Consider the following 55870-nt stretch of genomic DNA (forward strand, 5'->3'; position numbering starts at 1 on the left):
GCTTCAGATTTCTTGCTTCGCCGTGATCAGCGAAGCTTTGAACTATACCAGAATTTCTAACCCTAAAATTTTTAGGAAATTCTTCAAACCTTTTCACCATAAAGAAAGAAGCTTTTGCGAGCTTCTTTCTTGCATTTGGCGGAAACGGAGGGATTCGAACCCTCGATGAGGCTCTACACCCCATACTCCCTTAGCAGGGGAGCACCTTCGGCCACTCGGTCACGTTTCCGGAATGACGTTATTGTAAACAGCTTTTTTGAGCGTTTTTGGAAAGTTGCGAAAATTATTCGCTCTTGTCCAAGCCAAACGCTGTGTGCAAGGCGCGCACAGCCAGTTCCAGGTACTTCTCGTCGATCACCACCGAGGTCTTGATTTCGGAGGTCGAGATCATCTGGATGTTCACGCCCTCTTGGCTCAGCGCACGGAACATGGTGGAGGCCACACCCACATGGCTGCGCATGCCGATACCGACGATGCTGACCTTGGCGATGTTGGTATTGCCCACCACTTCAGAAGCGCCCAGCGCAGGCGCCACCTTGTCGCGCAGCAATTCCAGGGCACGCTGGTAGTCGCCCTGGTTCACGGTGAAGGAGAAATCGGTCTTGCCATCCTTGGAGATGTTCTGAATGATCACATCGACTTCGATGTTGGCATCGGCCACAGGACCCAGGATGCCAGCAGCGATACCAGGGGTGTCGGGCACACCGAGCACGGAGATCTTGGCTTCGCCGCGGTTGAATGCGATGCCGGAAACGACGGCCTTTTCCATTTTTTCGTCTTCCTCAAAAGTAATCAGGGTGCCGGACTTGGCTTCTTCGGCCAAGTCAATGTCCCAGGGCGTGAAGCTGGAGAGCACGCGCATGGGCACTTTGTACTTGCCCGCGAATTCCACGGAACGGATTTGCAGTACCTTGGAGCCGAGGCTGGCCATTTCCAGCATTTCCTCAAAGCTCACGGTACCCAGGCGCTTGGCAGCAGGCACCACGCGGGGGTCGGTGGTGTAGACGCCATCCACATCGGTATAGATCAGGCACTCGTCGGCCTTCATCGCCGCTGCCACGGCCACGGCCGAGGTGTCCGAGCCGCCACGGCCCAAGGTGGTGACGTGGCCTTCGGGATCGATACCCTGGAAGCCAGTGATGATGACAACGCGACCGGCATCCAGATCCTTGCGCACGCGGACATCGTCGATCGACTCGATGCGGGCCTTGGTGAAGGCGCTGTCGGTGCGCACAGGCACTTGCCAGCCGGCGTAGCTGATGGCATCCATGCCTTCGGCCTGCAGGGCAATCGCCAGCAGCGCCGACGAAGCTTGCTCGCCGGTGGCGGCCAGCATGTCCAGCTCGCGGTAGTAGGAGGTCTTGGCAGAAGAAGGCGCCAGCTCGCTGGCCAGACCCAGCAAACGGTTGGTTTCGCCACTCATGGCGCTGGGCACAACCACCATCTGGTGACCCGCCCGAGCCCACTTGGCCACACGCTTGGCGACGTTGCGGATGCGCTCGGGAGAGCCCATCGAGGTGCCGCCGTATTTATGAACGATCAGTGCCATTGGATATTGGGGTGACGAAACTGCTTGCCACGGCGCTGTTGGATGAAAGCGTGTTTTGGCGCGCCGCCGGTTTTCGTACTCAAAGATTGGGACCAAAACTCAGGGATTGTACCAACCGAGGTTCGCACCATTCCTTACGGCAAACCCGTAGCCCACCTTGATATGGATACGGTGCCCCCGCGTTTGGCATGCACCGATCTGTCGCAGCAGCTCCTGCAGCTGCGCCGCCGTCGGGGTCGCCTGGTGGTGCTGCAACAGCCAATGCCGCAGCACATTGGCCTGGCGGACCGGGCTGAGCTGCTGCAGCGCCTGAATGCGCGGCGGCACGCCAATCGCCTGCAGGTCCAGCTGCGCCAGCTCCTGCTGCAGCTGCTTGGCCTGGGCCGCGTGGGCACTGCTGCGCGCAAACGTGTCCCGAAACTGCGGAAACACCTGCTCCAGCACCGGCAGCAACTGCTGGCGAATGCGGTTGCGCGTGTAGCGCAGGTCGGTATTGGTGGGATCGTCGATCCAGGCGATGCCCTGGTCGAGCAGGCCTTGGCGAATGTCGGCCGCACTCACCCCCAGCAACGGCCGGTGCCAGTGCAGACCATCGCGCTGCCACTGCGCCGGCATGGCCGCCAGCCCTGCCACACCAGCCCCGCGCGACAGGGCCAGCAGCAAGGTTTCCACCTGGTCGTCGGCATGCTGGGCCAGGGCCACGCTGGCCATGGGCCGGTCGAAGGCCGTGCGCGCCTGCGCCGCCAGGGCGGCATAGCGGTGGCGGCGTGCGGCATCTTCCGGACTTTGGCCGGGCTGGTGCCGCGCATCCACGGCAGCCACCACCAGCGGCACCTGCCACTGGTCACAAGCCTGGCGGCAGTGGGCAGCAAAACCATCGGCCGCCGCCTGCAGGCCGTGGTGGACATGGATGGCGTACACCTGCCCCGGCCAGCGCCGGGCGCAGGCGTACAGCAAGGCGGTGGAATCCGCCCCGCCGCTGTACGCCACGGCCAGGGGCAGCGCTGGCATCCATGCCTGCAAGGCCTGATCGACCGCAACCGTCACCACACACCTTTCATATTGATCACCATTTGATAGCTGTCAGCGCATGCCACTCGGTCACTTCAACATCCAAAGTATTGAAAGTCCTTATCTGTCGCACGCCACCCGCTACGTTTTCTGACACAGCCGAATGTCCAAAAAAAATGGCCCCGCAGGGCCATTCGAGGGAGTGCCTGCCGCCGTGGAGGGTCTCCACGGCCCCGGCATCAGCTGGCCTTGGTGTCGGAGAAGCGGCCGTAGCTTTGCAGACGCTCGTAGCGGCGATCCTGCAATTCCTTGGGCTTGAGGTCCGACAGCTGGCGCCAGGCATCGCCCAGGGCGCGCTTGAGCAGGCTGCCCATGTGCTTGTGGTCGCGGTGGGCGCCGCCCACGGGCTCGTTGACGATCTTGTCGACCAGGCCCAGGGCCTTCAGGCGGTGGGCCGTGATGCCCATGGCCTCGGCGGCCTCGGGCGCCTTCTCGCCGGTCTTCCACAGGATGGACGCACAACCCTCGGGGCTGATCACGGAGTACACGGAGTACTGCAGCATCAGCACCTGGTCGGCCACGGCAATTGCCAGGGCGCCGCCCGAACCACCTTCACCAATGATGGTGGTGATGATGGGGGTCTTCAGCTGGGCCATTTCGTAGATGTTGCGGCCGATCGCTTCGGACTGGCTGCGCTCTTCGGCGTCGATGCCCGGGAAAGCACCGGGCGTGTCCACGAAGGTGAACACCGGCAGCTTGAACTTCTCGGCCGTCTTCATCAGACGCAAGGCCTTGCGATAGCCTTCGGGGCGCGTCATGCCGAAGTTGCGCAGAGCGCGCTCCTTGGTGTCACGGCCCTTTTGGTGACCTATGACCATGCAGGGCTGACCATTGAAGCGGGCCAGGCCACCGACGATCGACTTGTCGTCGGCAAAGTGGCGGTCACCGTGCATTTCCACGAAATCGGTGAAGCACTCGCGCACATAGTCAAGCGTGTAGGGACGCTCGGGGTGGCGCGCAATCTTGGTGACTTGCCAAGGCGTCAGGTCGCTGTAGATGTCTTTGGTGAGCTGCTGGCTCTTCTTGCTCAGCTGGTCGATCTCTTCCGAGATGTCGACTGCATTTTCGGTCTGCACGTAACGCAGTTCTTCGATTTTGGATTCGAGTTCAGCGATCGGCTGTTCGAAATCCAGAAAGGTCTTTTTCGCCAAGTTAATTCTCCTTGTCCCGGCCTGCGCAATGGGGCCTGAGAGTCAATCAATAGGCCACAGGCTGCGGGTCGAGCGAGCGCCAAATATACCAAGTTGCCACGGTGCACCAAGGTTTCCAGGCCTCGGCCACCTCACGGGCATCGCTGCGGCTCACCGGATCACCCGAGAAATAACTCTGGCTGATCCCCTTGAGCAAGCCCACGTCATCCAACGGAAGAACGTTGGGGCGCAGCAGGTAAAAAATCAGGAACATTTCGGCCGTCCAGCGGCCGATCCCACGGATGGTGGTCAGTTCGGCAATGATGGATTCGTCGTCCATCTGCGCCCATTCCTGCACATGCAGGCGGCCTTGCGTGAAGTGCAGCGCCAGGTCGACCAGATAGTCCACCTTGCGCGCCGACAGCCCGGCGGCGCGCATGTCGTCCACCTTGAGCAGCAGCACCTGGGCCGGCGTCATCTCTGCCGGCAAGGCACTGAAACGCTTCCAGATCGAGGCGGCCGACTTGACCGACACCTGCTGGCCCACGATCGAGCGCGCCAGCGTGATGAACGGGTCGCCGCGCGTCTGCAGGGCTTCGGCGCTGAACTGGGGAATCAGGCGCCGCATGACCCGGTCCTTCTTGACCAGGTGCTTGCAGGCCTCGGCCCAGTAAGCAGGCGCATGCGCCGGCAGGGCCGGCAATTCTTTGGGAGAGGGCGACATGAATGCTCGCACCCAGCGCTTACTGGGCGGCCTCCCAGGTGGTGCCTGCGGGCGAGTCCTTGAGCACGATGCCCTGCTCCAGCAAGGCCTTGCGAATACGGTCGGCCTCTGCCCAATTCTTTTCAGCCTTGGCCGTGGCACGCGCGGCAATCTGCGCCTCGATGGCGGCGACATCCACGCCGGCAGCGCCCGCCTGCAAAAACTTTTGCGGATCGTCCTGCAGCAGCCCCAGGCAGGCCCCCAGTGCCTTGAGCAGCCCCGCCACCTCGGGCGACTTGCTGCGGTTCACTTCGCCGGCCAGATCAAACAGCACAGCCACCGCCTCGGGCGTGCCGAAGTCCTCGTTCATGGCGGCCTGAAAGCGCGCGGCGTAGGGCGAAGCCCAGTCGATCTGCACGGCGGCCGGCTCCACCAGGCTCAGCGCGGTGTACAGACGCTTCAAAGCGTTGCGCGCATCGTCCAGGTGCACGTCGGAATAGTTCAGCGGGCTGCGGTAGTGGCTGCGCACCACGAAGAAACGCACGGTCTCGGCGTCGTACGCCTGCAGTACATCGCGGATGGTGAAGAAGTTGCCCAGCGACTTGGACATCTTCTCGTTGTCCACGTTGATGAAGCCGTTGTGCATCCAGGTCTGGGCAAACGGCTTGCCGGTCGCGCCTTCGCTTTGGGCAATCTCGTTCTCATGGTGCGGGAACTGCAGATCGGCACCACCGCCGTGGATGTCGAAGCTCTCGCCCAGCATCTCGCAGCCCATGGCCGAGCACTCGATGTGCCAGCCGGGGCGACCTTCGCCAAAAGGGCTGGCCCATTTCACGTCGGCAGGCTCTTCGGGCTTGGAGGATTTCCACAGCACGAAGTCCAGCGGATCGTGCTTGCCATCGGCCACGGCCACGCGCTCGCCGGCGTTCAGCTCATCCAGGGACTTGCCGGACAGCTTGCCGTAGCCCGAAAACTTGCGCACGGCAAAGTTCACATCACCGTTGCCGGCCTGGTAGGCCAGACCCTTTTGCTGCAGCGTACCGATCATGGACAGCATCTGCGGCACGTACTCGGTGGCGCGCGGCTCGTGCGTGGGGCGCTCGATGCCCAGGGCATCGGCATCCTGGTGCAACGCGTCGATCATGCGATCGGTCAGGCTGCGGATGGTCTCGCCGTTTTCCACGGCGCGCTTGATGATCTTGTCGTCAATGTCCGTGATGTTGCGCACATAGGTCACGCGGTAGCCGCTGGCACGCAGCCAGCGTTGCACCACGTCAAACGCCACCATGGAACGGGCGTGGCCCAGGTGGCAGAGGTCGTACACGGTCATGCCGCACACGTACATGCGCACGTGTCCAGGTTCAAGCGGCGAAAACGCCTCCAATGCACGCGACAGCGTGTTGTAGATACGCAAACTCATGGAGTGTCAGAAACGGAATATGGGGTGGGAGCGGCACAGACGCCGGTGCGCGGCGCCGTCTCCGTGCAGCCGGGCCAAAGCCTGCGACAGGGTTGCGGACAGCAAATGGCCTTGACCCCCTCAGCTACAATCTTCCGCAGTATAAGCCCGCCACGCAGGCCATCTCCCGTCCCCCTTGGAAAGCACCTACATGTCTCCTGTCCTCCGCACCCGCCCCCTGTTGCGCCTGCTGGCCCTTTCCGGCCTGCTGTTGACAGGCGCAGTACACGCCGATGTGTACGGCGATGTCTCGAGCCTGGCCAAATCGGGCAAGACGGCGGAAGCGATTGCCAAGGCCGACCAGTACCTGGGCAGCAACCCGCGCGATCCGCAGATGCGCTTTCTCAAGGGCGTGGCGCAATCGCAGGCCGGCGACCTGACCGCTGCCACCGCCACGTTCGAGGCCCTGATCGAGGAATACCCCGAGCTGCCCGAGCCCTACAACAACCTGGCCGTGATCTACGCCAGCCAGAGCCAGCTGGACAAGGCCCGCAGCGCGCTGGAAATGGCGGTGCGCAACAACCCCAACTACGCCGTGGCCCACGAGAACCTGGGCGACATCTATGCCCGTCTGGCACACGATGCCTACCAGCGCTCCCTGCAACTGCACAGCAACAACCGCGCGCTCCAACTCAAGCTGTCCACCTTGACCGAGATGCTGCAGCCGCGCGCGCGCTGACGGAACCTCTGCCCTGTGGCGCACTCCCACAGGGCTGTGACCAGCCGGCCCGGCTGGCCTTCGTGATCCCTTGCGCGATCTGTTTCCCGTTTTCCGAATGCTCAGGAGCCGCCCTGCCATGACCCTGTCCCGCAGAACCCTCACCCTGTCCCTGGCCGCCGTCCTGGCCACCACCAGCACCCACTGGGCCATCGCGGCCGACATCGCCAAGACCCGTGTCAAGTTCACCACTTCGCTGGGCGACTTCGTGGTTGAACTGGACCCTGCCAAGGCGCCCAAAACGGTCGAGAACTTCCTGCAGTACGTAGCCGACAAGCACTACGACGGCACGGTGTTCCACCGCGTGATCGACGGCTTCATGATTCAGGGCGGAGGCTTCACCGCCGACATGCAGCAAAAACCCACGCGCGCGGCCATTCCCCTGGAAGCCAAAAACGGCCTGAAGAACGACCGCTACACGATTGCCATGGCCCGCACCAGCAATCCCGATTCGGCCACCGCGCAGTTCTTCATCAACGTGGCCAACAACGACATGCTGAACGCCCCCCAGCCGGATGGCCATGGCTACGCCGTATTTGGCAAGGTCGTGCAAGGCCAAGCCGTGGTGGACAAAATCCGTACCGTGGCCACCGGCAACCGTGGCATGCACCAGAATGTGCCCACCACGGCCGTCACCATCACGGCAGCCACGCTGCTCAAGTGATGGCGCGCCCCTCCCTTTTGTACAAACCTTCTAGAAAGTTGTCCCATGAGCAATCCTCAAGTTGAGCTGCACGTCACCATCAACGTGGCCGACACCGCCACCCAGGGCGTGATCACCCTGGAACTGGACGCCGTGAATGCCCCCAAGTCCACCGAAAACTTCCTGAACTACGTCAACGCCGGCTTCTACGACGGCACGGTGTTCCACCGCGTGATCAAGAACTTCATGATCCAGGGCGGCGGCATGACCCCTGACATGAAGCAAAAGGAAGCCCAGGCCCCCATCGAGAACGAAGCCAAGAACGGCCTGAAGAACGACAAGTACACCGTGGCTATGGCCCGCACCAGCGACCCCCACAGCGCCACCGCCCAGTTCTTCATCAACGTGGTGGACAACGGCTTCCTGAACCACACCACCCCCACCCCCCAAGGCTGGGGCTACGCCGTGTTCGGCAAGGTAGTCAAGGGTGAAGAAATCGTCGACGCCATCAAGAAGGTGCGCACCACCCGCAAGGGCTTCCATGACGACGTGCCGTTCGACGCCGTGGTCATCGACAAGGCCGTTGCCATCTAAGTTGCTGGTTTGGCCCAGGTCTTGACCGCCGACCACCTGTCGACCGTGTTGCCCGCGCAGGAGCTTGTGGCCCCTGCGCACTGGCACACGGTCGAATTCATTTCCGACCTGCACCTGGACCCGGCCGAGCCCGGCACGCTCGATGCCTGGCGCCACTACCTGCGCAGCTCCCGCGCCGATGCCATCTTCATGCTGGGCGACCTGTTCGAAGTGTGGGTGGGCGACGACACGCTGGACGAGCCCGGCAGCTTCGAAGCCGACGCTGCCGCCAGCTTGCAGCAGGCCGCGGCCCAGCGGCCCTTGTTCTTCATGGTGGGCAACCGCGACTTCCTGGCCGGCGCTGCCTTCCTGCAACGCAGCGGCATGACCGGCTTGAGCGACCCCACCGTGCTGGTGCTGGGCGAACGCCGCATCCTGCTGAGCCACGGCGACGCGCTGTGCCTGGAGGATGTGGACTACCAGAGATTCCGCGCCCTCAGCCGCTCTGCCGCCTGGATGCAGCACACACTGGGCCAGCCGCTGGCCGCCCGCCGTGCCCTGGGCAAGGCGATGCGCACGGAAAGCCAACTGCGCAAGGACAGCGGCGCGGAATACGCCGATGTGGACCTGTCCGCCACCTTGCAGTGGATGGACGCCACGGACACGCAGTGGTTCATCCACGGCCACACGCACCGCCCGGCAGACCATGCCCTGCCCGCCGATGCCCGGGGCCGCCCCCGCACCCGCATCGTGCTCAGCGACTGGCACCTGGATGCGCACACGCACCGCGCCGAAGTGCTGCGCGTGGACCCGCAGGGCTGGCAGCGCCTGGCCCTCGAGATGGCGGTGCCCCGCGCATGAGCTGGTGGCGCCGCATCGCCCAGGGGTTGCAGCGCTGGCGCACGCACGCGCCCGGCGCGCCGCGGCCGATCCCGGATGGCCTGTGGCAGGCCACGCTGGATGCGCACCCCTTCCTGCAGCAGCTCACCCCGGATGAGCTGCGGCAATTGCGGGCGCTGTGCCAGCATTTCCTGCACCACAAGGAGTTCACGGGCGCCCACGGCCTGGTCATCACCGATGCCATGGCCTTGTCCGTCGCCACCCAGGCCTGCGTGCTGCTGATCCACTGGGGCACGCCCCAGCAGGCTTTGCGCTGGTACGACGACTTCGTGGGCATCGTGATCCACCCCGATGACATGGTCGCACGCCGCACGGTGGTGGACGAGGCCGGCGTGGTCCACCATTACTACGAAACCCTGATGGGCGAGGCCATGGAGCGCGGGCCGGTCACCCTCAGCTGGTCGGCCATCCAGCCGGGCGGCCACCCCGGATTGGGCGCTGGCAGCAACGTGGTGATCCACGAGTTCGCGCACAAGCTGGACATGGCCCATGGCGGTGCCGATGGCTGCCCGCCGCTGCCGGCCGGCTTCATGGGCCACAGCTCGGCCCAGCAGGCGCGCCAGCACTGGTCCCGGATCTGGATGGCTGCCTACGAGGACTTTTGTGAGGCCCTGGCCGCCCACGAGCGCTTTGGCCAACCCGCCCCCTGGCTGGATGCCTATGCCGCCACGCACCCGGCCGAGTTTTTTGCCGTGGCCTGCGAGGCCTACTGGGTGGCCCCCGCCGCCTTCGCCCAGGCCCAGCCGACCTTGCGCCCACTGCTGGACGCCCTGTTCCAGCGCTCTGCGACACCGCGCACCATGTAAAAAGCACCCCGCAGGGTGCTTGTTGGGCCGGCGCTGCCGGATGGGGAAACTAGGCCGTTCGGTAGGCCATCGGCGCTGCGGTTTCGCGCCACTCCTGGTCCATGTAATTCTTGTACTGTTTCAGCGCCATGGTGGGCGCCGCATTGACCAGCATGGCGTAAATCTGCTCTTTCACCGCCAGCTTCTGCTTTTTCAGCCGCTCAATCTCCAGTTGCAAATCGTTGGACTTGCGGGCCACCAGCTGCTCAATCTGCTGGTCGAGCGCGCAATGCTTGTCATACAGCCGACTGAAATTGCGGTCATTCGCACGCAAATCGGCAATCTGGTCACGGTATTCAGGAAACATGTCCATCCTTTCGTCAACTACAGGCCGGGCAGCTGAACCTCCACTGCCCTTGAGGCAAGACCATTGTGACCACCGTCGCGGGGCGCAGGCTGTAACAACCCTACACCCAAGTCGTGCTGCGGCGCAGCAATTCCGGACCCGGGCAGGCGTTACAACTCACGCCGCCGTGCGCTGTGCCAGCCACTGCATGCTGTCGCGCAGCTCCTGGGGGTGGATGCTGTGCGCGCAAGGGTATTCCCTATAGACCAAATCCACGGACAGGGTTTCCAGATGGCGGCAGATGGCGTGGGCGCTGCCCAGCGGAATGACCTGGTCCACCGTGCCATGGCTCAGCCACACCTCGCGCCCCTGCAACTGGTCCGCCGCCACCTGCTGCGGCAGCACCTCGGGCAGCAGCCGGCTGTGCCAGACGCAGATGCCCTGCAGCAGCTGCGGCTGGGTCAGCAGCAGGCTCAGGCTCATGATGCCGCCCTGGCTGAAACCGCCGACGATCACGCGCTCGGCCGGGATGCCCAGCTGGGCGCTGGCGGCGGCCACGGTCTGCGCCACCAGGGCGCGGCTGTGCTGCTCCTGGGCGACATCGATGTGGCGCGAGCCATCGGGGTTCACCGAAAACATGAACCACGCGAAGGCCTGCGGCCCCATCACATTCGGGGCCTGCAGGCTGAGCACGTGGAACTGCGGCGGCACGGCATCGGCCAGGCCAAACAGGTCGTCGGCATTGCTGCCCACCCCGTGCATCAGCACCAGCAGCCAGGGCGCGGACGTGTCCGCTGCGGCCGGACGGTGGAGGTGGTGAAGTGGCAGATTCAGCATTTCAGTCTTTCCGGCGCCACGCGTGGCACCCAGGTGGGGGTGTTCAAATTCAAGTCAAAACGGGCTGTAGCGCTTATTCATCAAGCGCTAGCAGCTATCAATTATTCATCCTGCAGGGCAAAGGCATCCATGGCCAGCATGCCGTACATCACCTCGCGGCTCAGGTAGTGCGGCGTGCTGCCGGCACCGGCACCCAGGGCGAAATACAGGGGCAGAAAATGCTCGTCCGTCGGATGGGCGCGCAGGGCATGCGGGGCCTGCTGCTGCCAGTCCAGCAAGGCATCGATGGCGCCGGCCTGCACCTGCTGCTCCACCCAGCGGCTGAACTCGACCACATAGCTGGCCGCCTGGCGCTCACCGCCAAAGAACTCGCGCAGATTGTGGGTCATGCTGCCGCTGCCGACCAGCAACACGCCCTGTGACCGCAGGTCTTGCAGGGCCTGGCCCAGGGCATACACCGCCCGCGCATCCGCGTCGACGGGCAGGGCCAGCTGCACCACCGGCACATCGGCCTGGGGCAGCAGGTGCATCAGCGGCACCCAGGCCCCATGGTCCAGGGGACGCTCGGGGTTCAGCGTGGCGGCGATGCCGGCCTGCGCCAGCCGGGCCTGCACCTGCTGCGCCAGCACCGGCGCGCCGGGCGCGGGGTATTGCAAGCGGTACAGCGCGGGCGGGAAGCCGCCAAAGTCATGCCAGGTGGGGGGCTGCGCATGGGCCATCACCTCCACCCCGCGCGCCATCCAGTGCGGCGACAGGATGACGACGCCACGCAAGCCCGGATGGCGCTGGCGCAGCGCCTGACCCCAGCGGGTCAGGGCCGGGCCGGTCTCGCCGGCCTCCAGGGCAAACATGGGCGAGCCGTGCGAGACAAACAGGACCGGCAAGCGGTCGGTGGTCGAGGGGGAAGAGACAGTGTGGTCCATGGCTTGCATGGTAGGTTGTCCCGCAAGAAAAACTAGTTCTTCAGAACAATACGAACCGTCCCAAAAACCAAACCAATCAACCCAGCGGCACCTTGCCACGCAAGGCCTTGGTGGCGGCCGTGCGCTTCTTGGTCTCCACCCGGCGCTGGCGCGACGCCAGGGTGGGCCGCGTGGCCTTGCGCGCCTTGGGCACATGGCCGGCATGCGCCACCAGGGCGTGCAGGCGGGCGACGGCGTCCTGCAGGTTCTGCTCCTGCGTGCGGTGAGCCTGGGCCTTGATGATGACCACCCCGTCCTGGGTGATGCGGTGGTCGTGCCAGACCAGCAGGCGTTGCTTCAGATCCTCGGGCAGCGACGAGGCCCGGATGTCAAAGCGCAGGTGCACGGCGCTGGAGACCTTGTTGACGTTCTGCCCGCCGGCCCCCTGGGCGCGCACCGCCGTCCAGCTGTACTCGGTTGCAGGGATGTGCCAGCGCATGGCGCGCCTCAGCCGGCCAGCAGCGGCAGCAGCACCGCGTGGAAGGCGGCAGGCTGCTCGTACTGCACCCAGTGGCCCGCCCCGGCCACGCGCTGCAGCCCCTGCCATTCGCGCGCGGCGGCGGCCATGCATGCCGCCACCTGGTCCAGCGTGCCAGGGTACAGGGCATCCTCGGCGCCGTAGATGGCGGCCACCGGGCATTCCACCTGCGACAGCGAACGCACCAGGATGTCGGTGCTGGAGATGCGGCGGCGTGGCAAGCGGTCGCGCCAGACGTTGTGCACATGCAGGGCCACGGTATCGCGGTCAATGCGCGTGGCATCGTGCAGCATCAGCGCCCCGATGTTGAAGACATGGTGGGCCAGCTGGGCCTGCGCAGCCTCCAGGTGGCGCCAGCCCTTGAGGCGGAAGGGGTGTTTGTCCGTCAGGCCAATACCCGGCGCCCCGACCACCACCAGTTGCTGCACCAGGTGCGGATAGGCCGCCGCCAACATGCCGGCGGTCATGCCGCCGAACGAAAAGCCCACCAGCCGCACGGCCTGCAGCGGAAACTGTTCCTCCAGCATCTGTGCCAGGCCGGGCAGCATGCCGTCGGCATCAATCACGCCGGGCAAGGGGGCCGAATCGCCGAAGCCGGGCAGGTCCACCGCCCAGACATCGTGCCCGGCCTCGGTCAGCGGGCCGATGCTGCGCACCCAGTGGGTCCAGCTGCCGCTGCCGCCGTGGAACAGCACCACCGGCGCCAGGCCGTTCGGCACGGTGGCCGCCCAGTGGTGCAGCACCACCGCTCCGCCCGCATGGGGGTGCTCCACGCGCTCGGCCTGCTGCAGCCAGTGCTGCACTTCGCGGGACAGCACCGTGCCGGCCGCCACGGCTTCATAGTCGGCCTGCGGGCCCTCCCAGGGGACCCAGACAGGCACATCGTCGGCGGGTTCCGCAGTCATTGGCACGCCACTCACCACTGCGCCACCGCGTCGATCGCCAGGCTGTAGCCCGCCACGCCCAGGCCGCAGACCACGGCACGCGCGACCGGTGACAGGTAGGAATGGTGGCGGAAGGCTTCGCGGGCGTGCACATTGCTGATGTGCAGCTCCAGCAGCGGCACGCCCGTGCCCTTGACGGCATCCATCAGGGCAACGCTGGTGTGGGTGTAGGCCCCGGCGTTGAAGATCAGCCCCGCCAGTTCACCGCGCGCATGCAGTTGTCCGGCCTCGTGGATCCAGTCGATCAATTGGCCTTCGTGGTTGCTCTGGTGAAACCGCAGGGCCAAGCCCTGGCGCTGGGCGGCCTGCGCGCACAGGGTCTGCACATCGGCCAGGGTCTGCGCGCCGTACACGGCGGGTTCGCGCGTGCCCAGCAAATTCAAATTCGGGCCATTCAGGACAAAAACGGTCTTCGCCATTGCAACCACTCTGTAAAAAGCACAAGAGCCGCGATTATGCGGCCCTTGTCCGGGGTCATACCGCGCTCAGCGGCTGGCCATAGCCTCAATCACGGTCGCCATGCCGGTGGTGGCGGTGGTAGTGCTTGTGGTGCTTGTAAGGCCTGTAGGGCTGGTAGTAGCCATAGCCGCGCGGTGGGGGGGGCGCCCAGTAGCCGTAGGCAGGGGGCGCCTGGTAGACCACCGCCGGGGGCGGCGGCGCGTAGTAGACCGCACGCGGCGGTGGAGGTGGCGGCATCACATACACGGGCGCACCCGGCACGTGAATCCCCACCGAGATGCCCACATTACCGCCAGCATGCGCGCTGCCCGCAGCCGCCAGGGCCAGGAGCCCGGTGGCGGCCAGCCAGCGACGGCCATGCCTGCGCAGTGTGTCCAGGTTTCGGTCCATGTGTCTGTGTCCTTTCAATGTCGCGGTGCTTCTTCAACGCCTGAGCCCCGGCCCTGGATGTCACACAGAACGTAAGAGCCTGCATCAGAACGTAAGCCTTGCTGCCATGGGTACGCCAGGCAGAACACCCGCGCATGCCGCCCTTGCTCGCGAGCCGGCCTACAATCTTCCCCCTATGAGCACACCCGCCAACACCAACAACGACACCCCGGAAGTGGTCAAGCCCACCAACTTCCTGCGCCAGATCATTGAAGCCGACCTGGAAAAAGGCACCCACGCGCAACGTCACTGGGGCGGCACGCCCGGTGATGCCGCCCACCATGCCCTGGGCCAGGTGGATGCGGCCAAGATCCGCACCCGCTTCCCCCCCGAGCCCAATGGCTACCTGCACGTGGGCCATGCCAAGTCGATCTGCCTGAACTTCGGCCTGGCCAAGGACTACGGCGGTGTGTGCCACCTGCGCTTTGACGACACCAACCCCGAGAAGGAAGACCAGGAGTACGTGGACAGCATCAAGGATGCCGTCCAATGGCTGGGCTTCGACTGGCAAGGTGCCAATGGCGAGAGCCACCTCTACTACGCCAGCAACTACTTCGACTTCATGCACCGCTGCGCGGTCTACCTGATCGAGCAGGGCCTGGCCTATGTGGACGAGCAATCCGCCGAAGACATGAAGGCCAACCGCGGCGATTTCACCCGCCCCGGCGTGAACAGCCCGTTCCGCAACCGCAGCGTGGCCGAGAACCTGCAGCGCTTCGCCGACATGAAGGCCGGCCAGCTGGCCGACGGCGCCGCCGTGCTGCGAGCCAAGATTGACATGGCAGCGCCCAACATCAACCTGCGCGACCCGGCCATCTACCGCGTGCGCCATGCCGAGCACCACAACACCGGCAACCAGTGGTGCATCTACCCGATGTACACCTTCGCCCACCCCATCGAGGACGCGCTGGAGCACATCACGCACAGCATCTGCACGCTGGAATTCGAAGACCAACGCCCGTTCTACGACTGGCTGCTGGACCACCTGCGTGAAGGCGGCCTGATCGCCGCGCCCCAGCCGCGCCAGTACGAATTTGCTCGCCTGAACCTGACCTATGTGGTCACGTCCAAGCGCAAGCTCAAGCACCTGGTCGACAGCGGCACGCTGACCGGCTGGGACGACCCGCGCATGCCCACCATCGTCGGCCTGCGCCGCCGCGGCTACACCCCCGCGTCCATCCGCAATTTCTGCGAACGCATCGGCGTGACCAAGGACTACAGCTGGATCGACTACGCCACACTCGATGGCTGCCTGCGCGAAGACCTGGAGAACCAGGCCCACCGCGCCATGGTGGTGCTGGACCCCGTGAAGCTGGAGCTGACCAACTGGGCCGAGGTGTTCGGCGATGCCGCGCACCTGGAAGCCTGCAGCCTGCCCGCCTTGCCCCACCACGCCGAAGGTACCACCGTGCCGGAGCGCCACTTCACCCTGGGCCGCGAAGTGTGGATCGAGCGCGAGGACTTTGCCGAAGTGCCCCCCAAGGGCTACAAGCGCCTGTTCCCCGGCAACAAGGTGCGCCTGAAGGGCGGCTATGTGATCGAGTGCACGGGCTGCGAAAAGGATGCCGACGGCACCATCACCAAGGTGCTGGCCACCGTGGTGCCCGACACCAAGAGCGGCACCCCCGGCGCCGACAGCGTCAAGGTCAAGGCCGCCATCACCTGGGTGGGCGTGGCCGACGGCCTGCAGGCCGAAGTGCGCCTGTACGACCGCCTGTTCACCGATGCGCAGCCCGACGCCGGTGGCAAGGACTTCCTGGCCTTGCTGAACCCCGACAGCCTGAAGGTGGTGACCGCCTACGTCGAACCTTCGCTGAAGACCGCCCAGGCGGACGACAAGTTCCAGTTCGAACGCTTTGGCTACTTCGTCGCCGACCGCAAGGACCACAGCGCCGACCGCCCCGTGTTCAACAAGATCACCGGCCTGAAGGACAGCTGGGGCAAGTAAGCCATGCGTGTGGGTCCGCCGAGGCTGCCTGCGGGCAGCCTTTTTTCTTTCAAGACTTTTCGGCTTTGGCGCGCGTCCGGCATGCGCAACCAGCTATTAAAGTCAAAGTGACTGACAGCGCGTAGCCGCGCCGTATGGGGCCGCCGCAGCGCCAAAAAACAACAGCGCGGCGGCGTGCACCCAGGCCCTGCCCGGGCTTTCTAGAATCGCTGGGCGCCACGCGACCGCGCGGCATGCACCGGCACGACAACAAGGGGCAATCATGAAAAAACTGGCGATGGGCGTTCTCTGCGCAGGCGCTCTGGCAATCGCCGGCGCACTGGGGACCAGCTACTACATCGGCGGGCGCATCCAAGCAGCGTTTGAACAGACGGCCGACACCTGGAGCACCGAAGATGGCTTTGCCGTGCGGATCCTGGAATACCACCGTGGCCTGGTCACAGCCCAGGCGCAGACGCTGTGGTCCTTCGCCGATGCCGAGAACACCTACGACATCGTGGTCACGCACGACATCGTCCACGGCCCCTGGCCCCTGGGCCGCGCGGGCAAGGTGGTGTCGCGCTTTGTGCTGCCCGAGGACAGCGAGCCCGAACTGATCGAAGCCCTGCAGGACCGCGCCCCGCTGGAATGGGTGACTCTGGTCGGCTGGCAGGGGAACACCACCCACGCCATGACCTCGCCACACTTCACGGCACATTTCGCGGACGGCTCGACGCTGACCTGGGGCGGTCTCAAGGCCGACTGGACACTGTCGACCGAACAGCACGCTGCCCAGGGGCAGGTGCGCATGCCGGTGCTGCGCCTCAAGTCGGAAGACGGCAGCCGCATGGACCTGGAAGATGCCGAACTGGCCTTCGACTCCCGCATTCCCGAAGGCCACAGCTTCTGGGACGGCCCGGTCTCGTTCAAACTGGGGCTGCTGTCGGTGCTGAACCCCGGCGATGACAACGCGTTCAAGATCCAGCAGTTGCAGATGGACAGCACCACCCGCCTGCAGGACCAGTCGGTCGACATGGGGCTGGACACGCGCATGGCCAAGCTGGAAACCCCGGCCTACAGCGCCAGCGAGCTGGTGGCGAGCGTGCAGCTGCAGCGCATCGACGCCACCTGGCTGGACGAATGGATGCGCTGGGCCCAGGGCAACGGGGCGGCAGAAGACCAGGGCATCGCCCTGCTGCGCAGCCTGCCGACGCTACTGGCCGGCAAGCCCGAATTCGCCATCACACGCCTGGGGATGCAGACCCCGGACGGGCCGGCCGAGCTGTCGGCGCGCCTTGCCTACGTGGGCCAGCAGCCCGAAGCCTTCAACCCGGCCACGGACATTGAAGGTCAGTTCAAGGCACTGCTGCCCCAGCCCATGCTGGTGCAACTGCTGGACGCCAAGGTGCGCAGCGACTACCTGACCCTGCTGGAACAACTGGGCCAGGAGATGAGCGAAGAACAGCTGCAGGCGGCCGTCGACGACGGCGTGGTCAAGCGCATGAAGACCCTGCTGAGCCAGGGCGTGGTGGAAAAGCGCGGCGATGCACTGGAGGCCACCCTGGAGTTCTCCCAGGGCAGCTTCAAGCTCAATGGCCGCCCCCAGCCCCTGCAGCATTTGCTGGGGATTGGCGGCGCCCTGTGACCTGACGGCCAGGACTGCACCCGCGGCCGCGTGCTAGGCCCTGCGTGGCGCAGGCCCCGGTGCCGGGCCTACCGGGCGGGGCATGGTCGGCAGCTCATGCAGGACGTCCGCCAGCGTGGCCACCACCTTGCGCACGCGCTGGGCCTGGGCTGTCGTGGCCGCTGCGCCGCCAAAACGCACGCTGCCATAGGCATCCAGCACCTGCAGCACCCAGGCATGCGCCACCTGGGGCCAATGGGGGTAGCGCAGCCAATGCTCGCGCCGCGACTCGCCGGGCAAAGCCCTGCAACCCCTGCCGTGCAGGGCCCAGTCCAGGCTGCGCGTGGACAGGCGCATAGACAACCAGGGGCTCACCGGTTGCAGCCCCCAGGCCGCCAGCAGCCCCAGCTGCACGCCGATCCGGTGTCGCCAGTGCCACCCACACCAGGCTGCGGCCAGCACCAGCAGCCACCACCAGGGCGGGTATGGGATGGACAGCGTCTGCTGCAGGCTGTGCCAGCGCTCCAACAGGGCCTGGCCCTGGTCTGCCATACCGTGCATCGCACGGCGCTGCCACTGCGGAATGCTCCCATCCTGTGCGCTGTGGCGCATGGCATGGATCAGGGCCTGCCAATCCGAGGCCCCGGCCTGACCGGCACCGCCCTGCTCCCCCGCGCCCCCGGATCCCGAGCCGCGGGCCGCGCCTGCGCCCAAGGCCGCCGGCCCCTCGCCCGCCTCGGGCCGGGAACCTGCCCAGCCCTGCACATCCCCACCGGGCAAAAAGCCAAAGCCCAGGGACGGTGGACGCGGTGCCCACAGGAACAGGCTGCTGGTCAGGGTGACCACCAGTGCCATGAAACCGCAGGCCAGCGCGATCTTCTTCCAGCCTGCCAACGGGGCCTGGGCCGCATGGTGCCAGGCCAACGCCAGCGCCCCCCACAGCCAGGCCGGCCCCAGGTAGAACCACAGCGTCCAGTCGGCCGCCCAGTCCGTCGCCAGCCAAAAGCCCACGGTCATGACCACCAGCAAGGCCAGATAAAAATCACGGTCGGTGCGCATGCGCGGTGCGCGGGCCCCGGTGATCAGCAACAGGCACAGGCACAGCCACAAGATGGCGCCCCCGCGCAACAGCCCAGGGAACAGCAACACGGCCACCAGCGCGGTCACGCTGCCCATGGCGATGCTGCGCTTGCGCCCAGCCAGGGCTTCCTGGGCCAACACGTGCTTCCAGGCCCCTTGGAACCCCCACCAGGTCCACAGCGACCAGGCGACCAAGCCAAAGCCCATGCCCCCGGCGCGGCGGTTCAGGTACATCAGGGCCATGCAGGTGCACCAGTAGCTCAGCGCGGTCAACACCACCACACCGCGCGTGCCCAGCCGCGGCGAGTTCGGTGCGGTCGCGGGCGTGCGACGCCACAGATTCATGCCACCTCCGTATGGGTCAGATACCCGGCCTGTGCCAAGGCCGGCGCCAGCACCTGCGGCGTTGCCGCCCCTGCTGCCCCTTGCGCCAGGCACACCAGCACCGGCCCGCCTCGGGCCCGCAAGCCCTGCAGGGCCTGCAGCACCTGCGGGGGTGACAGGCTGGCCGGCAGCACCACGGCCACCGACGCCCCGGCCTGCAGTTGGGGCAAGGCTTGGTGGACCACCACCGGCAGGCTGTCGGGCACCGCCGGGGCGGCGGCCAGCGCCAGCAGGGCCGCCGCGGGATCGGTCAGGGCCTCGGCATGTGGCGGCAGGTGCAAGCGCAGTTGCACATGGTGGGCTTGCGCCGCAGCGACGATGCCGGCAGCCAGGCGGATGGTCTGCTCACCGTCGCTGTCCGGCTGGCCGCACGCCTGCGCATCGGGCACGGCCACCAGCACATGCAAGCGCAGGCTGCCGGTTTGCTGAAAGTGCTGGATCACCAACTGCCCCGCACGCGCCGAAGCGCGCCAGCTCACGCGCCCCAGAGGCTCCCCATCCTGGTAGGCGCGCAGCAGGCCCAGCTCCATGGACGGCCCCAAGTGGCGTGTCGAGCGTTCGCCCTGCGGGTCGGCCGTCACGGTCCAAGGCAAGGGCCAGACAAATGGACTGGGCCGCGGCAGCACCTGCACCGCCAGCTCGGGCGTGGGCATCTGCAGCTGCGCACGCAGCAAGCCCAGTGGGAAACCGCTGGCCAGACGCACCGACTGCAGCCGGTCCCCCCCCCGGCACGGAAAGGTGCACAGCTGCTCCAGCGCCACCGACCGCCCCCTGCGCACCAGCGCCACGGTATGGCGCATGACCAGGCGTTGCGAGGCCCAGACCCACTCGGCCTCGATCTCGACCAGAAAGGCTGGCCAGCGCGCACGGCGCTCCAGCACCAGGTGCAGCGGGTAGGCCTGGCCCTCGGTCACTTGTGGCGCCTCCTGTCCCAGCCAGCGCAGCTGCATGCCGCGCAAGGACAGCCAGGGCAGCAGATAGCCCAGCGTGCAGATCACCGCCAGGAACAGGAACACGCCGTAGGCCATGGGGTCCCGGCGGTTGAAGGCCGCAATCAGCATCAGGGCGCACAGCCCCAGCAACACGCGCGACTTGGACAGCCAGCGTTCCATGGCGGCGTGCCGTCAGCGCGGCGTGCGTTGCAGGGCCAGGATCTCGCGCACCACGTTTTCCGTGGCCTGCACGGGGTGCGCCTGCACATGCGGCTGGGCCAGCACGATGCGGTGGGCCAGCACGGCCGGTGCCACCTCGCGCACCACCGCGGGCTCCACGTAGCGCTGTCCGCGCACATGGCTCAGGGCGCGGGCCATGCGTGCCAGACCCAGCGTGCCGCGCGGGCTGGCGCCGAAGCGCAGCATCGGGTGCGTGCGCGTGGCCGCCACGATCTGGGCCATGAACTGGGCCATCTCCGGCGTCACGATGACGGCGCGGGCGCCCTCGGCCAGGTCCGCGAACTGTGCCGGCGTGCACACCGGCTGCAGGCGCTGGATGGGGTGGGCGAACTGCTGGCTCTGGATCAGCCCGGCTTCGGTCGCGAAGTCCGGGTAGCCCAGCGACAGGCGGATCAGAAAGCGGTCCATCTGCGCCTCGGGCAAGGGGAAGGTGCCAGCCATGTCCATGGGGTTTTGCGTGGCCAGCACCACAAACGGCTGGGGCAGCGGCAGGCTGTGGCCATCGAGCGTCACCTGCCCCTCCTCCATGCACTCCAGCAGCGCCGACTGGGCGCGCGGGTTGGCGCGGTTCACCTCGTCGGCCAGCACGATGTGGGCAAACACGGGGCCTGGGCGCAGCGCAAAGCTGCCGTCCTTGGGGTTGTAGACCGGACCGCCCACGATGTCCGAGGGCATCAGGTCGGCCGTGAACTGGATGCGCTTGAACGACAGCCCCACCGAGGTGGCCAGGGCCCGCGCCAGCATGGTCTTGCCCAGGCCCGGCACATCCTCCAGCAGCACGTGGCCGCTGGCCACCATGGCCGCCAGCGCCCATTCCACCTGCTGGTGCTTGCCTTGCAGCACCTGCTCGACATTGCGCACGATGGCTTGCGCCAGTGGTGCCCCCGACTGTGCCGGGGCGGCCTCGGTCACCGCAGCGTCCATGTCATTCCCTCTCTGTGTTTGTGTCTGGTTCTGGAATGCCGCCATCTTCCAAAGAAGCCGCCGTGCCAGCAAGCCCCCACCCCCAAAATGCCACAGGCATGAAAAAGGCTGCCCCGGGGGCAGCCTCGGTCGCACGCTTGCGAACCAAAATGGCCTTCAGCGCTTATCCAGCAAGCGCCAACAGCTATGCTTTTAGGCGTATTGCTGCAGACCGTGCTTGCTGTCCACCAGCTTGCCCGCCGACAGGGACATCATCAGCAGCGCGATCTGCTCGTGCATGATGACCGTGTGGGCATTGCGCGAATCCACCATGTACTGGCGCAGTTGCTCGCGCACCTTGGTCGCACCGGTCACGTCGATGATGATGTCCACCTGGGAGCCCAGGCTCACCAGTTCCATGAAGTTGTCGGTCACGGGCACCTGGTGCTGGCGGGCCAGCGCGATGCCGGGCAGCTCCAGGTTCAGATCGGCCACGCCCAGCACCTGCACGAACGGTGCATTGAACAGTTGCTGCAGCAGCGGGGTGCCAGTGTCACCGGCGCCGATGACTACAATGCGAAAAGCTTGCATGAGATAACTACCTTCCATCAGCCAGCCGTTCGCCCCAGAGGCGCGGACCTGGTCAGAACCCGCAAGTGTCCCCGCGCTGCCGGCTGCGTTTTCTGCGCCACGTCAAGGACTCGGCAGGCTGCCCCCATCACCTCGCTGTCGCGGCCGTGCACGGCTTTGGCCCGCGCCCCGGCGCAGGCACGCGACAATGCAGCGATGCGAACCGCAGTTTCGGAATCTCTCATGCAACGACGCGACTACCTGGTCGCACTGGGCCAACTGGGCCTGTGCGCCGCCCTGCCCGCCTGGGCCGCAACCCCGGCCGACACCCCCTGGTTCCCCCTGGACAGCCGCGTCCCGGGCGGTGTGGCCCGCCTGTCGCTGGGCCCTTCGTCCTTTCAGCCGCAGGTCACCACATCGGAAGGCATCCCGGTGCTGGTGGTGGGCGACATGATCGAGTGGACGGCCCTGGTCGGCATTCCGCTGTCGGCCAAGCTGGGCGTGCACACCGTCACCGTGCACAGCGACGACGGCACCCAATCCGTGGACTATGCCGTGCGCGACAAGCGCTACACCGAGCAGCAGTTGAAGGTCTCCCCCAAGACCGTCGACCTCTCGCCCCAGGACCTGGCACGCCACGAGCGCGAACGGGCGCACCAGCAGACCATCATGGCCCTGTTCAGCAGCCCGGCACCGCAGACGGGGGACCTGCAGATGCGCCAGCCCTGCCCCGGGCGCCGCTCCAGCAGCTTCGGCCTGCGCCGCGTCTTCAACGGCCAGCCGCGCAATCCGCACAGCGGCATGGACATTGCCGCCGCCACCGGCACGCCCATCGTGGCGCCGCTGCCGGGCAAGGTGGTGGATGTGGGGGACTACTTCTTCAACGGTGGCACCGTCTGGCTGGACCATGGCGGCGGGCTGCTGACCATGTACTGCCACCTGTCCAGCGTGCAGTGCCAGGTGGGCGATGCGCTGCGCACCGGCCAGGCGTTTTGCAAGGTGGGCGCCACCGGCCGCGTAACCGGTCCCCACCTGCACTGGGGGGTCATGCTCAACCGCAGCATGGTGGACCCCGCGCTGTTCCTGGCCGAATAGCCCCTCAGCGCTTGTGTATCAAGCGCTGAATGCTATCAATTCACAAGCCATAGCCGCAGCGCGGCTCAGCGTTTGTTGTGGGCCACGGGCTCCGCTGGCACATCGACCAGAAGGTAGCGGCGCATCAGGTCGAAGAAGCTGTCGTAGAACTGGTCGCTGGTCACGGTCTCACTGCCGATCTTGATCATGGAGTCGTGTCCGGCCGCCACGGGCACCGACACCGAACCCAGCATGCTGACGCCCAGGCTGGCCGAGTTGCTGGCCATCTTCAGCGCGAAGCTGTCCTGCAGCGCACTCACAAAACCCATGCTGAGCTGGCCGTCGCTGCTCTCGGGCACGCAGGTGACACGGATGTTCATCTGCACATGGCGGTCCGGCTGGGGCTGGAAGCTCTTTTGCCCCTCGACCGTTTCCTGGTCGGCCTTGTTCACGATGTAGCCCTGGCTGAGCAGGGCACGCCGCGCTGCCTCGCAGGTCTGCGCCGGCGTCGCATCAAACAGGCGCGAATAGGTCGCGGCCGAACCGAACTTTTCCTGCACCTTGGGCATGGCCTCGGGCACGGGCGAGCGCCCCAAGCCACCACACGCCGTCATCAACAGGGCCACCGCCACTGCGGTGCCGCCACGCACGGCGGCCTTGGCCCAACGGCCTCGCAACAATCTGGACATGAACGTTTCCACAAGACCCGAGATCCAACTTTCTGAACAAGCGACGGGCGGGCACTGCAGCTCAGCCTCATCGCTCACTATTTTATAGCTCCTGCCATTCTCACGCCGGGCATGCACAGCTGTCATGAACGGCTTGATACACCGGCATACGATTTCAGGGCTTGTCTCACACAAGCGCCCCCACACCGCCAAGATACTTGGGGTTTGCATACGCCCCCACCGGGGCGTTGTCCATTTTGATGCGAAGAACACCCATGCTGAACCGTACAAGCTTCACCGCCGCCAGCGTGCTGGCTGCCATGACCCTGGCAGCCTGCACCTCGGCACCGCATGCCACGACACCGGCCACCCCATCTTCGGTCAGTCTGCAATCCCATGAATGGCAACTGCATAAAGCCTTGAACGCGCAAGGGACGGTGGACCCGCAATGGCAGTTGCCCGGCAGGCCCCAGGGGCCAGCCCCCACCGTCGGCCTGCGCTTTGTCGATGCGCAGACGGTCAGCGTGGAGAACCTGTGCAACCGCATGCATGGGCGCTATACCCTCAACGGCACCAACATCCAGGTCGAGCGCCTGGCCAGCACCCTGATGGCCTGCCCCAACGCCAACCTGATGGCCCTGGAGCGCAAGGTGGGTCAATGGCTGCCCCAGGCCCGGACCTGGAGGATCGTGGGCAATCCCAACGCCCCGGTGCTGGAGCTGCAGTTTGACAATGGCGCGCGCTGGCAACTTACAGGCAGCCCCACCTACGAAACGCTGTACGGCGGCAGCGAGCGCATCTTCCTCGAGGTGGCCCCCCAGCAAATGGCCTGCAGCCACCCCCTGATGCCGAACGCCAAATGCCTGCAGGTGCGCGAAGTGACCTACGACGCCCAAGGCATCAAACAAGGCCACGGCGCCTGGGAGGCGTTCTACGGCGCGATCGAAGGCTATACCCACCAGGACGGCGTGCGCAATGTGCTGCGCCTCAAGCGCTACACCCGCTCGCCAGTGCCTGCCGATGCCTCCAAGTACCTGTACGTGCTGGACATGACGGTGGAAAGCGAACGCGTGCGCTGATACTGCCGTGCTCCGGCGCGGGCACCATGCAAAAAGCCCTTGGATCACCTCCAAGGGCTTTTTTGATGGCCCACTGCTCACCGCCATTTGTACCCAGCATCTGTGGGCCCAGCTGTGGACAACCCACGGGAAAAGCCGCCAAGCTTTTGAATCAAAACAGTTTTTACAAGCTGCTCAAAAATTAAGTAGATTCCACAAATCGGTCAGCCGCCCCATCGTCCTCAGACGAAATGGAAGGTGCCATCCACAAACATGGAGGCACGGTGCCCGCGTTCACTGAACTCGTCGGCGTACGACCAGAAGGCTTTCACGGTGCCGTTTTCGGTATCGATCACCTGGCTCACCGTGAAGCCCGTCTTTTCGATCCAGTTCAGGAAATGCAGCGTGTCTGACAGCTGGAGATAGCTAAGTCGCTCATTGCCCTGGGTCACATTGCCGTTCTTGTCCGTGACACACCAGTGCAAGTCTCCACGCACAGAATATCGGACCTGTGCCGTGCTTTCCGGGAATTGAATCACTGCCTCGCGTCCCAACAAGGCCCCGGTGTAGTGCATTGTCATACAAGCCCCCTTTGCAACCATGCTTTGGATACGGCGCTGGTCGCCATCGCCTGGACTTGATTGTTCTGCGGGCGCCACAGCCCATCCTGTGAGAATTTGGCGCATCCTCAAGCCATCACCTTGGCAGATGGCGACATAGGCGTTTGGCTGATACGGGACACCCCTATGTGGCCGGCAACGGCCCGGTGCGCACAGCGTTTTATTCGAGATTCCAGTTGTGGCGCACCCAGCTGAGCTTTTCCATGTGCACCCCCAAGCGCTTGGACTGCATTTGCAGCAGTTCACGGACCTCAACGGGCAGCGTCTTGCGCAGCACCCGCTGGTAGCTGGACAGCAAGGTGCGTTCGCGCAGCTCGCAGACCTCGAACACCTGGGCCGGTGCCCAGTCCGACAGGTCATCGCGCCACGCCATCCAGCGCCGGCGCAACCTGCTGGGCCACGTGGTCAAGCCCATGTCCTCTTTGTGAAACGCACGCTTCACATGGCTGTGCAAGGTGTAGGCAAAGTCACGCAGCATCAGGATGTGCCGCTGAATGACCTGGTGGGCGAAGTCACTCATGGGAATGGCGCACATGCGTTGCAAATCCTCGGCCAGCAGGGCGCAGCCGCGCTGCAGCGGCAACAGGCTGGCCGCGGTCTCGCGGCTGCACTCCACGCGGGCGACCGGCTGCTGCACCTTGCGCATTTGCTGGCTGGCATGCAGCCAGGCCGCATGCACGGCCTGGTGCACTTCGCGCCAGGGCAGCAGACTGGAGCCACTGCGCACGGCCCACTGCCGGTGCAGGCGATCGGCCAGGTCTTCAAACTCAGCATCCGGGTATTGCAGCGCTGTCTGCCAGCCCAGCTCATAGGCCGGGCGGTACTGGTCGTAGCTGCGCCCGGCGACGTAATAAGGCGCCTGTGAGAAGTGCTCGCGCCAGTAGGTGTCCTCCTGCTCGGAAACCAGGCGCATGTGGATATCTAGGGTCAGCACGGCAATGTCGCTGTCAGGAGGGGGGTCATAGCGTGCCACGCCGGTCTGCACCGCGGACAGTGCCGTGCTACGCGCCGGATAGCGGGGAAAAGTCAGCAGCATGGGCTATGAGAGAGTTCAAAAGCAAGTGAACGCCAACTTGGCGATGCTTTTGATTCTCAGAAACCATGTACAGTCCGACGGTCGGCAGATACGAACGGTCGATGTAGGACGACCCCGTCTGCCCTGCCCGACCCCGCCATCGCCATGAAAAAAGGGCATATCGCAGATATGCCCTGGTGCCGTGGTGCCTGTCAGCGGATGCGGCTAGACCTCGTCACCCGCTCCACGCTCGGGGCCGTCCAGCCCCAACTCCTGGATCTTGCGTGTGATGGTGTTGCGCCCGATCCCCAGGCGCTGCGCGGCTTCCATGCGCTTGCCGTGCGTCAGGCCCAAGGCGGTCGTGATCAGGCTGGACTCGAAGCGCTTGCTCAGCACGTCCCAGACCTCCTTGCAGTCACCCTGCAACAGCTTGCGGGCATCGGCCTCCAGCAGGCTTTCCCAGCCAGGCCCGGCATACCCCGCGGCGGCAGTGGCCACCCCACTGGCCTGCGGCTGTGCGGTGCTGGCGACCGGAACCTCCGCCACCGCGCCGATCTGCAAAGGCACCAGGCCCGCGGGCTCGACCGCTGCAGTGCTGGCAAGCGCACCCAGCACCTCCGGGGGCAGGTCCTGCACCGAAATTTGCTGCGCCGGGGCCATGACCGTCAGCCAGTGGCAGATGTTCTCCAGTTGGCGCACATTGCCGGGAAAACCGAACTGCGCCAGACGCTGCAAGGCGGCCTCCGAAATGCGCTTGGGCTCCACCCCCAGCTGCTTGGCGCTGCGCTGCAAGAAATGCTTGGCCAGCATGGGCACGTCCTCGGAACGCTCGCGCAGCGAGGGCAGACGCAGCCGGATCACATTCAGGCGGTGGAACAAGTCTTCGCGAAACACCCCATCCTTGACCCGCTGCTCCAAGTTCTGGTGGGTGGCAGCAATCACGCGGACATTGCTTTTGACCGCCGTATGACCACCAACCCGGTAGAACTGGCCGTCAGACAGCACGCGCAACAGCCGGGTCTGCAGATCGAAGGGCATGTCCCCGATTTCGTCCAGGAACAAAGTCCCGCCCTCCGCCTGCTCGAAACGCCCCCGGCGCTGCGTCTGCGCCCCGGTGAAGGCGCCACGCTCATGGCCGAACAGCTCCGACTCCAGCAAATCCTTGGGAATGGCGGCGGTGTTGATGGCCACGAAAGGGCCATTTGCCACGGGCGAATGCTTGTGCAAGGCACGCGCCACCAGTTCCTTGCCCGAACCGGATTCGCCGGTGATCAGCACGGTGACGGCACTCTGGCTGAGGCGGCCGATCGCCCGGAACACATCCTGCATCGCAGGCGCCTGGCCCAGCATCTCGGGCATGGCCGTCTGGCGTTCCTCGGCGACCTGCTCGCGCTCGCTTTCCTCCACCGCGCGGCGAATCAACTCCACCGCCTTGGGCAGATCGAAAGGCTTGGGCAGGTACTCGAACGCGCCGCGCTGGAAGGCCGACACCGCACTGTCCAGGTCCGAGTAGGCCGTCATGATGATCACCGGCAGCTCCGGCTGCTGCGCATGCACCTGCTCTAGCAGCTGCAAGCCCGAGCCGCCAGGCATGCGGATATCGCTGACCAGGACCCGCGGGCCCTGGTGCGCGGGGTCGCCTTCCGGCAGATCGGCCAAGGCGGCCAGCACTTCGCGGGGGTTGCTGAAACTGCGGGTGTCGAGGTTTTCGCGAGCCAACGCCTTTTCTAAGACGAAGCGGATCGAGGGGTCGTCATCTACTATCCAGATCGGCTTCATATGCTGTGTTTACCTTCCGTTGTTTGTTCTTGAAAGACCCGGTCTCACGGCAGCGGGATCAGGATCCGAAAATCCGTGCGCCCCGGCATGCTTTCGCACTCGATGAGGCCATGGTGGCGCTGCACGAATGTCTGCGCCAACGGCAGCCCCAAGCCCGAACCGCCGTCCCGCCCCGTCACCAGCGGATAGAAAATCCGCTCCTTGATGTGGTCCGGTACGCCGGGTCCGTTGTCAATCACATGCAATTCCAGTGCCAACCTGTGGCGCTGGCGACCAATCGTCACCTGGCGGGCCACCCGGGTGCGCAACACGATTTCGGCCTCGCCACTGGTGATCTTGTCTGAGAGCACCTGTGCGGCGTTTTGCACGATGTTCAGCAGCGCCTGGATCAACTGTGCGCGATCCCCCTTGAACTCCGGGATGGAAATGTCGTAATCCCGGCGTACTTTCAGGCCCTGGGGGTACTCCAGCAGGACCAGGGAGCGCACCCGCTCGCACACCTCATGGATGTTCAGGTCGGCCAACTGGTGCGGGTGACGGTGCGGGGCCAGCAAGCGATCGACCAGGCTTTGCAGGCGATCGGCCTCATGGATGATGACCTGGGTGTATTCCTTGAGCTCACGGCTGTCCAGCTCCATCTCCAGCAACTGGGCCGCGCCGCGGATGCCGCCCAGCGGGTTCTTGATCTCGTGCGCCAGATTGCGCACCAGCTCCTTGTTCGCCTGGGCCTGCTCGACCAGGCGCTCCTCGCGGTCCTGGCGGGCCTGCTGCTCCAGCACCCACAGCTCCACCAGGCTCAAGTCCGTGTGCTCGATCGGTGTCAGCGTGACGTGCACGAACAGCGGCTCTTGCACCGTGCGCTGCAGGCCGGTGTCGAAGCTCATCGCCGCATAGCCGTGCCCATCCGAGGATTGCAGGCCCGTGCGCAGCAGCGAGGGCGAGGCCAGGTACTGGGCGAACTCCACCCCTTCCAGCATGCGCCGCGACATGCCCATCGCGCTTTCCAGGGCGGCGTTGGCAAACACCACGGCCCCCTGCTGGTCGACCACCACCGCCAAGGTAGACAGCAAATCCAACGCAGCAAAACGCTGCACATCACGGGGAACTGCAAGCGACATGGACAGACCACTCAACTTTCAAAAACAATCAGCCGCCAGAATGGCGTGCCAGCTCTCGCTGGATGCCGGCAATGTCGCTCTCCTGGCGGGCAATGCTGGCTTTCAAGCTCTCCAGGCGCTCGTTGTAGACCTGCGAGTTGCGCAACTCCAGCGCCGACTTGGTCGGGTAGCCGTCGTTGTATTCGGCCTTGAGCGCCTTCAATTTTCCCTGGGCCTTGACCAGCTCGGCCTGCAGGATGGCCCGGGCATCGCTGTCACGGGCTTTTTGCTGGCTGGGATCGACCTGCACCGCACGGGCGCCCGCCGGCGCAGGCGTGGAGGCCTTGCCCTCACCAGTCCCGGCGGGGGTGGCAGACGCGGGCCGGGTGTGCACCACGGTCACATGCCCACCTTCCACCACCTGGCAGTTGCGCTGCTTGGCGATGGCGGCGCTGTTGGTGTACTCATTGCCACAACGGTAAATGCGCTCCTGGGCCTGTGCCGCAGGCAGCACGGCGGCACAGGCCAGCCAGCAGGCGGTTGCTCCGATCAGTTGCTTCATAGTGTTCACACCTCCAACGTTCAAATCCAGGTGCCATGCCGCAGAACCAGCATGCATGGCGTGTCTGTATGGCATTGTGCAATGCCCGACCTGCACTGTCCCGGATTGTCCGACCTGGGCCACCCGCTGCCGCCGACAAAAAAGGCAGCCTCTCGGCTGCCTTGTCGTGTCGTTCCAGCACAGGGGCCACGCATGCATGCCCAGCCCCTGGCGGCGGAATTACAGCGAGTAGTACATGTCGTATTCGACGGGGTGCACGGCCTGGCGGAAGCGGGTCACTTCGCCCATCTTCAGTTCGATGTAGGCGTCGATCATGCTGTCGGAGAACACACCACCCTTGGTCAGGAAGGCGCGGTCCGCGTCCAGGGCTTCCAGCGCTTGGTCCAGGCTGTGGCACACGGTCGGCACCAGCTTGTCTTCCTCGGGCGGCAGGTGGTACAGATCCTTGGTGGCGGCTTCGCCGGGATGGATCTTGTTTTCCACGCCGTCCAGACCGGCCATCAGCAACGCTGCGAAGCCCAGGTAGGGGTTCATCAGTGGATCGGGGAAGCGGGCTTCCACGCGGCGGCCCTTGGGGTTGGCCACGTAAGGAATGCGGATCGAGGCCGAGCGGTTCTTGGCCGAGTAGGCCAGCTTGACGGGGGCTTCGAAGCCAGGCACCAGGCGCTTGTACGAGTTGGTACCGGGGTTGGTGATGGCGTTCAGGGCACGGGCGTGCTTGATGATGCCGCCGATGTAGTACAGGGCAAAGTCGGACAGACCGGCATAGCCGTCGCCGGCGAACAGGTTTTTGCCGTCCTTCCACACGGACTGGTGCACGTGCATGCCGGAGCCGTTGTCTCCGCTGTAGGGCTTGGGCATGAAGGTGGCGGTCTTGCCGTAGGTGTTGGCCACGTTCCAGATCACGTACTTCTGCAGCTGGGTCCAGTCAGCACGCTCCACCAGGGTGGAGAACTTGGTGCCCAGTTCGTTCTGGCCAGCGCCGGCCACTTCGTGGTGGAACACTTCGACGGGGATGCCCAGGGATTCCAGGATCAGGGACATCTCGGCACGCATGTCCTGGGTGCTGTCGACAGGAGGCACGGGGAAGTAGCCGCCCTTAACGCGGGGACGGTGGCCACGGTTGCCGCCTTCAAACTTGGTACCGGTGTTCCAGGGGGCTTCGTACTCTTCGATTTCGAAGAAGGGGTTGTGGGGTTCGGTGCCCCAGCGCACGCCGTCGAAGATGAAGAATTCGGGTTCGGGACCGAAGTAGGCGGTGTCGCCCAGGCCGGAAGCCTTCAGGTAGGCTTCCGCGCGCTTGGCCACGGAACGGGGATCGCGGTCGTAGGCCTTGCCGTCACCGGGTTCGATCACATCGCACTGCAGGATCAGCGTGGTTTCTTCGAAGAAAGGATCGATGTTGGCGGTGTTGGGATCGGGCATGAGCAGCATGTCCGACGCTTCAATCCCCTTCCAACCAGCAACCGACGAACCGTCAAAGGCGTGGCCCGAAGTGAACTTGTCATCATCAAAGTGCGACACAGGCACGGTCACGTGCTGTTCTTTGCCACGGGTATCAGTGAAGCGCAGGTCAACAAACTTGACCTCGTTTTCCTTCACTAGGTTCATCACATCTGCAACGGTCTTAGCCATCAGGTTCTCCTGGAAAAGCGCTTCATAGAAAGTACGCAGTTAGCAAAGCAGTTTGTGTGCCAGCTCGCCCCACACCCATCCACAAGCGGAAAGGCTGTGAAGTCCATGTTTTCACAGCCTTTTGCAATTCACCACTTTGGTGCAAATTCAACAAGCCATTCCGGACTTGCTTTCCGCGCACCATTTTAGTTCCTGGATGTGCGCCACATTGGTGCAATCACCAATATGCGGCACGCCCTGCACCAAGTGGCAAAAAACACACAACGGTTTTCACGGCCGCGTGCCTGCCGGTGGTGCCGCCTGCCCGGCATCCAGCGCGACATGCTCCCGCAGACTGTGCAGGGCGGCCAGGCCATAGTGCGCAAACCAGAGCGAGGAAAACGCCAGCACCAGCGCATAAATCCACACCGCCACCGGAATCAGCACCCAGAACGCGGCGGCGAACACCACCCCCGACGCCCACACCAAGCTGGGCGCGGCGCCCAGGTAGCCACAGACCACACCCATCAACAGCAAGCGGTAGCGGTGGGTGGCCAGGAGGGTCTGGCGCTCGGCCGGGCTGGCGTGCTCGGCCAGGGCGTCAAAGGCCATGACACGGTAGGTCAGCCAGCCCCAGATCAGCGGTGGCAGGACCAGCACCAGCGGTGGCACCAGCCACAGCGGCATGGACAGCACCAGGGCCAGCAAGGCCACGGCCGTCGATCCCAGGGCCCACAGTGCGCTGCCCACCCAGCCCGCCCCCTGCTTGCGCTGCAGTCGCGGAAAGCGGCGTTCGGCCACCAACGCCACCATCTGCGGGGTCATCACCACGGCCACGATGGCCAAGGCCACCATCACCATCACCGGACTGATCACCAGCACCAGCAAAACCGCCGCCGCCACGGCGCTGGCCGCTGCCGTGCCCTGCCCCATCCAGCCCCACAACCATTGCAGCCAGCTGGCAGCTTCCAGCCAGGCCTGCACGCTGGCCGCGGCAGCGTCCCACCAGAACACCCCGACCAGCGCCGCCATGCCGGCCACCAGCAGCAGAGGAAACAAGGACCAGGCCATCACCCGACCCCGCAGGCAATCGGTCACCGCGCGCCACAGCGCATCCAAGATCATGTGCATGCTGCCAAGCATAGCGGCGCCGACCTGCCCGGCACAAGGCCAGTGGCACGCTGGCCCCTGCACACCCTAAGCGCATCAAAAAGCAGAGCTGCTGGCGCTCATCAACACTGGGTTGTAGATACTTTTTGGATTGAAAGCGCCGGATGACGCGCGCCAACTGCTCTTATTTATAGATTTTGGAAATAAAAAAGGAGCCCCAGGGGCTCCTTGTGTCGGACGTGCACGCTGTCTTACAGCTTCCACTTGTCCATCAGCTTCTCGGGCGACAGGTTGTCGTAGCCTTCGAAGGGCTGGTGGATCCAGGGGTTGGTGGGCAGGTCTTCCACGGAGTAGTCGGCGCGGAAGGTCGACACACCCTTGGTCCAGATCACGGCGGTACGCAGCTCGGTGATGGGCTGGTAGTTTTCCTTGAGCATCTTCACCACGGCATTCAGCGTCACGCCCGAATCGGCCAGGTCGTCAACCAGCAGCACGCGGCCGGCGATCTCGCCCTTGGGGGTGGCGATGAAGCGGCCGATGTCCAGGTGGCCCTGCACGGTGCCAGCCTCGGCGCGGTACGAGCTGGTCGACATGATGGCCAGGGGCTTGTCGAAGATGCGGCTCAGGATGTCACCGGGGCGTAGGCCACCACGGGCCAGGCACAGGATGGTGTCGAATTCCCAACCGGACTGGTGGATCTTGAGGGCCAGCTTTTCGATCAGGCCGTGGTATTCGTCGTAGCTGACGTACAGGTGCTTGCCGTCTTCAGTCAACATGGTCGTGTTCCTGTGTAATTTCGCGAGGAGCGTGTTTATAGAGGCAACGCCGCTTCAGCCCGCGCTGTAGGGGTTTTGCATCAGGATGGTGTGGTCGCGGTCGGGACTGGTGGAGACCATGGCGATCGGCACACCGGTCACTTCGGCGATGCGGTCCAGGTAACGGCGCGCATTCACAGGCAGCTTGTCATAGTCGGTCACACCCACGGTGGAATCGGTCCAGCCGGGAATGGATTCGTAGATGGGCTTGCAGCGCTCGATGTCGTCCGCGCCCATGGGCAGGATGTCGATCTTCTCGCCGTCCAGCTCATAGCCCACGCACAGTTGCAGCTCTTCGATGCCGTCCAGCACATCCAGCTTGGTGATGCACAGACCGGACAGACCGTTGATCTGGGCCGAGCGCTTGAGCAGCGCGGCATCGAACCAGCCACAGCGGCGCGAACGGCCGGTGGTCACGCCCTTTTCGGCGCCCACGGTGGACATGATGTAGCCCGGCGTGCCTTCCTTTTCCCACTCCAGCTCGGTGGGGAAAGGACCGCCGCCCACGCGGGTGCAGTAGGCCTTGGTGATGCCCAGGATGTAATGCAGCATGCCGGGGCCCACGCCGGCACCGGCGGCGGCATTGCCGGCCACGCAGTTCGACGAGGTGACGTATGGGTAGGTGCCGTGGTCCACGTCCAGCAGCGTGCCTTGCGCGCCTTCAAACAGCAAGTTGGCACCGGCGGCATGGGCGTCGTTCAGCTCGCGCGACACGTCGGCGATCATGGACTTGAGCAGCTCGGCATGGCGCATCGCTTCGGTGTAAACCGCGTCGAACTGCACTTCGCCGTCCTTCATGTAGGGGGCCAGGTGGGGACCGAAGTCGAACTGCTTGGAGCCCAGAACGTTCACCAGGATGTGGTTGTGCAGGTTCAGCAGCTCGCGCAGCTTGGTGGCGAAGCGCTCGGGATGCTTCAGGTCCTGCACGCGCAGGGCACGGCGGGCGATCTTGTCTTCGTACGCGGGGCCAATGCCCTTGCCGGTGGTACCGATCTTCTGCGTGCCACCTTGCTCGCGGGCCGCTTCACGCGCCACGTCCAGGGCCTGGTGGAAAGGCAGGATCAGGGGGCAGGCTTCGGACACGCGCAGGCGGTCCCGCACGGACACGCCGGCTTTTTCCAGACCTTCGATTTCCTCGAACAGCTTGCCCACGGACAGCACCACACCGTTGCCGATGTAGCACTTCACGCCAGGGCGCATGATGCCGCTGGGAATCAGGTGCAGTGCGGTCTTCACGCCATTGATCACCAGGGTGTGGCCGGCGTTGTGGCCGCCTTGGAAGCGCACCACGCCTTGGGCGCTTTCGGTCAGCCAGTCGACCAATTTACCCTTGCCTTCGTCGCCCCACTGGGTACCGACGACGACCACGTTGCGACCTTTGGTTGCTTTCATAATCTCAAATCCGATGAATTGAAAAATGCCTTAGATGGCTTGAACGACCCATTGCCCGGCGCTGGGCACCAGTGCGCGGTCGCAGTCGAATTCGTCCACTTCGCTCTCATGACCTGGCAACACGCACACCACGGTCTCGCCTTGGCTGCGCAACTGCGCAATGGCTTGACTGAGTTGTGCATCGTTGCCCCAGGGAGCGCGAATGGCCGCACGCAGCGGACGCGATGGCACCACCGACACCAGCTGCTTGATATCCAGTGAGAAGCCCGCCGCAGGGCGGTTGCGTCCAAACACAGCCCCCACTTCGTCGTAACGGCCGCCACGCACCAGCGCATCGCTGGCGCCCGGGGCGTAGACGGCAAAGCGTGTGCCGCTGTAGTAGGAGTAGCCACGCACGTCCGCCAGATCGAATGTCAGGTTCGCTTGCGGAAACTGTGTGGCAAACCACTTGAGGTGCTGCAGCACGTGCAGCGTTCCGGGTGTGCGGGCCAACGCCTTCTCTGCCTCGTCCAGCACGGAGACATCACCGTACAGCTGCAGCAAGGCCTGCAGGCCTTCGCGCGCGGTCTGGGGAAAACTTTTGGTGAGGGCCGCCAAGCCCGTGGCGTCCTTGGCGGCCAGCGCCGCGTGCACCTTCTGCAGCACGCTGGCATCCACCATGACCCCGGCCAGCAGGCTGCGCACGATGCGCACATCGCCCAGGTCCACGGTGAAGCCGGTCACGCCCGCACCCTGCACACAGGCCAGTGCCAGGCTCAGCGCCTCCACGTCGGCTTCGGGTCCGGCATGGCCATAGATTTCAGCGCCGAACTGCAGCGGCTCCCGTGAGGCACGGGGGCGATCCTGCGTGGCATGCAACACCGGACCACAGTAGCACAGGCGCGTCACGCCCTGGCGGTTCAGCAAATGCGCGTCGATGCGCGCCACCTGCTGCGTCATGTCCGCACGCAGCCCCAGGGAGCGTCCGGAAATTTGGTCGACCAACTTGAAGGTCTGCAGGTTCAATGCTTCACCGGTGCCGGTGAGCAAGGACTCCAGATACTCCAGGAGCGGAGGCATGACCAACTCATACCCATAGCTGCGCGCCGTATCGAGCAAACCTCGACGCAACTCTTCGATGTGACGTGCCTCAGAGGGCAGCACATCGGCGATGTGATCCGGCAGGACCCAAGCGGACATGGAAAAAAGGGGGAGGCTGTTAAAAACGTGATTCTATCGGCTATCGCCGGCCGCCCCCAACAAAGCCTTAAGGCCTAGCCATGATCCACGTTATTCAAGCCACCACAGCAGGCTTAAACCGACTGCGATACAGAGCAGCCCCACAGCGCGTATCTGGCCATCGCGCAAGGCCAGCAGCTGGGTCAAGGTGGCACGCCAGCGGCGCGGTGATGCAAACGGCAGCAAACCCTCGACCACCAACAACAAGGCCAAGGTAGTCCACCAAGAAAATCCGGATTCCATGGGGTGGGCTGGCCTTGGCCTGAAGGGCTACAGACGGTGCGCGCGCTTAGTTGCTGCTGGCTCCACTGCTGCGGTAGGACTTGAAGAAGTCAGAACTGCTGGGGTCAACCAGCATCACGTCGCTCTTGTTCGCAAAGCTGGCCTTGTAGGCTTCCAGACTGCGGTAGAACTTCGCGAACTGGGGGTCTTGCCCAAAAGCCCCGGCATAGGTTCGGGCTGCCTCGGCGTCGCCCTCGCCCTTGATCTTCTGCGCATCCCGGTAGGCATTCGCCACGGTGATTTCGCGCTGGCGATCGGCTTCCGCACGGATTTTTTCACCCTCGGCAGCGCCGGTCGACCGCAGCTCGTTGGCCACGCGCTTGCGCTCGGCTTCCATGCGGCGATAGACGGATTCGGTGATGGTCTCCGCGTAATCCACACGGGTGATGCGCACGTCCACCACATCCACGCCCCAGGTCTTGCCACCGGTCACTGCATTCAGGACTTCCTGCTTGACGTCGGCCATCAGGGTGTCGCGCTTGCTGGACAGCAGCTCGCGCACGGTACGCTTGTTGACTTCCTCTTGGAAGGCATTGCGAACCACACGGTTCAGTTGCATGGCACCGGCACTTTCGTCCAGCCCCACGTTGCGGATGTATTCCGACGGATCGGTAATGCGCCAGCGCACGTACCAGTCGATCACCACGCGCTGCTTTTCGGCGGTCAGCATGGGTTCGGTATCGGTACTATCCAGTGTCAGCAGACGCTTGTCGATGTAACGCACGTTCTGGAACGGTGGCGGCATCTTGAAGTTCAAGCCCGGCTCGGTAATGACTTCCTTGATCTGCCCCAGGGCGTAGACCACGCCAAATTGACGTTGGTCCACCACAAAAAGCATGGAGCTCAGCACGGCCAGCACCACCAGCAGGCTAGAGGCAATAAATCCAACTCTGTTCACAACAGATCTCCTCAGCGGGACTCACGCTCGCGCGAGCGATTCACATCGCGCACACGGGCATCAATGGGGGTTGCGGGCACGACAGTGACACCGTTCTGCGCAGGCGTGCGAGCAGCATCCTGCGCGGCCTGTGGTGCAGCGCCAGAGCTGTGCAAGATCTTGTCCAGCGGCAGATACAGCAGGTTGGAACCCTGGCGCGAATCCACCAGCACCTTGGTCACATTGCTGTACACCTCTTGCAGGGTTTCGGTGTACAGGCGGTCACGCGTCACCTGGGGCGCCTTCTTGTATTCGGCCAGCACCGAGCTGAAGCGCTGTGCATCACCCTCGGCCTGCGCCGCGATGCGCTCGCGGTAGGCTTCGGCTTCTTCCTTCAAACGCGCAGCCGTACCTGCGGCACGGGGGATCACGTCGTTGGCATAGGCCTGGGCTTCGTTCTTGGCGCGCTCGCGCTCCTGACCAGCCTTGAGTACATCGTCAAATGCGGCCTGCACCTGCTCGGGCGGACGCACACCGCCTTGCTGCATGTTGATGCCGACCACCTCCACACCCACCTTGTAGCGGTCCAGGATGGTCTGCATCAAATCCCGCACGCGCGGCGCGATCTGGTCGCGCTCTTCCGCCAGTGCGGTATCCATCTTCATCTTGCCCACCACTTCACGCACCGCAGTCTCTGCAGCCTGCACCACTGCGACGTCGGGGCTCTTGCTCTCAAACAGCCAGGCCCGGGCATCGCTCAAGCGGTACTGCACCGCGAACTTGATCTCGACGATGTTCTCATCCTCGGTCAGCATCGCCGATTCGCGCAGACCGGTGCTCTTGATGATGGTGTCACGACCCACATCCACGGAACGGATCTGCGACACGTAGACCAGCTCATGGTTTTGCACGGGATACGGCAGACGCCAATTGAAGCCAGCACCCACGGTCGAGTGGTACTTGCCGAACTGCGTGATCACCGCCTGCTGGCCTTCCTGCACGATGAAGAAACCCGTGCCCAGCCAGATCAGCACAGCGATACCGGCGATCACGCCGACGCCAATGCCTGCACCCTTCATTTCTGGCGGCTGGCTGCTGTTACCCCCCTGGGGACCGCGGGGAGGCTTGCCTCCAAACAGCCCCGAGAGCTTGCGATTCAGGTCACGCCACAACTCATCCAGATCCGGTGGCTGACCCGCCTGCTGCTGGCCACGCGGCGGAGGGGGAGAGGAAGGAGGCTGCGCAGGACGGTCAGAATCCGGGCGCGACTCACCCTCCCCTGCTTGGTTGTCCTCTCCACGCCCCCAGCGGGGATCATTCAGATTGAACATTCCCCGCAAGCGTTCTGGCAGCACTGCCCAACGAGGGGCGCGATTCAGGAAATTCATGCGAAAAGTCTCAATTGGTATTGCTATGAACCATGTGGCATTGTGCCGAAATGTGCAGGTGCACTTTGCTCAATCGTCGTAGTCATCAAGGGACATTGGTTCAGACCTTTGGCCATCGCGACCATCTTGGACCTCCCCTTCGTCGGATGCATTCCGGGCTGCCAAAGCGGCCTGAGCCAGCAACTGGCGCAACTGCACCAGGCCTTCGCCCGTGCGCGCACTCACAAACACACGAGGAACGGCCACCCCATCCACCTCGTAGGTGTCCTGCGTGATGGCAGGCATGCGCTCCGGTGGTAAGGCATCCAGCTTGTTGAAGACCAGTACCTGAGGAATATCCAAGGCACCGATCTCGCCCAACACCCTGCGGACTTGATCCATCTGCTCAGGGAAAGTTTCATTCGACGCATCGACCACATGCAGCAGCAGATCGGCATCCACCGCTTCTTGCAGCGTGGCCTGGAACGCCTCGACCAGACCGTGGGGCAAATCGCGGATGAAGCCCACGGTGTCCGACAGGGACACGGACATGCCCGCTTCGCTCAGGTACAGCTGGCGCGTGGTCGTATCGAGCGTGGCAAACAGCTGGTCCGCCGCGTAGGCTCGCGCTTTCACCAGGGCGTTGAACAGCGTGGATTTGCCAGCATTCGTGTAGCCGACCAGCGAGATGTTGAACACATCTCGGCGCTCACGCTGCCGGCGCTGGGTGGCGCGCTGCTTCTTGACCTTCTGCAGCTTGTCCTTGGTGCGCTTGATGGCATCTGCAATCATGCGGCGATCCAGTTCGATCTGCTTTTCGCCCGGCCCACCACGCCCGCCGATACCGCCCATCTGGCGCTCCAAGTGGGTCCAGCGGCGCACCAGGCGCGTGGCCACGTACTGCAGGCGCGCCAGTTCCACCTGCAGCTTGCCTTCATGGCTGCGCGCACGCTGGGCGAAGATCTCCAGGATCAACAGCGTCCGGTCATTGACCGGCATTTCCAGATGGCGTTCCAGGTTGCGCTGCTGCGCCGGACTCAGGGCCTGGTCAAACAGCACCTCGCGGGCGCCATGCATCTGGGCCAGCATACGGATTTCGTCCGCCTTGCCACTGCCCACAAACAAGGCTGCATCGGGTGCTTTGCGTTTACAGGTGATGCGTGCCACAGGGCGCAGGCCGGCGGTTTGTGCCAGCAGGCCCAGTTCTTCAAGCTCGGTGTCGAAGTGTGGAAGTCCGAAGTCAACGCCCACCAGCACAACAGGAGTGGCGTCTTCGGGGGAGGATGCGGCGTTCACGCTCATGCCATCACCTCCCCCACCCTGCACGGCTGTGCAAGGAAGGGATAAGTCAACAGTTTCAAGCGGCAGCGGCCTCGTTGTCGTTGTTGTCAGCCAGGCTGAAGTTCACAGGGCGACCAGGGACGATGGTCGAGATGGCGTGCTTGTAGACCATCTGAGTCACGGTATTGCGCAGCAACACCACGTACTGGTCGAACGATTCGATCTGGCCTTGCAGCTTGATGCCGTTGACCAAATATATGGAAACCGGCACGTGCTCGCGGCGCAGTGCGTTCAAAAATGGATCTTGCAGGAGTTGGCCTTTATTGCTCACGATATTCTCCGTGTTCGGAAATGTTGTTGTAAACCGACACCTTACCACAGCGCCTTTTGTGCTTTCCCCTTGCAGGGATTCGCCCTCTGGCGCTGCGGCGATGGCTTCCCAGCTTAGTCGGAATAGGGGTTGTGGGAAGTCTTGAACTCGATCCTCAGGGGGGTACCCACCAAATCAAACTCCTTGCGGAAACGTCCTTCCAGGAAGCGGCGGTAGGCCTCGGTGATGTGCTCCAAGGAATTGCCGTGCACCACGATCACTGGCGGGTTCATGCCCCCCTGGTGCGCATAGCGCGGCTTGGGGCGATAGGCTCCCGCCTTCTTTGGCGTTTGATACTGCACGGCTTCCAGCAGGACGCGTGTGAGCACAGGCGTCGGCATCTTGCAGGTGGCCGCCTTGTGCGCTTGCACGATGGAAGCCCACAAGGGCCCCAGGCCCTGGCGCTTGGTGGCAGAGATGAAGTGCAACGCGGCAAATTTCAGGAAGCCCAGGCGGGTTTCAATCGCACGCTCGACCAGCTGGCGCTGGTAATCGTCCACGGCGTCCCACTTGTTCACTGCCACCACCACGGCACGGCCGCTTTCCAGGACGTAGCCCGCAATGTGGGCATCCTGGTCCGTCACCCCTTCGGTGGCATCGATCAGCAGCAAGACCACGTTCGCGGTCTCGATTGCCTGCAAGGTCTTGACCACCGAGAACTTCTCGATGGCCTCGAAGACGCGGCCCTTGCGGCGCAGACCGGCGGTATCGATCAGCTCGAAACGCTGACCGTTGCGCTCGAACGGCACAGCAATCGCATCGCGCGTCGTGCCCGGCATGTCGAACGCCACCAGGCGCTCCTCACCCAACCAGGTGTTGATCAAGGTGGACTTGCCCGCGTTCGGGCGTCCGGCCAGAGCCAAGCGCACAGGGCGCGCTTCCACGTCCTCGATGCTTTCCTCTTCGGGCTCGGGCAGGTTCAAGGAACCCAGCGCCAGCTCCACCAGACCGCGCACCCCCTGCCCGTGGGCAGCGGACACCGGATAGACATCCCCCAGGCCCAGCTCATAGAACTCCGCCAGCTGCGTGCCCGCCTTCATGCCTTCGGCCTTGTTGGCCACCAGCACACACGGCTTGCCCAGGCGACGCAGGTAGTTGCCGATGTCATGGTCCTGGGCCGACAGGCCGTCCCGCGCGTCGACCACGAACAGCACCACGTCGGCCTCTGCCACGGCCTGGCGCGTCTGCTTGGCCATTTCGCGGAAGATGCCCTTGGAGGCATCGGGCTCAAAACCGCCCGTGTCGATCACGATGTACTCGTGCTTGCCCTGGCGACCCTGGCCGTAGTGGCGGTCGCGTGTCAGACCGGCAAAGTCGGCGACGATGGCGTCGCGCGACTTGGTCAGTCGGTTGAACAAGGTTGATTTGCCCACATTGGGGCGCCCGACAAGGGCAATAACTGGCTTCATTCGAAAATTTTTGTCAATCCGGGCGGAAGCCGTAAATGCCGCCGCCGCGTGTCACAACCACCAAGGTATCGGCGGCCACCACCGGCGCTGCTGCCACGCCGGTTCCATCGGTATTCAATCGGTTCAGGTGCGAGCCATCCTGCTTGGACACCAGGTGCACCAGACCTGTCTCATCGGCCATCACCACGGCACGCCCCAGCACCAGCGGTGCAGACAGCTTGCGGTGCTGGAAACGATCGACCGACCAGCGCTTGGTGCCGTCGGCCAGATTCCAGGCCTGCAGAATGCCGTTGCTCTCGGTACCAAACACGTACTCTGCATCAGCTGCAATTCCCACTGCTCCCTTGGCAGTTTGTGACCATGCGGTGCGACCGACATTCGCATCCACGCAGCCCACGGCCGCCTGGAAGGCACGCGCACACACGGCATTGCCGACGCGGCTGGCAGGACCGACCAGATCCACCAGACGCTCCACATCGTTGGTGCCGCGCGGCGATGCCAGCGGAGCTTCCCACTCGACGCGGCCATCATCCGGGTTCAGGGCCACCAGGCGGCCGGACAGGCCGGCCAGCAAGGTGTTGCCATAGGGCATCAGCACCCCCTGCTGGCGCAGCACCAGGGGCTCGCCCTCGCGGCGCTGGGTCCACAGGTGGGCACCATTTTGTGCATCGAAGGCCGACACCGAACGGTCGGCCGCCAGCACAAAGATGCGACCTCCCGCGACCAGCGGGGCGGTGAAAACCGAGGTGCTGAGCGGCTTGCTCCACAGCTTGTTGCCGCCCTCTAGCACCACCAGTTCGTTGCCGGTGGTCACCACAGCCGCATGGCGGCCATCGGCGCCGACGCCGGTTTGCAAGGCCTTACCGGCCTGGCCACGCCAGCTTTCACGCCCATTGCTGGCGTTGATGCTGACCACCGTACCGTCGGCCGCTGCCACGATCACGTCTTGCCCCTGGACCTGGGCCCGCACATTCGCGTCCTTGATCGCGGGAATGCGCACCGTCCAGGCCTGGCGCACCGGCAGATTGACCACGTTGGGCCCCAAGTCCATGGGCTTGGGCGCACTGCCGGAACCGAACCACGCGCAGCCACCCAGGGCTGTCACCATGGCCATGGCCACCACCGTGCGCTGCACGGTCACTCCCCAAACTCGTCCTTGATCGCGTTGCGCGTTGTGATTCACTTGTTGGTCTCCGTCAAAGTCGCCATTCCGGATTCAGAGGTTGCCACCCCCAATGCATTCAGCTTGAAGCCCACCAGCGCGCGGTAGTCCACCTGCGGGTCCAGCAGCTTCCAGGCTTCCTGGTAGGCCGTGATCGCTTCACTGGTCTTGCCCTGCTGCTGCAGCACATCCCCCAGGCGATCGGCCGCCAGGCCCTTGAATTCGGCAGGGAAGCTGCCACGCAGCACGGCTGCGGCGGCCTCCAGGTCTTTTTCTTCCATCAGCACCGCTGCCAGACGCAGCTTGGCCGTGGCCTGGTAGCCCTCGTCCTTGGTGTGGTCCACCACCCATTGCAGGGCCGACTTGGCCTCGGGCAGCTTGCCTGCCTTCACGGAGGACTGGGCCACCAGCAAGGCGGCGTGCCCGGCCTGCAGGGTGCCAGCGTAGTCGGCCTTCACAGCATCGAACGCCTGGGCCACGCGGGCCTGGTCGCCGCTTTCCACGGCCACCGCCACCACATCGGCCAGGGCGGAGGCCTGCACCGCCTGGCGCTGCTGCCACATCTGCCAGCCATTCCAGGCGGCAAAGCCGCCCATCACGATCACGGCCACGCCGGTGATGGGAGTGCCCCACTTGTTCCAGAAGTGCTTGATCTGATCAAGTTGCTCTTGTTCTTCGAGGTCGAGATGCGTTGCCATACTGGGTGTTGTAAGAGATTCAAGCCTGAGATTGTAGGGTGGCGGCCCAATCGGCCACCTGCGCCAGCGGCTGCTGCACCTGGGCGCCCTGTCCATCGCGCAGCGATTTGACGGTCACCAGGCCCTGCGCCAGCTCGTCGGCACCGAAGATCAGCGCAAAGCGCGCGCCCGATCCGTCGGCCTTCTTGAACTGCGATTTCATCGAGCCCATGCCCTCGGCGACGGCCGTGTGCATCTGCGCACGCACGCCCGCATCGCGCAGTTGGGTGAGTGTGCGCAGCACCACGGGCATGGCGGCGGCATCGGGCACGATGGCGTACACGTCCAGACCGGGCTCGGGGATGTCGGTGCCCAGTTCCTTGACCAGCTCCAGCACACGCTCCACGCCCAGGGCCCAGCCAACTGCGGGGGCCGGCTTGCCGCCGACCTGCTCGATCAGGTAGTCGTAACGGCCACCCGCGCAGATCGTGCCTTGCGAGCCCAGCAGGTCGGTCACGAACTCGAACACGCTGAGGTTGTAGTAGTCCAGGCCGCGCACCAGGCGGGGGTTGACCGTCCAGGGCACGCCATTCGCGTCCAGGATGGCCTTCAGGCCGTCAAAGTGCGCCAGCGAAGCCTCGCCCAGGTAATCCAGCAATTTGGGCGCAGCATTCACCATCTCCTGCATCGCTGGGTTCTTGGTGTCCAGCACGCGCAGCGGGTTGCTATACATGCGGCGCTTGGCCTCTTCGTCCATGACGTCGGTATGCTGCTCCAGGTAGGCAATCAACGCCTCGCGGTGCGCCTTGCGCTCCTCGGGCTGGCCCAGGCTGTTGATTTCCAGGCGCCACTGGGTCAGGCCCAGGCGCTTCCACAGGGCCACGGCCAGCAGGATCAGCTCGGCGTCCACGTCGGGCCCGGCAAAGCCCAGGGCCTCGGCACCGATCTGGTGGAACTGGCGGTAGCGGCCACGCTGCGGACGCTCGTGGCGGAACATGGGGCCGATGTACCACATGCGCTTGCCGCCGTCGTACAGCAGGTTGTTCTCGATGGTGGCACGCACCAGGCTGGCCGTGCCTTCGGGGCGCAGCGTCAGGCGCTCGCCGTTGAGTTTGTCCTCGAAGGAGTACATCTCCTTCTCGACAATGTCCGTCACCTCGCCGATGCCGCGCACAAACAGCTGCGTGTGCTCGACGATGGGCGTGCGCACGTTGCGGTAGGCAAAGCGCCCCATCAGATCGCGCACTTGCGCTTCCAGCCACTCCCAGCGGGCGGACTCGCCGGGAAGGATGTCGTTCATGCCTTTGACGGCGGAGAGTTTGTCGGTCTTTGCCACTTCAGAAATCTCACCAAAAATACAGCCCTTCAAAAAGAAGAGCTGTTTGCGCTGGTTCAGCGCGGTTTTCAGAAACTTTTATCGTTGAAAGTATTTAAACACGCGCGCTGAAAGCTATTGTTTTATTCAAGCACCCGCACCCCAGCGGCGCTGCACGTAGGACTCGACGATGCCCTGGAACTCCTGCGCGATCCCCTCCCCGCGCAGCGTCATGGCTTTTTCGCCGTCGATGAACACCGGCGCTGCGGGCGCCTCGCCGTTGCCCGGCAGGCTGATGCCGATGTCGGCATGCTTGCTCTCACCCGGGCCATTGACGATGCAGCCCATGACGGCCACCTTCATGGCCTCCACGCCCGGGTACTTCATGCGCCACACCGGCATCTGGCCTCGCAGGTAGTCGTCGATCTGCTTGGCCAGCTCCTGGAAGGTGGTGCTGGTGGTGCGGCCGCAACCGGGGCAGGCCGTCACGCTGGGCACGAACACGCGCAGGCCCAGGCTTTGCAGGATTTCCGAGGCCACCACCACCTCCTGCGTGCGCGCTTCGCCCGGCTGGGGCGTGAGCGAGACACGGATGGTGTCGCCAATGCCTTCCTGCAGCAGCACGGCCAGCGCGGCGGTCGATGCCACCGTGCCCTTGGTACCCATGCCGGCTTCGGTCAGGCCCAGGTGCAGCGCGTAGTCGCAGCGGCGTGCCAGCTCGCGGTACACGGCAATCAGATCCTGCACCCCGCTCACCTTGCAGGACAGGATGATGTTGTCAGGGTTCAGCCCGATGCTCTGGGCCAGCTCGGCCGAGGTGATGGCCGAGGTGATCAGCGCCTCGTACATGACCTGGCGCGTTTCCCAGGGCTGGGCACGCCGGCTGTTGGCATCCATCAGCTCGGCCATGATTTCCTGGTCCAGCGAGCCCCAGTTCACGCCGATGCGCACCGCCTTGTCGTACTTGGCAGCGATCTCGATCATCTGGCCGAACTGCTTGTCCTTCTTCTCGCCCTTGCCCACGTTGCCGGGATTGATGCGGTACTTGGACAGCGCCTCGGCGCAGACGGGGTAATCGGTCAGCAGGCGGTGACCGTTGTAGTGAAAGTCGCCCACCAGCGGCACGTACTCACCCATGCGGTCCAACTGCTCGCGGATGTAGGGCACGGCGGCCGCGGCCTCGGGCGTGTTCACCGTGATACGCACCATCTCCGAGCCGGCCTGTGCCAGCTGGCGCACCTGGATGGCGGTTTCCACCGCATCCACCGTGTCGGTGTTGGTCATGGACTGCACGCGCACGGGCGCATCGCCCCCCACGGTGACCACGTTGTTGCGCCACACCACACGGGCCTGGCGGCTGCGGCGGGGCAGCGGGGCAGCGAGCGCGATCGGCGACGCCTGGAATGTGTTGTCAGACACTTGTTACTTCACCTCGAACCGGGCCACATTGTTCTTGGCCGCAGCGGCCAGATCGAATGCAGCGCCATCAATCTGCAAGGTGGTGGCGCCGGCATTGCCCACCACCACGTGCAGAGGCCGTCCGGCGGCCGTGTCCTCAAACACATCGCCAGACTTCAAAATCTTTTCCATCACCACGCGCTGCTGCGCATCGCGCACCTGTACCCAGCTCTCGGCATTCGCGGTGAAACGCAGTTGCATGCCATTTGCCGCCGGAGCTGCGGCGGCAGCGGCTGTCGCAGCCGGCATGGCAGGGGTGGCCACAGGTGCCGCGGCAGGCTCGGCGGCGCTGCTGGGTGCAGGGGCGGCTGGCGCAGCAGCCGAAGGGGCCACGGCCTTTTCCGCCACGGCGGGGGCCGCCTCCGCAGCAGGTGCCGCCTCGGTGGCTGCAGGTGCTGCGGCTTCGGGGGCAGGCATGAACAGCGGCTCCGCGGGAGCGGCTTCGCTCAGAGGGGTCTCGCCGCCGGCCGCGCCCTGGGCTTCCTGCCACTGCGGCAGGAAATACAGGCCGGCGCCACCGATGGCGGCAATCAGCACGGCGATCCCCAGTTTCACCGCACTGCCGGAGCCACTGTCCTGCGTGGGCGACATCAGGGAGCGCAGCGTCTTTTCCTTGAACGGCGTGTTGATGCCCTCGGGGTTGGACGCCAGCTTGGCCGCCTCGTGCTTGGGCAGCCCGGCCATCACCGGCGCCGAAGGAATCTGCAGCACGCGGCACACGCTCAGCGCCAGCGAACGCGTGAACACCGAATCCGTGAGCAAGTCCCAGCGGTCTTCCTCCAGGGCCTGCAGCTTGTGTGCCGGCACCTTGAGTGCGCCCGCCAAGGATTGCAGCGACACCTGTCGCTGCTCACGCGCCTGGCGCAGCATCTGCCCCGCACTGCTGCTGGGCAGCGTGCCCGTGCCGCCACCAACTTGTTGCTCTGCGTTGCTCACATCCACCACCTCAGTCATCAAACGCTCCCCGCTCAAACCGTTGCCATTCCTTGGAGTCAGGGAATCGCTTATGTAATTGATCCGCCAATTGCCGCATCGCCACCCGGTCCCCCAGGCTGCGCTCCACCTTGATGCCCAGCCACAGCGACTGCGCCGATGCCCATTGCCCATTGCCCATTGTTGATGCGGCGCACATAGAAGCGCGCACGCTCGGCCTCGCCCTGCGCCAGCAGGGCATCGGCAAAATTGTAGGCAACCGCAGGGCTGCCCGGCTCGATTTCGTTGGCTTTTTCCAGCGCCTGCAAGGCCTTGTCGATCTGACCAGCTTGGCGCAGGCACACCCCCTTGGCTAGCCAGATGCGTGCCACCGATTGGCCGCTGGCGCGCGGCGCACCCAAGGCCGCATCGAAATTGCCATCGGCCACCGCAAATTGCTTTTGCAGGCACTGCACCCAGCCCAGGTTGTACAGGCTGTCGGCATCGCCGGGGCGCAGGGCCAGGGCCTGCACAAAGCTCTGGTGCGCGTTCTTGTAGTCTTGCAGGCTCAGGTAGATCCAGCCTTGCAGGTTGAAGGCATCGACGTAACGGGGGTAGGCCTGCAGCGCCTGGGCAATTTCGCCCAGCGCCACTTCGGCGCGGCCTTCCTCAAAGTGCAAGGCCGCCAGTTGCAAGCGCGTCTTGGCCAGGCGGTGCACCTCTGTTTCGGCGGCAGACCCGGGAATGGCCTCCGGCTTGACGGCCGCCGGCGTGGACACACACCCGGCCAAGATACATGCTGCCACCACCCCCACGCCCAGATAGGCCTTGCTGAATATCTGCTTCATGGGAATGAATGGGGCTGGCATGCACATCCTTGCGGTCAAGAAACGGTTACGAAATGGGTGTCAGCGGTATGGTACGTTGCTTTGCCATGCGTTCCGCAGCCCGGGTCCTGTCATTGACATCGCCAGCCAGCTGCCCGCAGGCGGCATCGATGTCGTCCCCGCGGGTTTTGCGCACCGTCGTCACGATGTCCGCATCGCTGAGCGCCTTGGCAAAGGCCGTCACCGCCGCATTCGAGGACCGCAGCAGCCCAGAGGCCGGGAAGGGGTTGAACGGGATCAGGTTCAGCTTGCACCAGGGCTTGCCTTGGTGGCTGTATTTGCGCACCAGATCGATCAATTGCTGGGCATGCTCCGGCTGGTCGTTGACGCCGTCCAGCATGCAGTACTCGAAGGTGATGAAATCGCGCGGCGCAAATTCCAGATAGCGCACGCAGGCCTGCATCAGCTCGTCCAGCGGGTACTTCTTGTTCAAGGGCACCAGGTTCTCGCGCAAGGGGTCGTTGGGCGCGTGCAGCGACACCGCCAGTGCCACGGCACAGTCCTGTGCCAGGCGGTCCATCATCGGCACCACGCCCGAAGTCGACACGGTCACACGTCGGCGCGACAGGCCGTAGGCATGGTCATCCAGCATGGTGCGCAGCGCGGGGACCAGGGCCGTGTAGTTCTGCAGGGGCTCGCCCATGCCCATCATCACCACATTGGTGATGACGCGTTCTTCGGTTTGGAGGTGCTTGCGCAGGAAATGCTCGGCGAACCACAGCTGGGCGAGGATTTCACCCGTGCTCAGATTGCGGCTGAAGCCTTGGTGGCCAGTGGAGCAAAAACGGCAACCCACGGCGCAACCGGCCTGGGACGACACGCAGAGCGTGCCGCGATCATCCTCGGGGATGAAGACCGACTCCACCGCGTTGCCATCCCCCACGTCGAACAGCCACTTGATGGTGCCGTCCTGCGATTCGTGCTGGGTGATGACGGACAGGCCTTCGATGCAGGCGTTGCCCTTGAGCTTTTCGCGCAGGGACTTGGCCAGATCGGTCATCTGGTCGAAGTCGCTGGCACCGCGCTGGTGGATCCAGCGAAACAGCTGCGTGGCGCGAAAACGCTTTTCCCCCAGCGACTCGCAATATGCGGTCAGCCCCTGGAGGTCGAAATTCAAAAGATTCGTGGTCATATGCAGTACCTGGACCACTTACAGGGCGGCACTCCCATGCAGGGGTGCCGCCGTTACAGCAAGCACGGCCAGCATGGGAGACATGGTATTAACGTGCGTAGACGTTCATGCCAGGGAAGAAGAAAGCCACTTCGACAGCAGCAGTTTCAGCGGCGTCCGAACCGTGCACGGCGTTGGCGTCGATGCTGTCAGCGAAGTCAGCGCGGATGGTGCCGGCTTCAGCCTTCTTAGGGTCGGTGGCGCCCATCAGTTCGCGGTTCTTCAGGATGGCGTTTTCACCTTCCAGCACTTGGATCATCACGGGGCCGGAGATCATGAAGTCCACCAGGTCCTTGAAGAAAGGACGGGCAGCGTGCACAGCGTAGAACTGCTCGGCGTCAGCGCGCGACAGGTGCACCAGCTTGGCAGCGGCGATCTTCAGGCCAGCGCCTTCGAAACGGCTGTAGATTTGGCCGATCACGTTCTTGGCAACGGCGTCAGGCTTGATGATGGAGAGGGTGCGTTCGATAGCCATTTGGTTTTCCTAGTGAAAATGGAATGATTTTTTGCCGTATCGGCAAAACCCTTGATTCTAACGGGCCAGTGGCAACCCTAGAAAGCGCTGACCTAGCCCAGCCAATCAGCGCCCGCCGCGCCGCGCGCCAGGCTTGCGCTTCGCCTGTGCGCGGGCACGCGCCAGGCTGTCGTGACCGATGTAGCCTACCGAAGTCTTCAACGGATCCGGCTGAACGGACGGCAATTGGTAGTCGTTGTTGCTGGTCCGCTTGGGCGCGGACTTGGCCTTGCGCCGCGCACGCAGCTCGCGCGCCTCTGCGGCGGCAGTCACCCGCGCCTTGGCACGTGAACCGGCACGGTCCGACTCGCGACGCGCATTGCCCTGCGGCACAGGCTTGCGCGGCTTGGCCATGGACACGCCGGTAGCCTGGATCAAGGCCTGCACGTCCTGCTCGTCCAACTCCATCCAGGCGCCACGGCGCAGGCCGCGGGGCAGCTGCATGGCGCCGTAGCGGATACGGATCAGGCGGCTGACAGCACGCCCCACCGCTTCGAACATGCGACGCACTTCACGGTTACGGCCTTCGGAGATGGTCACGCGGTACCAGACATTGGCACCCTCGCCCCCGCCATCCTCGATGGAACCGAAGGCGGCCTCACCGTCTTCCAGTTGCACACCACTGGTCAGCAGCTGCTTTTCTTCCTTGGTCAACGCACCCAGCACGCGCACGGCGTACTCGCGCTCCAGACCGAAGCGAGGATGCATCAGGTTGTTGGCCAGGGTGCCGGAGCTGGTGAACAGCAACAGGCCTTCGGTGTTCAAGTCCAGGCGACCGACCGACTGCCACTTGCCGTTGTGCAGCTTGGGCAGGCGACGAAACACGGTGGGGCGGTTTTGCGGATCATCCAGCGTCACCACTTCGCCAGCCGGCTTGTGGTAGGCCAGCACGCGCACAGCCGGTGGATCGATCCGCACCTTGATGGGTTTGCCGTCCACCTTGATGCTGTCACCCAGCTGGATGCGCTGCCCCACGTGGGCCGGCTCGCTGTTGACGGTGATGCGCCCCTCGACAATCATGCGCTCCATCTCCAGGCGCGAGCCCAGGCCGGCCTGCGCCAGCACCTTGTGCAGCTTCGGCGATTCCACCTCGGGCTTGAGCACGCGTTTGACCGTGCTGGACTCGGGCTGCGTCTCGGCCGCATCCAGCTCCCCGGCAATCACGGCTGCAAAATCGTAGCCAGACTCGGCATTCGAGACATCCGTCAACGCGGGCTGAGGGGCGTTTGCCACTTCGGGCGTGGACGCGCGGTCCATCTGCGGCTTGCGCTCGGTGCTGCGTGGCGCACGGCGAGCGGGCTTGTGTTCTTTGGTCATGATTTCCATTTCTGCGCCCGCCCATTTCTATCGGCACGACGCTTGCATTCAATACGAGGCAGCTTGCCCCAGGGTCAGACGGGATCGGCCTCGCCGGTATCCACCGTATCCACGGCAGCCGGCGCTTCCACCGGAACAAACACCTGGTCCATGGGCAACGCAGGTTCGGCAAACAGATCGTCGGGTGCGGTATCCGCAGGTACGGCAGGATCTTGCGCCACCACGGCGTCGCCCGCCTCTGCATCCAGGGCCGAGAACAAGGTGGCCTGGGCCTCCGGCTCATCCAGCATGGGCAGCTCGTCGAGCGACTTCAGCCCCAGATCATCCAGAAACTGGCGCGTCGTGGCGAGCAAGGCAGGACGCCCCACCGTTTCCCGGTGACCGATCTCTTCCACCCACCCACGGTCTTCCAGCTGTTTGATGATCAGGCTGTTGACCGTCACGCCGCGAATGTCTTCGATATCACCACGTGTCACGGGTTGACGGTAGGCGATGATGGCCAGGGTCTCCAGCACAGCACGGCTGTAGCGCGGCGGCTTCTCGGGGTGCAGCTTGTCGAGGAAGGCCCGCATTTCCGGGCGGCTTTGAAAGCGCCAACCCGAGGCCACCTGCACCAGTTCCACCCCACGCCCCACCCACTCCTGCTGCAGGCCCAGCAACAAGTCCTTGAGGGTGTCCGCCCCCAAGTTGCCGTCGAACAGCGCGCGCAAATCCCGCAGCGGCAAAGGCTGCTGCGCACAGATCAAAGCGGTTTCCAGAACCCGTTTGGCGTCAACCGTATCCATGGTTCAAGCGCGGGATAGCCTCATGAAAAGAGGGGGATGGCAGACAGATGGACCGGACCCTCACGGGCAAGTGCACCAACAATCGCAGGGGCACCCACCAGGCGCCCAGCTTCAGAATCAGGACGGATTGTAGCGCAGGCCCAATTCTTCGATGGCCCGCAGGAAATCCGCAGGCGGCTCGGCCGCCAGCTCCAGGCTCGCGCCCGTGACCGGATGGGCGAATGACAGGCGAAACGCATGCAGTGCCTGCCGCACCATGCAACCGGCCTGCGCGCCCCCGTACAAGGCATCAGCCACCAAGGGGTGCCCCAAGGAAAGCATGTGCACACGGATCTGGTGGGTGCGCCCGGTGTGCAGCTTGCAATGCACCAGGCAATGCGCCTGCGTCGTATCCCAGCAGGTGATGTCGGTACGCGCTTCCTTGCCGGGATGCTGCGCCAGATCCACCACCGCCATGCGCAGGCGGTTGCGCGGATCGCGCCCGATCGGCGCATTCACCGCCTGCAGCTCCGGACCGCTCCAGCGCTTGTGCGCCAGGGCCAGATAGCGTCGGCTGACGTCGCGGCGCGCAATCAAGGCCACCAAAGCGTCCATGGTGGCACGCGTCTTGGCCACAACCATCAGGCCGCTGGTGTCTTTGTCCAGACGGTGCACGATGCCGGCGCGCGGCACAGCCGCCGCGCCGGCATGGTGGGCCAGCAAGCCGTTCAGCAAGGTGCCGCTCCAGTTGCCTGGCGCCGGGTGCACCACCAGGCCAGCCGGCTTGTTGACCACCAGCAGGTGCTCATCCTCGTAGACAACGTCCAGCGCCATGGCCTCCGCCCGGAAGGACTGGCTTTGCGCCGTAGGACGCATCTCCACCGCCAGCACATCGCCCAGCTTGACCTTGTGCGAGGCCTTGGTCACCCGGCGGTCATTGACCTGCACGGCCTCCTGCGCCAGCAACTGCTGCAGGTAGCTGCGCGAAAACTCCGGCACCAGGTCCACCAGCGCCTTGTCCAGCCGGCTGCCGTGCTGCTCCAGGGTCACCTGCAGCACGCGCAGCTCCACCTCCGTCGTCGCGACCTCCACGTCGGCGGCATCGTCCTCAACGGACAGGTCATGATCGGGGGGCAAGGACGTTTCACTCACACCAGCTCCTGGGTCAAAAGATGTCAAAACAAAAATGCCCGGTGCGGGTTGCACCGGGCATTTGCACCAGAGATCCGACAGACCTCCGGCCACGCATCAACGTGCGGGCAGATAGCGCGAAGGGTCGACCGGCTTGCCTTGACGGCGTACCTCGAAGTGCAGCTTGACGCGGTCGGCATCGCTGTTGCCCATCTCCGCAATCTTCTGCCCCTTCTTCACATTCTGGTCTTCCTTGACCAGCAGCTTCTGGTTGTGGGCGTAGGCCGTCAGGTAGGTGTTGTTGTGCTTGAGGATGATCAGGTGCCCATAGCCGCGCAGGCCAGCCCCCGAATACACCACGCGGCCATCGGCGGCGGCCATCACGGGATCGCCAGCCTTGCCGGCAATATCCACCCCCTTGTTGGTCGACTCGTTGAAGCCGGCAATCACCGGACCCGCAGCGGGCCAGATGAAGCCCAAACCGCTGGCATCGCCGCCCGCCGAGCCATTCTTCGCCGCGTCGGACGGAGGAGTCGCCACGGGCGTGGGCGTTGGAGCAGGTGCGGGCGCTGCGCTGCCCGAGCTGCCGGCCGGTGGCAAGGGCGTGGCCTGCACCTTGGTACTGGCCACGGGGCGGGCACCTTCGCCATCCGCGCCCCCTGGCGGCACCACGCGCACCACCTGCCCCACTTCGATCAGGTCAGGATTGGACAGATTGCTCCAGCGCGCAATGTCCTTCCAGCTTTGGCCGTGCTCCAGGCCGATCCGAATCAAGGTATCACCAGGCTGCACCGTGTAGTAACCCGGCTTGCCCGCATTCTCTGCACCAGGCAGCGTGCCAGGATCAACGCGCGCAGCGGACCCACCGCCCCAGCCGCGACGGTCTTCCACCGGAGCCTTGTTCACCTGAGCGCACCCCACCAGCAATCCGCCAACCACCAAGACCGCACCCAAAGAACCAAGACCTCGCGATAACAACATATTCATTTCCCTTTCAGGCAATCCCCGATTTTAGGGGGACAAAGTGCACTGCCTCGAGCACGGATTCCGTAAACCCGTGCAACGTTTTATCGATCACCAGCAGCACCTGCTGACCGGCATTTCTCACCATGGGCGCAACCAGACGCCCTCCCACAGCCAGCTGATCCAGCCATGCCTGGGGGACGGCATCGCCGCCCGCGGCCGCAATGATGCCCGCATAGGGCGCACCTTGCGCATACCCTTGCATTCCGTCACCAAACAAGAGGTGCACATTCCTGAGTCGCAGCGGCCGCAAATTGTTCCGCGCTTTTTCATGCAGGCCGCGCAGCCGCTCGATGGAATACACCTCGCGCGCCACGCGCCCCAACACTGCGGCTTGGTAGCCGCAGCCGGTGCCAATTTCCAGCACCCGGCCCAGTCCACCCGGAGCACGCGCGCACTCAGCCCCCTCCAGCAACTCGATCATGCGGGCCACCACGCTGGGCTTGGAGATGGTCTGCTGCAAGCCGATCGGCAAGCTGGTGTCTTCGTAGGCCTGGTTCACCAGGGCACTGTCCACAAACAGGTGCCGCTCCACGCCGCCCATGGCAGAAAGCACCGCCTGCGACTGGATGCCCGATGCCGCCAGCCGCTGCACCATGCGCATGCGCACGGCCACCGAATCCAGCCCCCACCCAACGGGCGCCATCGCCGGGCGCTGAGCGGTGCCGGCCGCCACGGGCGTGCGCGCACCTGCTGCAGGTTTGGGCGCCGCGGAGGACGCAATCCATGCCGGAAAACCGGGTCGCTTGGGTTGGCTCATGCCGCGGCCCTCGCACCTGCGTTGCCATCCAGGCGGGAGGCCGTCTGCGCCCAATAGACCAAATGTTCGTGGTCTGTCAGGTCCACCTTCAGCGGCGTCATGGACACATGGCCCTGGGCGGTGGCATGGAAATCTGTCCCCTCCGCATCGTCCTTGGCCGCGCCTGCGCTGCCGATCCAGTACATGGTCTCTCCGCGCGGGCTGACCTGGGTGATCACGGGCTCGGCCGAATGGCGGCGCCCCAGGCGACACAGCTTGACGCCCCCCATCTGCTCCAGCGGCAGATTGGGAATATTCACGTTGAGCAGCCAGGGGGCCTGACCCACCAGTTGCTGCTGCAGCATCTGCTGCACGATCTGCTTGGCCTTCTGCGCGGCCGCCTGCAGCTCGACCCAGTCGCGTTGCACCTGGGAGAAGGCAATGGCGGGCACGCCAAACAGGTAGCCCTCCATCGCGGCGCCCACGGTGCCGGAGTAGATGGTGTCGTCGCCCATGTTGGCGCCGTTGTTGATGCCGGAGACCACCAGGTCCGGGCGGTAGCCCAGCAAGCCGGTCATGGCGATGTGCACGCAATCCGCGGGGGTTCCGTTGACATAGCGAAAACCATTCGCACCACGGTGCACGTACAGCGGAGAATGCAGTGTCAGCGCATTCGACTTGGCGCTGTTGTTGTGCTCGGGGGCGACGACCTCGGCTTCCACCCCCTCAATGGAAGTCAAGGCAGCGTGCAGCGCGACGATGCCGGGGGCCTGATAACCGTCGTCGTTGGAAATGAGAATCTTCATGGGCTCTAAACAGATTACACCGATTGTAGGTGGCATCCAGACAATATCCAGCGGAGTATGAGGGCACACTTACACCCCCTCTGGGCCGCGAGGCTGCCCCGAAATTCGGCACACTCCCGAAATCCACCCCATAACTAGAAGGCATTGCTGTGGCCGCTCTCTCACCCGCTGAAATTGCACGCGACACCTTGAAGCTGTTGGCTTCGCGCCGGCTGCCCCCCACCCCGGAAAATTACCAGGCCATCTACGAAGAAGTCGCAGGCCTGCTGCCCAAGCTGCCCTTCCCCAAGCCACCGCTGCGCCGCATCGCCAGCATTTTGCCCACCCAGACCCCGGCGCAAAAACGCATCACCCACGAGTTTGCCGCAGCGGTGGAAGCCGAAGACTGGACCGGCCTGCAAAGCGCAATTGCCAGCTTCGCCAAGCTGGACCTGGGCAATTCCACCTTGCTACCCCCACCCGGCCCCGTGAACGAGACCGTGCACGTCCTGCCCCCGGCCCTGGCCGACCAGATGGCGCGCATGATGGAAAGCACCCTGGCCGTGCTGGGCGATGAAGACCAGCGCATGCACGAGCTGACCGACCAGTTGGCCACTTTTTTGCGCACCGCGCCGCCGCCGCTGCCCGCGCTGGAGCAGATGCTGCACAACTACAGCTACCGGCTGTCCTTCACCGCCGAGGACCAGGCGCAGCGCCGGCAGAGCATGCTGGCCATGCTGCGCATGGTGGCCGAGCACATT

At 64.5% G+C, this 55870-nt stretch carries 57 protein-coding genes and 1 tRNA gene (1 of these 58 cut by a window edge); 10 read left to right on the forward strand and 48 right to left on the reverse strand.

Going from position 1 to position 55870, the window contains the following annotated elements; genetic code table 11:
- Positions 1 to 136: 136 nt before the first annotated feature.
- From CA2_RS08935 to cysS, 6 genes are all read right to left on the reverse strand, one after another.
- A tRNA-Ser gene (locus tag CA2_RS08935) sits at positions 137 to 229 on the reverse strand.
- A 54-nt stretch (positions 230 to 283) separates the two neighbouring features.
- Positions 284 to 1549 carry an aspartate kinase gene (locus CA2_RS08940; RefSeq protein WP_042415592.1) on the reverse strand — a complete coding sequence of 422 codons (1266 nt, stop codon included), beginning with the start codon at positions 1547 to 1549 and terminating at the stop codon, positions 284 to 286.
- 99 nt (positions 1550 to 1648) lie between these two features.
- The gene (gene tilS / locus CA2_RS08945) at positions 1649 to 2596 is read right to left on the reverse strand and encodes a tRNA lysidine(34) synthetase TilS (protein ID WP_042415763.1); all 948 of its coding nucleotides are present in this window, start codon (positions 2594 to 2596) and stop codon (positions 1649 to 1651) included.
- Positions 2597 to 2799: 203 nt separating this feature from the next.
- Positions 2800 to 3771: an acetyl-CoA carboxylase carboxyltransferase subunit alpha gene (locus CA2_RS08950; protein WP_042415595.1), complete on the reverse strand. Its 972-nt coding sequence runs from the start codon at positions 3769 to 3771 to the stop codon at positions 2800 to 2802.
- A 46-nt stretch (positions 3772 to 3817) separates the two neighbouring features.
- Positions 3818 to 4474: a DNA-3-methyladenine glycosylase family protein gene (locus CA2_RS08955; protein ID WP_042415598.1), complete on the reverse strand. Its 657-nt coding sequence runs from the start codon at positions 4472 to 4474 to the stop codon at positions 3818 to 3820.
- 19 nt (positions 4475 to 4493) lie between these two features.
- Positions 4494 to 5873, reverse strand: a complete 1380-nt coding sequence (cysS, locus tag CA2_RS08960; protein WP_042415601.1) for a cysteine--tRNA ligase — start codon at positions 5871 to 5873, stop codon at positions 4494 to 4496.
- 190 nt (positions 5874 to 6063) lie between these two features.
- Here cysS and CA2_RS08965 point away from each other — a divergent pair, with 190 nt between their 5' ends.
- The 5 genes from CA2_RS08965 to CA2_RS08985 all read left to right on the forward strand — a co-directional run bounded on the left by CA2_RS08965 (position 6064) and on the right by CA2_RS08985 (position 9552).
- Positions 6064 to 6591, forward strand: coding sequence for a tetratricopeptide repeat protein (locus CA2_RS08965; protein WP_042415765.1), 528 nt, complete (start codon positions 6064 to 6066; stop codon positions 6589 to 6591).
- 118 nt (positions 6592 to 6709) lie between these two features.
- Positions 6710 to 7294, forward strand: a complete 585-nt coding sequence (locus CA2_RS08970) for a peptidylprolyl isomerase (protein WP_042415604.1) — start codon at positions 6710 to 6712, stop codon at positions 7292 to 7294.
- A 45-nt stretch (positions 7295 to 7339) separates the two neighbouring features.
- A complete protein-coding gene (locus CA2_RS08975) occupies positions 7340 to 7867 on the forward strand; it encodes a peptidylprolyl isomerase (protein ID WP_042415607.1) in 528 nt (175 codons plus the stop codon).
- A gap of 9 nt (positions 7868 to 7876) precedes the next feature.
- The gene (locus CA2_RS08980; protein WP_439708932.1) at positions 7877 to 8707 is read left to right on the forward strand and encodes a UDP-2,3-diacylglucosamine diphosphatase; all 831 of its coding nucleotides are present in this window, start codon (positions 7877 to 7879) and stop codon (positions 8705 to 8707) included.
- Complete coding sequence (locus CA2_RS08985; RefSeq protein ID WP_042415610.1) at positions 8704 to 9552, forward strand: M90 family metallopeptidase; 849 nt, start codon at positions 8704 to 8706, stop codon at positions 9550 to 9552. Before CA2_RS08980 ends, CA2_RS08985 begins: the two co-directional genes overlap by 4 nt.
- A 49-nt stretch (positions 9553 to 9601) precedes the next feature.
- Here CA2_RS08985 and CA2_RS08990 read toward each other — a convergent pair whose 3' ends face one another.
- The 7 genes from CA2_RS08990 to CA2_RS09020 form a co-directional block, all read right to left on the reverse strand.
- Complete coding sequence (locus CA2_RS08990) at positions 9602 to 9898, reverse strand: DUF465 domain-containing protein (protein WP_081888938.1); 297 nt, start codon at positions 9896 to 9898, stop codon at positions 9602 to 9604.
- Positions 9899 to 10054: 156 nt separating this feature from the next.
- A complete protein-coding gene (locus tag CA2_RS08995) occupies positions 10055 to 10714 on the reverse strand; it encodes an alpha/beta hydrolase (protein ID WP_042415613.1) in 660 nt (219 codons plus the stop codon).
- A 101-nt stretch (positions 10715 to 10815) separates the two neighbouring features.
- Positions 10816 to 11637 carry a DODA-type extradiol aromatic ring-opening family dioxygenase gene (locus CA2_RS09000; RefSeq protein ID WP_042415770.1) on the reverse strand — a complete coding sequence of 274 codons (822 nt, stop codon included), beginning with the start codon at positions 11635 to 11637 and terminating at the stop codon, positions 10816 to 10818.
- Positions 11638 to 11713: 76 nt separating this feature from the next.
- Positions 11714 to 12115: an alternative ribosome rescue aminoacyl-tRNA hydrolase ArfB gene (arfB, locus tag CA2_RS09005; protein ID WP_042415616.1), complete on the reverse strand. Its 402-nt coding sequence runs from the start codon at positions 12113 to 12115 to the stop codon at positions 11714 to 11716.
- Positions 12116 to 12123: 8 nt separating this feature from the next.
- Positions 12124 to 13059, reverse strand: coding sequence for an alpha/beta fold hydrolase (locus CA2_RS09010; RefSeq protein WP_081888932.1), 936 nt, complete (start codon positions 13057 to 13059; stop codon positions 12124 to 12126).
- Between the two features lie 11 nt (positions 13060 to 13070).
- Positions 13071 to 13517 (reverse strand): type II 3-dehydroquinate dehydratase, encoded by a 447-nt coding sequence (gene aroQ / locus CA2_RS09015; RefSeq protein ID WP_042415618.1) that lies wholly within the window; start codon positions 13515 to 13517, stop codon positions 13071 to 13073.
- Positions 13518 to 13602: 85 nt separating this feature from the next.
- Positions 13603 to 13947, reverse strand: coding sequence for a hypothetical protein (locus CA2_RS09020; protein WP_154164976.1), 345 nt, complete (start codon positions 13945 to 13947; stop codon positions 13603 to 13605).
- Positions 13948 to 14122: 175 nt separating this feature from the next.
- Here CA2_RS09020 and CA2_RS09025 point away from each other — a divergent pair, with 175 nt between their 5' ends.
- Together CA2_RS09025 and CA2_RS09030 are read left to right on the forward strand one after the other, a co-directional pair.
- On the forward strand, positions 14123 to 15934 hold the full coding sequence (locus CA2_RS09025; protein ID WP_042415620.1) for a glutamine--tRNA ligase/YqeY domain fusion protein: 1812 nt from the start codon (positions 14123 to 14125) through the stop codon (positions 15932 to 15934).
- Positions 15935 to 16196: 262 nt separating this feature from the next.
- The gene (locus tag CA2_RS09030; RefSeq protein ID WP_042415622.1) at positions 16197 to 17558 is read left to right on the forward strand and encodes a DUF945 family protein; all 1362 of its coding nucleotides are present in this window, start codon (positions 16197 to 16199) and stop codon (positions 17556 to 17558) included.
- 33 nt (positions 17559 to 17591) lie between these two features.
- Here the strand turns inward: CA2_RS09030 and CA2_RS09035 are convergent, their stop codons facing one another.
- The 4 genes from CA2_RS09035 to CA2_RS09050 all read right to left on the reverse strand — a co-directional run bounded on the left by CA2_RS09035 (position 17592) and on the right by CA2_RS09050 (position 21667).
- Positions 17592 to 18962, reverse strand: coding sequence for a hypothetical protein (locus tag CA2_RS09035; protein ID WP_042415624.1), 1371 nt, complete (start codon positions 18960 to 18962; stop codon positions 17592 to 17594).
- Entirely contained in the window at positions 18959 to 20113 is a 1155-nt protein-coding gene (locus CA2_RS09040) for a DUF58 domain-containing protein (protein WP_042415626.1), read from the reverse strand. The genes CA2_RS09035 and CA2_RS09040 overlap by 4 nt, the downstream gene beginning before the upstream one ends.
- Before the next feature lie 12 nt (positions 20114 to 20125).
- Positions 20126 to 21097: an AAA family ATPase gene (locus CA2_RS09045; protein ID WP_042415628.1), complete on the reverse strand. Its 972-nt coding sequence runs from the start codon at positions 21095 to 21097 to the stop codon at positions 20126 to 20128.
- A gap of 192 nt (positions 21098 to 21289) precedes the next feature.
- Positions 21290 to 21667 carry an oxidoreductase gene (locus tag CA2_RS09050; RefSeq protein ID WP_042415629.1) on the reverse strand — a complete coding sequence of 126 codons (378 nt, stop codon included), beginning with the start codon at positions 21665 to 21667 and terminating at the stop codon, positions 21290 to 21292.
- Between the two features lie 222 nt (positions 21668 to 21889).
- Between CA2_RS09050 and CA2_RS09055 the strand changes: the two genes are divergently transcribed.
- Positions 21890 to 22741 (forward strand): peptidoglycan DD-metalloendopeptidase family protein, encoded by an 852-nt coding sequence (locus tag CA2_RS09055; RefSeq protein WP_042415631.1) that lies wholly within the window; start codon positions 21890 to 21892, stop codon positions 22739 to 22741.
- 65 nt (positions 22742 to 22806) lie between these two features.
- On the opposite strand, the gene CA2_RS09060 is transcribed toward CA2_RS09055, so the two are convergent.
- A complete protein-coding gene (locus CA2_RS09060) occupies positions 22807 to 23409 on the reverse strand; it encodes a DUF2242 domain-containing protein (protein ID WP_052369893.1) in 603 nt (200 codons plus the stop codon).
- Between the two features lie 254 nt (positions 23410 to 23663).
- On the opposite strand from CA2_RS09060, the gene CA2_RS09065 reads away from it, so the two are divergent.
- Positions 23664 to 24467 carry an META and DUF4377 domain-containing protein gene (locus CA2_RS09065; RefSeq protein ID WP_156106000.1) on the forward strand — a complete coding sequence of 268 codons (804 nt, stop codon included), beginning with the start codon at positions 23664 to 23666 and terminating at the stop codon, positions 24465 to 24467.
- A gap of 221 nt (positions 24468 to 24688) precedes the next feature.
- Here the strand turns inward: CA2_RS09065 and CA2_RS09070 are convergent, their stop codons facing one another.
- The 30 genes from CA2_RS09070 to surE form a co-directional block, all read right to left on the reverse strand.
- Positions 24689 to 25027 carry a MoaF-related domain-containing protein gene (locus CA2_RS09070; RefSeq protein ID WP_231499244.1) on the reverse strand — a complete coding sequence of 113 codons (339 nt, stop codon included), beginning with the start codon at positions 25025 to 25027 and terminating at the stop codon, positions 24689 to 24691.
- A 199-nt stretch (positions 25028 to 25226) separates the two neighbouring features.
- Complete coding sequence (locus tag CA2_RS17180) at positions 25227 to 26102, reverse strand: hypothetical protein (protein ID WP_052369885.1); 876 nt, start codon at positions 26100 to 26102, stop codon at positions 25227 to 25229.
- Between the two features lie 204 nt (positions 26103 to 26306).
- Positions 26307 to 27860 (reverse strand): nitrogen regulation protein NR(I), encoded by a 1554-nt coding sequence (ntrC, locus tag CA2_RS09080; RefSeq protein WP_042415638.1) that lies wholly within the window; start codon positions 27858 to 27860, stop codon positions 26307 to 26309.
- Between the two features lie 44 nt (positions 27861 to 27904).
- Complete coding sequence (gene glnL, locus CA2_RS09085; RefSeq protein ID WP_042415640.1) at positions 27905 to 28978, reverse strand: nitrogen regulation protein NR(II); 1074 nt, start codon at positions 28976 to 28978, stop codon at positions 27905 to 27907.
- 28 nt (positions 28979 to 29006) lie between these two features.
- The gene (locus CA2_RS09090; RefSeq protein WP_042415644.1) at positions 29007 to 29519 is read right to left on the reverse strand and encodes a hypothetical protein; all 513 of its coding nucleotides are present in this window, start codon (positions 29517 to 29519) and stop codon (positions 29007 to 29009) included.
- 219 nt (positions 29520 to 29738) lie between these two features.
- Complete coding sequence (glnA, locus tag CA2_RS09095; protein WP_042415646.1) at positions 29739 to 31154, reverse strand: type I glutamate--ammonia ligase; 1416 nt, start codon at positions 31152 to 31154, stop codon at positions 29739 to 29741.
- Between the two features lie 270 nt (positions 31155 to 31424).
- Positions 31425 to 32264 (reverse strand): EI24 domain-containing protein, encoded by an 840-nt coding sequence (locus CA2_RS09100; RefSeq protein WP_042415784.1) that lies wholly within the window; start codon positions 32262 to 32264, stop codon positions 31425 to 31427.
- Between the two features lie 230 nt (positions 32265 to 32494).
- Positions 32495 to 33019 (reverse strand): phosphoribosyltransferase, encoded by a 525-nt coding sequence (locus CA2_RS09105; RefSeq protein WP_042415649.1) that lies wholly within the window; start codon positions 33017 to 33019, stop codon positions 32495 to 32497.
- Positions 33020 to 33073: 54 nt separating this feature from the next.
- Positions 33074 to 34450, reverse strand: a complete 1377-nt coding sequence (locus tag CA2_RS09110; RefSeq protein ID WP_042415653.1) for an adenylosuccinate synthase — start codon at positions 34448 to 34450, stop codon at positions 33074 to 33076.
- Positions 34451 to 34480: 30 nt separating this feature from the next.
- Positions 34481 to 35629 (reverse strand): ATP phosphoribosyltransferase regulatory subunit, encoded by a 1149-nt coding sequence (locus tag CA2_RS09115; protein ID WP_042415656.1) that lies wholly within the window; start codon positions 35627 to 35629, stop codon positions 34481 to 34483.
- A 90-nt stretch (positions 35630 to 35719) separates the two neighbouring features.
- A complete protein-coding gene (locus CA2_RS09120) occupies positions 35720 to 35911 on the reverse strand; it encodes a DUF2065 domain-containing protein (RefSeq protein WP_042415658.1) in 192 nt (63 codons plus the stop codon).
- A 46-nt stretch (positions 35912 to 35957) separates the two neighbouring features.
- On the reverse strand, positions 35958 to 36848 hold the full coding sequence (gene hflC / locus CA2_RS09125) for a protease modulator HflC (protein ID WP_042415662.1): 891 nt from the start codon (positions 36846 to 36848) through the stop codon (positions 35958 to 35960).
- A gap of 11 nt (positions 36849 to 36859) precedes the next feature.
- Entirely contained in the window at positions 36860 to 38215 is a 1356-nt protein-coding gene (gene hflK / locus CA2_RS09130) for an FtsH protease activity modulator HflK (protein WP_042415665.1), read from the reverse strand.
- Positions 38216 to 38284: 69 nt separating this feature from the next.
- The gene (gene hflX, locus CA2_RS09135; protein ID WP_081770816.1) at positions 38285 to 39496 is read right to left on the reverse strand and encodes a GTPase HflX; all 1212 of its coding nucleotides are present in this window, start codon (positions 39494 to 39496) and stop codon (positions 38285 to 38287) included.
- Positions 39497 to 39551: 55 nt separating this feature from the next.
- Positions 39552 to 39806, reverse strand: coding sequence for an RNA chaperone Hfq (gene hfq, locus CA2_RS09140; RefSeq protein ID WP_042415668.1), 255 nt, complete (start codon positions 39804 to 39806; stop codon positions 39552 to 39554).
- A gap of 113 nt (positions 39807 to 39919) precedes the next feature.
- On the reverse strand, positions 39920 to 41254 hold the full coding sequence (gene der, locus CA2_RS09145) for a ribosome biogenesis GTPase Der (protein ID WP_042415671.1): 1335 nt from the start codon (positions 41252 to 41254) through the stop codon (positions 39920 to 39922).
- Between the two features lie 13 nt (positions 41255 to 41267).
- Positions 41268 to 42368, reverse strand: coding sequence for an outer membrane protein assembly factor BamB (gene bamB, locus CA2_RS09150; protein ID WP_042415789.1), 1101 nt, complete (start codon positions 42366 to 42368; stop codon positions 41268 to 41270).
- A gap of 65 nt (positions 42369 to 42433) precedes the next feature.
- Positions 42434 to 43114, reverse strand: a complete 681-nt coding sequence (locus tag CA2_RS09155; RefSeq protein ID WP_042415674.1) for a YfgM family protein — start codon at positions 43112 to 43114, stop codon at positions 42434 to 42436.
- 19 nt (positions 43115 to 43133) lie between these two features.
- Entirely contained in the window at positions 43134 to 44429 is a 1296-nt protein-coding gene (gene hisS / locus CA2_RS09160; RefSeq protein WP_042415676.1) for a histidine--tRNA ligase, read from the reverse strand.
- A gap of 126 nt (positions 44430 to 44555) precedes the next feature.
- The gene (gene ispG, locus CA2_RS09165) at positions 44556 to 45827 is read right to left on the reverse strand and encodes a flavodoxin-dependent (E)-4-hydroxy-3-methylbut-2-enyl-diphosphate synthase (protein ID WP_042415678.1); all 1272 of its coding nucleotides are present in this window, start codon (positions 45825 to 45827) and stop codon (positions 44556 to 44558) included.
- Between the two features lie 3 nt (positions 45828 to 45830).
- Entirely contained in the window at positions 45831 to 46820 is a 990-nt protein-coding gene (locus CA2_RS09170; RefSeq protein WP_042415679.1) for a helix-turn-helix domain-containing protein, read from the reverse strand.
- Positions 46821 to 46870: 50 nt separating this feature from the next.
- Positions 46871 to 47626: a tetratricopeptide repeat protein gene (locus CA2_RS09175; protein WP_052369886.1), complete on the reverse strand. Its 756-nt coding sequence runs from the start codon at positions 47624 to 47626 to the stop codon at positions 46871 to 46873.
- A 46-nt stretch (positions 47627 to 47672) separates the two neighbouring features.
- Entirely contained in the window at positions 47673 to 48797 is a 1125-nt protein-coding gene (gene rlmN / locus CA2_RS09180) for a dual-specificity RNA methyltransferase RlmN (protein WP_042415681.1), read from the reverse strand.
- 88 nt (positions 48798 to 48885) lie between these two features.
- Positions 48886 to 49311: a nucleoside-diphosphate kinase gene (ndk, locus tag CA2_RS09185; RefSeq protein WP_042415683.1), complete on the reverse strand. Its 426-nt coding sequence runs from the start codon at positions 49309 to 49311 to the stop codon at positions 48886 to 48888.
- A gap of 105 nt (positions 49312 to 49416) precedes the next feature.
- Entirely contained in the window at positions 49417 to 50667 is a 1251-nt protein-coding gene (gene rluB, locus CA2_RS09190; RefSeq protein WP_234686598.1) for a 23S rRNA pseudouridine(2605) synthase RluB, read from the reverse strand.
- 74 nt (positions 50668 to 50741) lie between these two features.
- The gene (gene scpB / locus CA2_RS09195; protein WP_081888935.1) at positions 50742 to 51452 is read right to left on the reverse strand and encodes an SMC-Scp complex subunit ScpB; all 711 of its coding nucleotides are present in this window, start codon (positions 51450 to 51452) and stop codon (positions 50742 to 50744) included.
- 117 nt (positions 51453 to 51569) lie between these two features.
- The gene (locus tag CA2_RS09200) at positions 51570 to 52583 is read right to left on the reverse strand and encodes an RluA family pseudouridine synthase (protein ID WP_042415685.1); all 1014 of its coding nucleotides are present in this window, start codon (positions 52581 to 52583) and stop codon (positions 51570 to 51572) included.
- A 96-nt stretch (positions 52584 to 52679) separates the two neighbouring features.
- The gene (locus CA2_RS09205) at positions 52680 to 53543 is read right to left on the reverse strand and encodes a peptidoglycan DD-metalloendopeptidase family protein (RefSeq protein WP_042415687.1); all 864 of its coding nucleotides are present in this window, start codon (positions 53541 to 53543) and stop codon (positions 52680 to 52682) included.
- A 13-nt stretch (positions 53544 to 53556) separates the two neighbouring features.
- Positions 53557 to 54345 (reverse strand): protein-L-isoaspartate(D-aspartate) O-methyltransferase, encoded by a 789-nt coding sequence (locus CA2_RS09210; protein WP_042415688.1) that lies wholly within the window; start codon positions 54343 to 54345, stop codon positions 53557 to 53559.
- Positions 54342 to 55130: a 5'/3'-nucleotidase SurE gene (gene surE, locus CA2_RS09215; protein WP_042415690.1), complete on the reverse strand. Its 789-nt coding sequence runs from the start codon at positions 55128 to 55130 to the stop codon at positions 54342 to 54344. The genes CA2_RS09210 and surE overlap by 4 nt, the downstream gene beginning before the upstream one ends.
- 149 nt (positions 55131 to 55279) lie before the next feature.
- Between surE and CA2_RS09220 the strand changes: the two genes are divergently transcribed.
- Positions 55280 to 55870, forward strand: partial view of a sensor domain-containing diguanylate cyclase gene (locus CA2_RS09220; RefSeq protein ID WP_042415693.1) — the 5' end (the start) only. 945 nt of this gene lie beyond the right edge of the window; only the first 591 of its 1536 coding nucleotides appear in the window; it begins with the start codon at positions 55280 to 55282; the stop codon falls past the right edge of the window.

The organism is Comamonas aquatica NBRC 14918, from assembly GCF_000739875.1.
GTDB classification, from domain to species: Bacteria; Pseudomonadota; Gammaproteobacteria; order Burkholderiales; family Burkholderiaceae_C; genus Comamonas; species Comamonas aquatica.

Bases quoted from the DNA above. Each gene is read 5' to 3' on its own strand.
- CA2_RS08940 (WP_042415592.1), bottom strand. From the start codon at position 1,549: ATGGCACTGATCGTTCATAAATACGGCGGCACCTCGATGGGCTCTCCC.
- CA2_RS08955 (WP_042415598.1), bottom strand. From the start codon at position 4,474: ATGTCGCCCTCTCCCAAAGAATTGCCGGCCCTGCCGGCGCATGCGCCT.
- cysS (WP_042415601.1), bottom strand. From the start codon at position 5,873: ATGAGTTTGCGTATCTACAACACGCTGTCGCGTGCATTGGAGGCGTTT.
- CA2_RS08965 (WP_042415765.1), top strand. From the start codon at position 6,064: ATGTCTCCTGTCCTCCGCACCCGCCCCCTGTTGCGCCTGCTGGCCCTT.
- CA2_RS08970 (WP_042415604.1), top strand. From the start codon at position 6,710: ATGACCCTGTCCCGCAGAACCCTCACCCTGTCCCTGGCCGCCGTCCTG.
- CA2_RS08975 (WP_042415607.1), top strand. From the start codon at position 7,340: ATGAGCAATCCTCAAGTTGAGCTGCACGTCACCATCAACGTGGCCGAC.
- CA2_RS08985 (WP_042415610.1), top strand. From the start codon at position 8,704: ATGAGCTGGTGGCGCCGCATCGCCCAGGGGTTGCAGCGCTGGCGCACG.
- CA2_RS08990 (WP_081888938.1), bottom strand. From the start codon at position 9,898: ATGTTTCCTGAATACCGTGACCAGATTGCCGATTTGCGTGCGAATGAC.
- CA2_RS08995 (WP_042415613.1), bottom strand. From the start codon at position 10,714: ATGCTGAATCTGCCACTTCACCACCTCCACCGTCCGGCCGCAGCGGAC.
- CA2_RS09000 (WP_042415770.1), bottom strand. From the start codon at position 11,637: ATGGACCACACTGTCTCTTCCCCCTCGACCACCGACCGCTTGCCGGTC.
- arfB (WP_042415616.1), bottom strand. From the start codon at position 12,115: ATGCGCTGGCACATCCCTGCAACCGAGTACAGCTGGACGGCGGTGCGC.
- CA2_RS09010 (WP_081888932.1), bottom strand. From the start codon at position 13,059: ATGACTGCGGAACCCGCCGACGATGTGCCTGTCTGGGTCCCCTGGGAG.
- aroQ (WP_042415618.1), bottom strand. From the start codon at position 13,517: ATGGCGAAGACCGTTTTTGTCCTGAATGGCCCGAATTTGAATTTGCTG.
- CA2_RS09020 (WP_154164976.1), bottom strand. From the start codon at position 13,947: ATGGACCGAAACCTGGACACACTGCGCAGGCATGGCCGTCGCTGGCTG.
- CA2_RS09025 (WP_042415620.1), top strand. From the start codon at position 14,123: ATGAGCACACCCGCCAACACCAACAACGACACCCCGGAAGTGGTCAAG.
- CA2_RS09030 (WP_042415622.1), top strand. From the start codon at position 16,197: ATGAAAAAACTGGCGATGGGCGTTCTCTGCGCAGGCGCTCTGGCAATC.
- CA2_RS09035 (WP_042415624.1), bottom strand. From the start codon at position 18,962: ATGAATCTGTGGCGTCGCACGCCCGCGACCGCACCGAACTCGCCGCGG.
- CA2_RS09040 (WP_042415626.1), bottom strand. From the start codon at position 20,113: ATGGAACGCTGGCTGTCCAAGTCGCGCGTGTTGCTGGGGCTGTGCGCC.
- CA2_RS09045 (WP_042415628.1), bottom strand. From the start codon at position 21,097: ATGGACGCTGCGGTGACCGAGGCCGCCCCGGCACAGTCGGGGGCACCA.
- CA2_RS09050 (WP_042415629.1), bottom strand. From the start codon at position 21,667: ATGCAAGCTTTTCGCATTGTAGTCATCGGCGCCGGTGACACTGGCACC.
- CA2_RS09055 (WP_042415631.1), top strand. From the start codon at position 21,890: ATGCAACGACGCGACTACCTGGTCGCACTGGGCCAACTGGGCCTGTGC.
- CA2_RS09060 (WP_052369893.1), bottom strand. From the start codon at position 23,409: ATGTCCAGATTGTTGCGAGGCCGTTGGGCCAAGGCCGCCGTGCGTGGC.
- CA2_RS09065 (WP_156106000.1), top strand. From the start codon at position 23,664: ATGCTGAACCGTACAAGCTTCACCGCCGCCAGCGTGCTGGCTGCCATG.
- CA2_RS09070 (WP_231499244.1), bottom strand. From the start codon at position 25,027: ATGACAATGCACTACACCGGGGCCTTGTTGGGACGCGAGGCAGTGATT.
- CA2_RS17180 (WP_052369885.1), bottom strand. From the start codon at position 26,102: ATGCTGCTGACTTTTCCCCGCTATCCGGCGCGTAGCACGGCACTGTCC.
- ntrC (WP_042415638.1), bottom strand. From the start codon at position 27,860: ATGAAGCCGATCTGGATAGTAGATGACGACCCCTCGATCCGCTTCGTC.
- glnL (WP_042415640.1), bottom strand. From the start codon at position 28,978: ATGTCGCTTGCAGTTCCCCGTGATGTGCAGCGTTTTGCTGCGTTGGAT.
- CA2_RS09090 (WP_042415644.1), bottom strand. From the start codon at position 29,519: ATGAAGCAACTGATCGGAGCAACCGCCTGCTGGCTGGCCTGTGCCGCC.
- glnA (WP_042415646.1), bottom strand. From the start codon at position 31,154: ATGGCTAAGACCGTTGCAGATGTGATGAACCTAGTGAAGGAAAACGAG.
- CA2_RS09100 (WP_042415784.1), bottom strand. From the start codon at position 32,264: ATGCACATGATCTTGGATGCGCTGTGGCGCGCGGTGACCGATTGCCTG.
- CA2_RS09105 (WP_042415649.1), bottom strand. From the start codon at position 33,019: ATGTTGACTGAAGACGGCAAGCACCTGTACGTCAGCTACGACGAATAC.
- CA2_RS09110 (WP_042415653.1), bottom strand. From the start codon at position 34,450: ATGAAAGCAACCAAAGGTCGCAACGTGGTCGTCGTCGGTACCCAGTGG.
- CA2_RS09115 (WP_042415656.1), bottom strand. From the start codon at position 35,629: ATGTCCGCTTGGGTCCTGCCGGATCACATCGCCGATGTGCTGCCCTCT.
- CA2_RS09120 (WP_042415658.1), bottom strand. From the start codon at position 35,911: ATGGAATCCGGATTTTCTTGGTGGACTACCTTGGCCTTGTTGTTGGTG.
- hflK (WP_042415665.1), bottom strand. From the start codon at position 38,215: ATGAATTTCCTGAATCGCGCCCCTCGTTGGGCAGTGCTGCCAGAACGC.
- hflX (WP_081770816.1), bottom strand. From the start codon at position 39,496: ATGAGCGTGAACGCCGCATCCTCCCCCGAAGACGCCACTCCTGTTGTG.
- der (WP_042415671.1), bottom strand. From the start codon at position 41,254: ATGAAGCCAGTTATTGCCCTTGTCGGGCGCCCCAATGTGGGCAAATCA.
- bamB (WP_042415789.1), bottom strand. From the start codon at position 42,368: ATGGCCATGGTGACAGCCCTGGGTGGCTGCGCGTGGTTCGGTTCCGGC.
- CA2_RS09155 (WP_042415674.1), bottom strand. From the start codon at position 43,114: ATGGCAACGCATCTCGACCTCGAAGAACAAGAGCAACTTGATCAGATC.
- CA2_RS09170 (WP_042415679.1), bottom strand. From the start codon at position 46,820: ATGACTGAGGTGGTGGATGTGAGCAACGCAGAGCAACAAGTTGGTGGC.
- CA2_RS09175 (WP_052369886.1), bottom strand. From the start codon at position 47,626: ATGAAGCAGATATTCAGCAAGGCCTATCTGGGCGTGGGGGTGGTGGCA.
- rlmN (WP_042415681.1), bottom strand. From the start codon at position 48,797: ATGACCACGAATCTTTTGAATTTCGACCTCCAGGGGCTGACCGCATAT.
- ndk (WP_042415683.1), bottom strand. From the start codon at position 49,311: ATGGCTATCGAACGCACCCTCTCCATCATCAAGCCTGACGCCGTTGCC.
- rluB (WP_234686598.1), bottom strand. From the start codon at position 50,667: ATGACCAAAGAACACAAGCCCGCTCGCCGTGCGCCACGCAGCACCGAG.
- scpB (WP_081888935.1), bottom strand. From the start codon at position 51,452: ATGGATACGGTTGACGCCAAACGGGTTCTGGAAACCGCTTTGATCTGT.
- CA2_RS09205 (WP_042415687.1), bottom strand. From the start codon at position 53,543: ATGTTGTTATCGCGAGGTCTTGGTTCTTTGGGTGCGGTCTTGGTGGTT.
- CA2_RS09210 (WP_042415688.1), bottom strand. From the start codon at position 54,345: ATGAGCCAACCCAAGCGACCCGGTTTTCCGGCATGGATTGCGTCCTCC.
- surE (WP_042415690.1), bottom strand. From the start codon at position 55,130: ATGAAGATTCTCATTTCCAACGACGACGGTTATCAGGCCCCCGGCATC.